Below are 57,671 nucleotides of genomic sequence, written 5' to 3'. Positions count from 1 at the left end.
CGAACTGGAACAGCGCTATTCGGAGACCTCGACCGTGGACGAGATGCTGCGCTTGTGGCGGGTCATCCAGCAAAGTCCCTCCCTGCGCGCCCGGGAACGTGAGATGGCCGAGAACACCGAAATCGCCCTCGCCACCGAGCTTCAGAAGGAGGGGGTAGTCCCTTCCCCACTCCTGCTGGCCGGCGCCATCGCCGGAATCCATCGCGCGGTGCAACGCGAACTACGCCGACGTTTGCTAGCAGGCGAGCCCGGGCCGCTGCCGCCTTGCCCAGACCTCCCGGCATTCACCCGAACTGCCTTCGACACGCTCTGCGATGGCCTCCATCACAGCTGACAGGCGAGCCCAGCCACCTCACACCAGGCCGATGAGCGTAGACGGGCCGCGCCTCTAATTCCGCAGGTCTCTCAGCAACCGGCGCGTCGACTCGCTCGGTTGTGCCGGGACCTCGGCCAGAGCGCGTTCGCAGTCCCGGAACAGTGCGAGGACCCGGTCACCGTCCCCGACGGCTGCCGCGATCTTCATCGCCAGACGCCACGCCCGTTCCCGGTACCGGTCGAGTTCCAGCACCTCCCGGACGAGAATGTGGGCGACTCCCAACTGGTTCTCGGCGAAGGCTGCTTCGGCGGCGGCGAACCTGATGTCGAGCAGGAGGCCGTGCCATACCTCACGCTGCTCGACGGCCCACAGCGAGCGCGCTCCAGGCAGGAACTCACCGGTCCCCGCCGCGCTCAGCAGGCGGCGCGCAAGCTGGAGACGCAGGGGACCGCTCACGTCGCGGAGCCGCCGATAGGCGGTCTGTGTCTCGACCAGATCACTGCTCAGCTCCCCGAAAGCCCACGTCACGCGCTCGGGATCGACCTCGATGCAGGTGACGTTCGGAAACAGGGTACGAACCGCGTTGACCGCCATCCTCAGATACGCCTGGGCCGCCTTGTCGTTCTTGCTCTCGAACAGGGCGCCGATCAGGGCCGAGCGGGATGCGCTGCCACCGTTGATCGCCAGATAGGAGAGCAGCTCGACCGCCTTGAGCAACTTCAGCTCGTGGTAGCGCCCCCCCATCTCCAACCCGGCTGGCGCGACTTCTCGCACACGGATCAGCGACCTGTCCGGCACGTCGGATCTCATCTCCGCGTCCAGCAGCAAGGTCCGGCCGAGATCGTGCCAGGGACCGTCCGCCTCCACTTCCGCATCGAGCCGGCGCGAGAGTACGGCCGGGAACTCGGCCACCGCGCGACCGATCAGATGCATGGAACCGATCTGCCGGGAGACGGCCAGCGCGAGATCCGCCGCCTTGTCCGCCTCCGTCTCGTTGCCGACGCGCCACTCCGCCTCGGAGAGATAGACGGCTGCCGTAGGAAGAAAGAGCCGTCGGTCCCATGTGGTCATCAGCCCTACGGCCGCTCTGAGGCGGTCGACGGCCACGGCGTCACGGTTCTCCAGCAGCGCGATGAGGCCCCGCCACAGCTCCAGCTGTTCCACCACGCGGACGCGCTGCAACGCCGTCGGCTCACGCTGGGCCGCGGCCAACGCCGCGGCGGCCTGGGCCGGGTCCTTCTGGAAACGCAGAGCGAGCATCGCTTCGGCGAGGAGAGCGAAGATACGGAACAAAGGCGCGTCGGTACGCGCCAATCTGTCCCGGCCCGCGATCAACACGGCCCAGGCGTCCTCGGGACGCCGGCACTCGGCCAGCAGTTCGGCCCGCAGACGTGTCCCGGTCCAGCCGTGCGTCGACTCTGCGGCCAGACCGAGCGCCTCTTCGAGCCGACCGAGCCCGGTCAGCGCCCCGAGGCGGCTCAGCCGTACCGCTGTCATGGCGGACGGGCTGCCCCGCACCAACCGCTCGAAGCGACCGTGCGCGAGGTCGACTCGCGCCACAAGCCCGTCGATCTCGGTCCCCGAGTCCGGCGGTCTGTCGCGGTAGTGCGTCGGGTCGTCGATGAGCTCGACTCCGATGCAGAAACGGATGACGTCGATACGCGCATCCGAGGGCGCTGTCGAGAGCAGCAGACGGGCGTCGTCGATCCGTCCGACGAGGAAGTAGCTCCATGCCATCACCCCGATCATGCGTGAGTCGATCGGGGCTCCGTCACCTGTTCCGGGGGATAGAAGCAGCAGACGATCGGCGGCACGCGCACCGGCTCCGTACTCCTCGCGATCCACGGCGACGAGCATCTCCGCCGCTGTCAGCACTGGCGATTCCTCGATGCGCCATCGACGGAACGAGCGAAGCCAGCGATCCGCGACATCCAGGTCGAGGCGCCGGGTGACGTCGAGGATGACCGACATCGCCACGTCCTCGGCCTGCGCGATGTCGCCGGCCAGGATGAACTCGTCGACGGCGTCTTCCCCTTGCCCTTCATGGAGCAACAGCTCACCGTGTGCATGCCGCAACGTCTGCTGGACGAAGTGTTCGAGCTCCAGGAACCGGCTGAGCAGGTAGTCCCTGAAGCGCGGATGCGCCCGCATCGACAGGTGTTGCTGGTCCAGTTCGACCGGCAGGTGCATACCGGCCAGCTCTGCGAGGAGGGTCCCGCCCTCCCCGAATCCCAGCCGCGCCGCTCGTGCCGGAGTGACCTCCTCGAGGATCGCCGTCGCGGTCAGGAACTCCTGCAGGCGCTGGGACATCGCAGCCATGATCTCGGTCGACAGATAGCTGTGGAGAGGATCGACCTCGCCCCCGGTGCCGTGGACGTGTTGCTCCGACGTCCACGATCCGAAGAGGATCCCCGCTGCCCATCCGCCCGTGGCCGCGACCGCCGCCTCGGCGTCCACCTCCCTCCGCGACAGTGATGCGAGCGCAGCACGCGCCTCATTCACGGTGAAGGCGAGATCCTGCTCGGCAACCCTGCCGACCATGCCGGACAACTCGGCCTGCGCCAGCGACAGTTGAGTCTCCACCCTGGAGATCGCGACGACGGTCGCGCTGTCCGGAAGATGGCGGATGAAGGAGCTCAGCACGGCCCGCGCGTTGGCGGAGGCGACGATCTTCTCCATCTCGTCGAGAACGATCACCAGCTCACGGTCGCCGACCCGTTCCGCCAGGATCGCCGCGGCCTCGACGTGGCCGACGTCGGCCACGAAAGCGGCTTCTACGGCCGGAGCGATCGAGGGATCCGCAGCGCGCAGCGCTGCTTCGAGGTAGACGAGGAGCCGACCGGCCGCGCGGTCCGACACGTCGAGACGCAGCCAACTCATCGGCCGTTCGACCGAGGCCAACGCCTGCGCCACGGCTGTTGTCTTGCCCGATCCCGCCGTAGCGGTGATCAGCAGCACCCGCCGCGATGCCAGCAGGTCGCGGATCATCGCCTCGACACGTTCCCGCGGGCGGACTTCCGCACGCAGGCGAGGAGGCCGCAGTCGCGCCCTGACGAGGCCGCGACGCCCGTCACTCACCACTCCGTCTCCGTACTTTCTGAGCACGCCCACCTTTGATTTCGCACCGATTTCCGCAGTGAGCCATATCGTATGCAAATGGTGGCGAAATCCCAGTCGTCCGGCCCTGATGCCGATCCTCACACGTTTCACCGCGCCATGAATCGGCTGCCGGCCGGCTCTGCCGTCGTGTCCGGACTCGTCGGCGGGCGCCCGATCGGGATGCTGGTCGCAACGCTCATGCCGGTGTCGGCCACCCCACCCGTCGTGGCCTACTGTGCCGATCCCGAAGATCCCGCCACCGCGCCGCTGTCCACGTGCGCGGCGACAAGCCTCAGCGTTCTACCGCACTTCGCCCTCGCGACGTACAAGAGATTCACCCTGCCGCTCGACGACCGCTTCCGTGGCGGCGACTGGCATGAATCCTCCTGGGGAACACCAGTACTCGACGCGGCGGTCACCGTGCTCCAACTCTCCGCCCTCCAACAGGTGCCGACGGGCGACCACGTCGTCGTGCTGTGCACAGTCCGAGACGTCACCATCTGCGCTCCCACGGAGGCGCCCCTCACCTTGTTCGACGGTCGCGTCACCCGACTCGAGGCCGGCGAGCTCGCACCCAGCGGTCGCTGGCGCCCGCACTTCAGCGCCTAGCGGGGCCGGGCCTCCGACTCACCGTCCCTAACGCAGGCCGCCAGCAGGTCGAGCACGTGCTCGTACCGACGGCCGGTGGCGCGCGACATCCCGATCTCGCACGTCTTGTTGCTCGAGACGTAGGCATCGAAGTGCCGTGAGGTGACCTCCGCGGCCTCGGCCCGGGTCGCGCCCTCCGTAAGTTCCGGGTGCAGGAGGCCCCGGTCTCCCGCGAATCCGCAACACCCCGCGGAGAGAGGAACGACCGCCTCGTCGGCACAGTGACGGGCGATCGCCAGGACATCCTCCACGTTGTCCATGTGGACCGACGAGCATGTGGGATGGACCGCGACCGACCCGACGCGCCGGACGGACCCGAGCCGGGGCACGATGACCTCACGGGCGAAGGTCACCGAATCCAACACCGTCAGCGCTTCGAACCGCTCCCGGCGCTCGGCGTCGACATGACGCCCCAGCTCTCCCAGCGCATGCGAACAGCTTGACGCGTCGCACACCACCGGAAGCCGGCCTTGCTCCGACGCGCCCCAGAGGGAGTCGAAGGTGCGCACCGCCATCTCGACATGTCCCGCGACGAAGCCCTTGGATTTCCACGGCGTTCCGCAACACAGCCCTCCGATTTCCTCCGGCGTCCGAAGCCGGATTCCCGTTGCCCTGCACAGCTCCATGAAGGAGCCCGTCGTGCCAGGTGCACCTCCATCACCGAAGATCGAGTTCACGCACGCGGGGAAGAAGACCGCGTCCGGCCGGGCCGAGGCGATGGGCCGCCGCAACGGCCCCGGAGAGGGAAGGGGGAGCGTGAGGTCGGGAATCCACTCATCGCCGCCGAATCTCCGCGCCGTCCGACTGGTCCCACCGGCCACCCACCGGGGAACGGCGGAGGCGGCGCCCAGGCTGCCGCGAGCGACGGTGACCACCGCCCCAAAGTGCCGTGCGACGCCGACGCCCGTCCTGGCCGCCAGCGGACCCACGCGCCCGGCGCGGAAGCCCTTCATGACCTCTCCGGTGTCGATGTGCACGGGACAGGCGGTCACGCACAACGAATCGGCGGCGCAGCTGTCGACCGCATCGACCGCGAACGCAGCCCGCAGCAACTCGGCCTCGCCCGGATCGGCGCGGTCGATCTCACGCAGCAGCGCGATGCGTTGCCGAGGCGTGGTGCTGGTCTCGCGGGACGGACACACGGTCTCGCAGTACCCGCACTCGACGCACCCGTCGACCTTCGGATCGACCATCGGGACGATCTTCAGGTGCTCGAGGTGAGCGCGAGGGCTCACACCCACCAGAACTCCTGGATTCAGCACGCCCGTTGGATCTGTCGCCGCCTTGACCTGCAGCATGACGTCGTACAACTCGTCACCGAACTGCCGCGCGACATACGGCGCCATCATCCGGCCCGTCCCGTGCTCGGCCTTGAGGGTGCCCCCATGCCCCAGGACGAGGTCGACCAAGTCCTCGGTGAACGCCTCATAGCGGCGCAGCTGCTCGGGATCGCCGAAGGCCGGGTTGATCATGAAGTGCAGGTTGCCGTCCTTGGCGTGGCCGAAGACCACCGCGTCGTCGTGACCGTATGCGGCGAGCAGCCGGGACAGGTGCTGTGTCGTCTCGGCCAAGGCGGGCATCGGAACCGCGACGTCTTCGAGCAACGCCGTCGTGCCGGGCGGCCGGGCACCGGCGACCGCGGTGTACAGACCCTTGCGCAGCTTCCACATCCGTGCGCGCTCCGCGGCGTCGCTGACGAACGTCGCCGGGTGATGCAGCCGGAGCCGTTCCAGCACTGGCTCGGTGCCGGCAAGCTGTTCGGCCAGTTCGGCCTCGTCGTCGGCCTGCAGCTCGACGAGCAGTGCCGTGTGGTCGGCGACGGCCAGGCCACCGAGCACCGGGTCGACGTCCGGCTGTCGCTGTGCGACGCGAAGCGACGCGGCGTCCAGGAGCTCCAGCGTCCTGGCGCGTGCCTCGAGCAGGGCGGGCAGCGCGTCGATCGCGTCGGCGATCGAGTCGAACACCAGAAAGCTCGTCGCGGCGTGCGGCAGGACAGGAACGGTGCTGAACGTGGCGCTCGCGACGAACCCCAGGGTTCCCTCCGAACCGACCATCAGGTGTTCGAGGATCTTGACCGGCGACGTGAAGCGGGTGAACGCGTTGAGCGAGTAGCCCATCGTGTTCTTCATCGAGTACTGGTGCTCGATGCGGGCGACGGAATCCGGGTTGCTCCGTACCCGGTCGCGCAGTTGGGTCAACCGCCGGCACAGCGTGGGCTCCGCGGTCCGCAGTCGCTCGTCGGCGTCGTGGGCGCTGGTGTCGATCGTTGTTCCGCTCGGCAGTACGACCACCAGGGATTCGAGGGTCTCGAACGAGTTCAGCTCGGTCCCGCACTGCATGCCCGAGGAGTTGTTGGCGATCACTCCACCGACGGTGCACGCGATCTCGCTGGCCGGATCGGGGCCGAGCCTGCGACGGTACGGCGCGAGGTGCGCGTTGACCGACCGGATCGTCGCTCCTGGTTCGACGCGCACGCGTGCTCCGCCGTCGAGCACGTCGATCCGGCGGAAGTGCTGACGCGTGTCGACGATGACGCCGTCGGTGCTCGCCTGTCCGGAGAGACTGGTTCCCCCGGATCGGAACGTCGCCGTGATACCCGCTGTGGAGCACCAGGAGAGGACGGCCGCCACCTCCTCCGTCCTGCGCGGTACGACGACCGAGGCCGGCGTGAGCCGGTAGTGCGAGGCATCGTGGGCCAGGGCGAGCCGGTCGAACAGTCTCCCCCGGACGCGGTCGGCTCCCAGCAGCGAGCTCAGCTCGTCGTTCAGCGTGGCCGTCATGTGAGGAAGTGGTGCTCGGCGGTGTGTCCGTCCTGGGTCCGTGCTCGCACCCGAGGACGGGCCCCGGTTCTGCCGGGTTGACCCAGGCGGTTGCGCGTCATTCCCAGCCCTTCGATGGTCAGCTCGATCTCGTCGCCGGGCGACAGGTCACGGCCGAGCTCGATCGACGATCCGCCGTTGCATGTGCCGCTGCCGAGCAGGGTCCCCGCAGGCAGTCGCTCGCCTTGCGAAGCCCAGGAGACGATCTCGGCGACGGACCAGACCATCCGGTCGGTGGTGGTCTCGCACCAGACGTCACCGTTGACCCGGACGCGCATCCCGAGCCGCTCGGAGGACAACTCGTCGAGCGAGACGACCATCGGCCCGGCGACACAGGCGAAGTGCTTGCCCTTGGAAGGGCCCAGGCCGCCTGTCATCTCGCGTGCCTGGATGTCACGTGCGCTGACGTCGTTCAGGATCGTCAAACCGAGTACATGACCGAGCGCCTCGTCCGGACTGACGTCGTACGTCGTTCGCCCCAGGACGATCCCGAGCTCCAACTCGTAGTCCAGGCGCTCGGAGTACGACGGCCACGGGATCTCGTCGAACGGCCCCATGAACGAACCGGGATCGCCGGCATAGCAGACGGGCAGTTCATACATGACTTCCGGGACGGGCTTTCCCTGCCACTCGTAGCCGAACCTGAAGTGCTCCTCGAAGACCATGAAGTCGCGGTAGCTCGCGGGATCAGCGGCGTTGCCGAAGGTGAGCACATCTCCCCAGGCCCAGCGACCGTCCGCGTCCGCGACCGCACGATCGACGAGGTCGAGGAAGACGTCGCCTCCCTGAAGGGCCTGCGACAGACTGCCGGGCACACAGGCAGCCGCGAGGTCGTTCGCGCGATCCTCGGTCGCGCCTCGACGGACGAGATCGTCGCGGGCCCAGGCCCGAAGGTCGATCCACGGTCCCCTTCCCCCGGCCACGAGCAGACGGTGGTCGGTCCAGCCGAAGCTCTCGACGCGTGCGCGCGCAAACCTCACGGTTCATTCCTCTCTCGGCGCGCGTTCTGGAAGCTCGCTATCCGCGACTGACACGCGCTCTCGTCCTGCCTGTTCACCTCAGCTTCCATGCTGTGACCGGCAAGTAAAGCGCGGCGAAATGTACGGTCCGCTTGCTGCTCGGAGCGCAGGGTTAGGCAGTTCACGGACGATCTAGTCGCTATCTGTGGCTCCCATCAAGCGCATTCCTCCTGTCACTGGCGACGCTTGACGTCGACTGTCAGCAGCCATAGATTCCAATCGATCCGTATGCTTCCTAATTTCCATCCGTAGTCCGATTGGACAAGGAGGGCAGCCCGTGAGCAGCCCCGTGATCGACCCGAAGCGGACCGACGAAACCTTCGAGGTGCTGCGCCAGCTCGAGGACCGCGTCCTGTGGCTGTCCGCTGCGATGGTTCACCACGCCAATCGGGAGCGGCCGAATCCGTCCGGACTGAAGGTCGGGGGCCATCAGGCGTCGTCAGCCTCGATGGTGTCGATCATGACCGCACTGTGGTTCCGGCATCTGCGGCCGGAGGACCGGGTGTCGGTGAAGCCGCACGCTTCGCCGGTGCTGCATGCGATCAACTACCTGCTCGGTCGGCTCGACGTGTCGTATCTGCCACGGCTGCGGGAGTTCGGCGGCCTGCAGAGTTATCCGAGCCGGGCCAAGGATCCGGATCCGGTGGACTACTCGACCGGATCCGTCGGGATCGGCGCGACTGCCCCGATCTGGGGAGCGGTGTCTCGCCGGTATGTGCAGGCCATGGGAGGGGATGCGGGCAGGGGACGTCAGTACTCGCTGCTGGGTGACGCGGAGCTGGACGAGGGCGCTGTCTGGGAGGCGGTGCTGGATCCGGCGGTCGGTCAGCTGGGGGAAGTGGTCTGGGTCGTCGACCTGAACCGGCAGTCGCTGGACCGGGTCGTGCCGGACATCGCGGCGGGCAAGCTGCAGGGCATGTTCGCCGCCGCGGGCTGGCAGGTCATCACGGTCAAGTACGGACGGCTGCTTCAGGAGTTGTTCGGCCGGCCCGGTGGCCCTGAGCTGCGGCAGCGGATCGAGGAGATGACCAACCCCGAGTATCAGCGGCTGCTGCGCTTGGACGCGAGGGAACTGCGGCAGCGGCTGCCCGGAGTCGGGCCCGGCGCCGATCGGATCGCTGAGCTGGTGGGCCAGGTGGACGACCAGACTCTCGTCGACGCGATCGCAAACCTCGGTGGCCATGACCTCGCGGCGTTGGACGAGGCGTTCGCCTCGATCAGTGACGACCGGCCGACAGTGGTCTTCGCGTACACCGTCAAGGGGTACGGCCTGGCGACCAGAGGACATCCTCAGAACCACTCGGCGCTGCTGAGTCCGGAGCAGCTGGGAGAACTGGCCACCCGTCTCGGAGCTGATCCGGCCGATCCCTGGCGGAGGTTCGCCGCGGACAGCCCGGTCCACTCCTTGTGCGTGCGGACTGCCCAGCGGCTGTACCGGCAGGAGCCGATACCGCGCAAGACCCCGGCCATGCCGGCCGACTTCGGGCGAACCCCCTCAGGGGCGTCGAGCACCCAGGCCTCGCTGGGCCGGGTGCTCCTGGACCTGACCCGGGAGGCCCCGGAGGCGGCGCGGCGGGTGGTGACGGTCAGCCCGGACGTCAGCTCGACGACCAACCTGGGCGGCTGGGTGAACAAGGTGGGTGTCTGGTCGCCCGACGAGCGGCGGGACTGGTTCGCCGACGATCCCGACACGATCCTGCACTGGCGCGAGAAGCCGAGCGGACAGCACATCGAGCTCGGGATCGCCGAAACCAACCTGGTGGGGCTCCTGGGCGAGCTCGGCGCGACCTGGAGCCGGTGGGGCGAGCCGCTGCTGCCGATCGGCGTGCTCTACGACCCCTTCGTGGAGCGCGCGTTGGAGCCGTGGTCCTTCGGTACGTACGCCGGCGGCCAGTCGATTCTGATCGGCACTCCCTCAGGTGTGTCCCTGGCCTCCGAAGGCGGCGCGCACCAGTCCGTGAAAACACCCTCGATCGGACTCGAGCAGCCGGGCTGCACCAGCTACGAACCGGCGTTCGCGATCGACGCCGAGTGGACCCTGCTCGCCGCGCTGGCGCGGCTCGGCAGGCCTGACGGCGACTCGGCCTACTTCCGTCTGTCGACCCGGCCGGTCGACCAGGCGCTGGCCGCGGTGCCCGCCGACCCGGCCGCCCGGGAACGCCGCCGACGGCATGTCGTGGCGGGTGCCTACCTGTTGCGCCGCGTCCAGGAGCCGAGCGTCACGATCGCGGCGATGGGGGCGGTGGTACCCGAAGCCGTCGCAGCGGCCGACCGCCTCGAGCAGGCGGGAATCACCGCCGACGTGATCTGCGTGACCAGCCCCGACCTGCTGTACCGAGCAGTGCGCGCCCGCCAGGGCCACGAGCAGGCCGACTCGTGGATCCTGGACCAGATATTTCCCGCAGCACGGGCGACACCCCTGGTGACCGTGCTCGACGGGCACCCGCACACGTTGTCCTTTCTGGCCACCATCAACCGGGTCCGCACTACGGCCCTGGGCGTCACCCGGTTCGGCCAGTCGGGGTGCATCGAGGACGTGTATCGCCATCACGGGCTGGACGCCGACAGCATCGTCCGCGCCGCCCTCGACCTGACCGATTGATCCGCCGGGCTGAGAAGGCACGCGTACCATCGAGGGCGATCGTGAGGGGGCATGGTGACCGTCGGCAGGTCCGGGCAGGTGGCGGCCGAGAGGCTGCCCGTTCTCGCGAGCACGCCGGGGCACCTCATCCGTCGCACGCAGCAGTTGCATGCCGCGTTGTGGCAGCAACACGTACCGCAGAACCTGACGTCGATGCAGTACGGCGTCCTCCTCGTCCTCGGGCAGCAGCCCGGGATCGACCAGCGGACCGTGGCCGAACTCATGTCGCTGGACAAGACCACCACGGCGGGGGTCCTTCGCCGGCTCGAAGGCCGAGGACTGGTCGTACGGGACCGTGACCCGGAGGACGGCCGACGCATGCTCGCCCGCCTGACCGAACCGGGCGAGACCATCCTGGTGCGGACGGCGCCGGCCGTACTCGACGTACAGGACCGGCTGCTGCAGGCGCTGTCCTTCGACGAGGGCGAAGCCCTGCTGCGGCTGCTTCGGCTGGTCGTCTACCGCGGGGATCCGCCCACCACCACGGCGTCGATTCCACAGAACGCCGCAGTGTCCGGTTGGCCGTTGCGGTTGCCGCCCATACGGCTGCACACGTCACCCGGTCACCTGATCCGTCGCGCACAGCAACTCCACACCATGCTCTGGAGCGAACGGGTGTCGCCCGAGTTGACCTCCGTGCAGTACAGCGTGCTGCTCGTCCTGCAGGGCAAGTCGCCCATCGATCAGCGCATGCTGGGCAGACACGCCTCGCTGGACAAGTCCAGCGGCGGTGACGTCATCGCCCGGCTGGAGAGCCGGGAACTCATTGCCCGCACCCGCGACGCGGTCGACGGCCGCCGGAACCTGCTGACCCTGTCCGCCGCGGGACGGGGGCAGCTCTACCAGCACGCCCGGGCTGTACTCGACGTACAGAGCGAACTGGTACGGCCGCTGTCCAATGCCCAGCGCGGAGAGTTCGTAGACCTGATGCAACAGCTGATCGCCGACGCGGCCCCGGCGGCCAGGGACGAACAGGTCCCTGCGTGAGCCGCCTCGGGTCACGATCGGGCGACTGTAGCTGCGGCTTCAGCTGAGGCGGGCTCGGTGGACGAGGGTGCGAACCGGCGGGGCAGCAGCGCGATGACGGACGCCCCCAGGACGGCGGGAATCATGAAGGCGTAGAAGCCCGCGCGGGGGGAGTCGAACGCGCCGGTCACGGCGGAGAGATAGGTCGGGCCGACCATTGCACCCACGCGGCCAACGCCGAGCCCCACACCCAGTCCGGTGCCGCGCAGGTGTGGCGGATAGAAGGCGGTCATGCAGGCCGCGACCATGTTCTGGCAGCCCAGCGAGCCAAGGCCGGCGAGCGCTGATACCACGAGCAGTAGCGGGCGTGGCTGCGGTGTGCTGAGTACGAGCAGTGCGACGGCAGCGAGCAGGAACGTCCCCAACGTCACGATCCGTAGATGGCCCCGGTCAGCGATCGGCGCGAGGACCAGGCCTCCGACGACGGCGCCCATGGTGAAGGTCATGAGGAAGTCCAGCGACGAACCGAGGTCGTACCCGGCCTTCACCATCACCGTGGGCAGCCACGAGCTGGTGCTGTAGACCAGGGCCATGCTCATGAAGGTGGCGCCCCAGAACAGCATGCTGGTGCGCCTGAACTGGGGGCTGAGCAGCTGGACCACGTGGTTGCGCCGGGCCGTGGCGAGGGCCGGTTCGTGAGGCGGGGGAGCGGCAGGGACCAGCCGCCAGACCAGCGGGACGATGACGACGGGCACTGCACCAGGCAGGAACAACCACTGGAAGTGCACGTCGGGCAGAAGCAGCCTGCCAAGGAGTGATGAAGCGATGCCGCCGATTCCGAGGGCCCCCAGCGCCACCATGAGGTGCAGCGTCCTGCGATGCGGTGGTGCGCTGTCGGTGACGAAGGCACCCACGAGCGGAGCCAGCGCACCGATACCGATACCGGTGCAGAACCGGACCACGGTGAAGAACCCCAGTCCGGGCGCGAGCGCGGCCCCCAGCATCGAGGCCGAGACCCAGATGATTGCGACGGCCATCGGCACGCGTCGTCCCCAGCGGTCGCCGGCCCAGCCCGCGAGGGCCGAGCCGAACGGCATGCCGATGGCGGTGACACTGCCAAGTAGTCCGATGGTCGAGGTGGTCGCCCCCCAGGGCTTGTAGTCCACGAGGCTGGGCCCCACGGTGCCCAGGGTGAAGAGGTCGTAGCCGTCCACGAGGAGAATGAGACAGGCGAGGACGAGAACACCGACCTGTCGACGTCGTGCGGGGATTGCTGTCGTCGAGCTCAACGGGCGCACTCCTTGACGGAGATGGGGGTAGTCCGACGGAGGCAGAGATTGACCGCTTTCGAGCCGTACGGCTCGGCGACGCGCGCCGACATGCCGATGGCGACGAGTCTCTGGGATGCCGGACGGTCAGCGCGATGCCGCTGCGTCGCAGGAAACCTGGACACGGGTGATGGCCTACGAGCCAGGCATCCTGCCGACGGTGCTGAGTGGACGAGAGCGGCGTCCAGCTCAGTCACCGCGACTGCGGCGCTCGCACGGTCGGTGAAACGGAACCTGCAGGTGAGGTCACGGTGATGAGCCCATGGCCGTTCGATGTGGCCCAGGTTCGGCCGATCGTGCTCTACGTCTGATCGGTGACGAAGACGTTCTCGGTGGCGACCACGGAGAAGCTGGCGTCGGGATCCACGTAGTCGGCGTGCCGACGTCTCATCTCGGGGTAGAAACGGGAGAGTTCGTCGGGCGAGGACACCCAGGTCTCGACGATGCCGTCGTATTCCCGGCCGGTCGAGGCCTCGGCGCCGCCGCTTTCCGCGTAGACGGCCGTGCCGGTACCGATGTGGTTGTGGACGCGTCGTGACGCGGCCGCGCGGAACTCCGCCAGGTCGGCGAGCAGCACGCCTTCCCGGTCGAGCCAGTCGGAGAAGTCGGCGGGGCTGACATCGGAACGCCGCTTGAGGAAGTCGAATACGCGGTACTTCCCCGCACCGGATTCCGAGAAGATCACCTTCTCGTTCATTTCCGCGGCAACGGGAGGGGCGTCCAGGAACTCTCGCGCCATGTATTCCTCGTCGGGTCCGATGACAGCCTTGTACTCCTCGTCCTCGAGGGCTTCGCGGAACAGCGCCGCGTCGTCACAGGTGTGCTCGACGACCAGGGCCACTTCCGTGCGACGGTTGTACAGAAGCTGCGCCGGCAGCGTCTCGGGCTGGGCGACCCGATTGATGATGAAGCGCCGGAAGACGCCCTTGAACGGGCGGTGACTCATGACGGTCTGGGCGTGGTTGTTGATCGCGTAGTCCTGCATCTCGACATAGCGATCCTGGTTTCCGACGGATACGACGAGGTAATCCTTGAACACGTGCCAATCCCTTCGATCCGATGTGTGCGGTCCGTGCGCGTGGCCCGGGTGCCGTGGACGCGATGTCCCTTCCGAACCAGGCCGGTCACCACTGGGGCGACCTCAGGGGGCTCGGTTCCGTCACTCGTCCTTCCAGCCGTACGCGGCCAGGTCGATCTCCGGGTGCACAGCGCCGCACTTGCCGCAGGTGCGGCCCTCGAGGTCGGCGTTGAAGCGCGCGCAGGCGTCGGCGTAGAAACCCGAGGCGGGGAGCTCGTTTGAGTGCTCCCACTCGTGCCTCTGCAGTTCGACCTCGCAGCCGGGGCAGTACCAGACCGCACCCACCAGCCCGGCGTCGAGGGGCATGTAGCGCAGGCAGACGCCCTCCTCACTGGGGGTCATCTGGTGGGGGGTGCCCGCAGGGACGTACGCCAGGTCGCCCACCCCCATGCGGAACGTGTTGACAGAGCTGTCCCGCAGGCCGATCTGCGAGGCGCCGCTCAGCTGGGTGATCACCGTGTCCTTGGAGCAGATCAGGTGGAAGGGCTGGGGAAGCCAGTTGCGCGACAGGTAGAGCTGCGGGTCGACGGCCTCCTGCAGGACGGCGGCGTCCTCGTAGTTGCCGACCTCCTGGCCGGCCTTGAAGGCGTGCAGCATGCGGCGACGGTTCACGACAGGCCCTCCTTGACCAGCGCGCGGTAGGCGTTGTTGACGACGTCGGTCTGCTCGACCTGGCGCACCCATCCCCATTCCGCGGCGGGGAAGAGGGTGTTGACGTGCCCGCACTCAGCGCAGGTACGGCCCTCGTCACTGTTGCGCAGTTCCAGGAACTCCATGGACCCCGCGGTGGTGGGGAACTGGCGAACGCGGTCGTCGGCGGCGCCGAACCGGGTGGGGTCGTGGCCCTCGGCTCCGTGCGGGGTGGCGTCGTAGTCGACCCTGACCAGCTCGGCCTTGCACTCCTGGCAGCGGGCCATCACCGTTTCGTGCTGGTCCCCCGACTCCGACTGGTGCTGGGTGATCGTCATGACCCCGAAGGCCTCAGGGTCCTTCTCGTCCCGCAGGAACGAGTTGACCCCGTGCAACGGCTGGGTGGCGAAGATCTGCCCCGAGGACAGCAGCGACTTGTGGGAGCCGTAGACGACCACGACCTCGGCGACGGAGTTGCCGTGGAAGAAGTGCCCGTACTCCTTGTCCGGACCGCCTGACAGCACGGCGCCGCAGGGCACGATCGAGCCGGCGTCGTCGTAGGGGAACAGCGCCATCAGCTGGTTGGCAGCGTTTGCCATCCGCTCGAAGACGTTGATCTTGAGCGGTTCACGCGAGGGGTCCGGGGGCGGGATGCGATTCATGGTGACCTCCTAGGAATGTGTTGCGGAGACGAACAGAGCCAGGCTGGCGACGGCCACCACCGCGCGGGCGATGTGCAGCCGCGACCAGCGGTTGTGCAGGGACTCGGCATCCGGTGGCGGTGTGCCCTCGGGGAGCCGACGGAACTTGGTGTTGATGGGTTCGAGCAGCACGATCGAGACGACGACGATCAGCGCGACTGCGCCGAGGGCGATCCACGCCAGTGTCCGGGCGTCGCCGTCATGCCGCAGGGCGTAGACAACGCCCAGAACGACGATGACGACCGCGATGACCGGCATGGTCGGATCCATCCGGTGCAGCGACCGTCGAAAGTCGACGGCGCGGGACACCGGGTCGAGGCGGCGCCAGACCGGGATGCGTTCCCAGGCGGTCGTCGTGAGGCCGCCGGTCCAGAGCCCACTGAGCACGACAAGGACGATGCCTAGCATGTCGTCTCCAGGGAATGTAGCGCGATGCAGAACAGTGAACCGAATGGTGCGACATGTTGCAAGGGGGTGAACGCGACCGAACGTCCTGGGGTGTGCAGGTCGGAGAGTGCGCGCAGGGGGCGCGTCTGTGATGGGGCGGGATGCTCGGTGCGCTCGGCGGGTCCTCGGCCGGCAGAACGCTCGAGCCTGGCCCGTCGGAAGGGTCCGCTACCGCCTCTACGGTGCCCGTACGGCCTTGTGCATGGAAGGACCTTCACTGTGAGGTGTCTGAAGGTGGTCATGCGGGATCCCTCGATGGTGGCCGCCTGAGGGCGCGCTCACCGTCGATGGAGATCAGTTTTATTCACCATGATGATTATGGCGATGTTGCACCCTGGTTTCATTAGGCGTCAAGAGGTGGGAAGCTATTCGTCATGATGAATCGCAGGTGTGGGGGCGAATTCCGACGCGAAAGGGGGAGTGACCGTGGCAGCGCGGGACGAGGGCGCGTGGCATGAGGGGCGTGCCAGAGGCATGGATCCTCCGGCGCTGCGGCGATCGGAATGGGGCCAGGACGGGGCGAAGTCCCGGGCGGAGATGGCCGCCGACATGGTGACGGAGTTTGCCGCACGCGTCGCCGCTGGAACTCGTCTGGGCACGAAGGACGAACTGCGAGCCCGGTGTGGAGTCTCGGTGGGCACCTTCAACGAGACGCTCCGGCTGCTGCAGACGCGGGGTGTCGTCACGGTGCAACGAGGGCCGGGGGGCGGTCTGTTCGCGGCGGAGCAGACGCCGATGGCAAGGCTCGCCCAGTCCGTTCTGGCGCTTGATTCCGCGCAGGACGACGTGGCGGAGGCCCTGCGCATCCGTAACGCCTTGGAGCCGCTGCTGTGGCAGGACGCGTTGTGGCACGGTTCGCCGGCCGACATCAAGGATCTGCGTGCCCTGCTTGCGCGGATGGAGGAGGCCGCAGGCTCGGAGGACGCCGAGCAGTTCGTCCGAGCGAACTGGCATCTTCACGCACGAGTGGCCGACATCACGCCGAGCGCGCTGCTGCGCTCCCTGTACGTCAACCTGCTCGACCTGGTCGAGCGCCATGCGCAGGCAGTCCTCCCGCAGGACGGCGTTCCCCTGGGGCCGTACCTGCGCGACCGGTGCGGGCTTCACGTGGAACTGGTCGACGCCCTGGAGAACCGGGACGAGAAGTCCGTAGTCCGGCTTCTGAGGGTGCACGACACGGTGCGCGCAGAGGAAGTGGGGTGAGCGGCGGCTGCTCCTGAGGCGTCTTGTATAAGAGGACGCGTGTCCTGTCTTATCGGCCAGGACGTCCCGGACCACTCGGCTGCCAGACGATCGCACCTCTGAAAGTACCTGGTCACATCTGTGGAATTCACTCTCGTCGCCGCTGTTGGCGTCATCAGCATCGTGGCCGTGGCCGCCTTCTCCCAGAAGCTGGGGGTGGCGGCACCGCTGAGTCTGGTCGTGGTGGGAATCGGCCTGAGTTACGTACCCGGCGTGCCGCATCCCGAGCTGGATCCGGAGTGGGTCCTGGCCGGGGTGCTGCCCCCCTTGCTGTACTCCGGCGCCGTCAACATGCCGGTCGTCGACTTCCGCCGCAACCTCAAACCGATCACCGGTCTGGCTGTGGTGCTCGTGGCGGCCAGCACGCTGGGGTCCGGCTGGCTCTTTCACACTCTGCTGCCCGACATCAGCTGGCCCGCCGCTTTCGCCCTGGGCGCAGTCGTCAGTCCCACGGACGCGGTCGCCGCCACATCGGTCGGGCGGCGCCTGGGGCTGCCGCACCGGCTGCTGACGGTGCTCGAGGGGGAGGGGCTGATCAATGACGCCTCCGCGCTGGTGCTGCTGCGTTCCGCGTTGGCCGCCGTTGCCGGAACGGTGTCGTTGTGGGGCATCGCCGGCGAATTCGTGTACGCGGTGGCTGTCGCCGTGGTGGTGGGGCTGGTCGTGGGGCAGGTCAATGTCCGGGTGCGCGGTCGCCTGAGCGACCCGGTCCTCAACACGGCGGTCTCCTTCGTCATCCCCTTCGTCGCCTTCGTGCCGGCCGAGGAGTTCCACGCCTCGGGCGTGCTGGCCGTCGTGGTAGCGGGGTTGGTCACCGGACACCAGGCACCGCGGTTCCTGCGGGCGCAGGACCGGCTGACCGAAGCCACCAACTGGCGCACTCTTGCCTTCTTGCTGGAGAACGCCGTCTTCCTGCTCATGGGCCTGGGCATCAAGACCTTGGTCGATGAGGTTCAGCGCGATCATTTGGACGTGGGACGGGCCATCGTCGTCGGACTGGCGGCCTCCGCGCTGGTCATCGCCGTACGTATGGTGTTCACGGCCCCGTTGATCGCCGCACTGCACGGCGACACGCGCCGCGCGGCTCGGGTCAAGCCCCGCTTGGCGCACATCCAGGCCCGGCTGGACGGAGGCCACACGGGCCCCGACGTCGATGACCGCGTCGACACCTCCCGGCGCCGGGGTTCGGGGCCACGCCTGGACACCGAGCAGAAGAAGCAGCGGTTCGCGCTCCGGATCACCAGGATCGCAGCGGACGTGGAGTTCCATCTGAACCAGGCCATTGACTGGCGCGGCGGTGTGGTGCTGGCCTGGGCCGGAATGCGCGGTGTGATCACCGTGGCCGCGGCCCAGACGCTTCCCGAGGACACTCCCGACCGGCCCCTGCTGATCCTGATCGCGTTCGTGGTGGCGGCCACCACGCTGCTGCTGCAGGGACTGACGCTGCCGATGGTCATCCGGAAGGTGAAGATCCCTGCCGATGACCCGCAACAGTTGCGCGACGACGTCGAGCAACTCCTCGGCGAACTCGCCCTCGCCGCCCGGGACGTGCTCGACGATCCGCAACTGCACCGGGCCGACGGGAAGGTCTACGACCCGCAGATCCTGGATCAGGTCCGTGCCGACTCCCGCATCCCCGACACGAACGCCGCGCAGATCCCGAAAGCACCCCACGAGGAGGCGGATCTGCAGGAGCAGTACCTCGAGTTGCGGCTGAGAGTGCTGGCCGCCGAGAGCGAACGCCTGCTGGCGGAGCGTGAAAAGGGGACGTACAGCTCCTCGGCGCTGAGCCGGGCCCAGCACGGCCTCGACATCGAGTCCTCCCGCCTGCAGCAGCTCGCCACCGCCGACCCGCTTGACTGACATCGTGTCCTCGGGCTCAGCCGGGCTGTACGAGCCGGGTCTCGTACGCCAGGACCACTGCCTGGACCCGGTCCCGCAGCTCCAGCTTGCCCAGGATGCGGCTGACGTGCGTCTTGACCGTCGCCTCGGCCAGGTGGAGGGTCTCGGCGATCTCCGCATTGGACAGACCGCGGCCCATCTGGGTGAGGACCTCGCGTTCGCGCACGGTGATTCGGTCCAGCCGCTCGTCCCCGCGCCCACCGTCTTCGGACTTGGCGGGAAGCCGGTGGGCGAAGTTCTCCAGCAGGAGGCGGGTGACACGGGGCGCGACGACCGCGTCGCCGACGGCCACGCAGCGGATCGCGGCCAGGAGTTCCTGGGGCATCGCGTTCTTCAGCAAGAAGCCGGAGGCTCCCGCGCGCAGGCCGGCGAAGGCGTACTCGTCGAGGTCGAAGGTGGTCAGGATCAGCACCCTCGCCTCGGGGCACTCCGCCACGATCCGCTCGGTCGCCTCGATGCCGTCCATCCCCGGCATTCGCACGTCCATCAGCACCACGTCGGGTCGCCGTATACCGGTCAGACGCACGGCCTCGGCGCCGTTGCCGGCCTCGCCGACGGCCGCCATGTCCGGCTGCGCCTCCAAGACCATGGAGAACGCCATCCGCAGCAGCGGCTCGTCGTCGACGAGGAGGACTCTGATCGTCATGGCTCACACTTCGTTTCCGGACAGGGCCAGCACGGCCCGTACCTGCCAGCCGCCGTCGGGGCGCGGCCCGGCCTCGAACTCGCCGCCGTACACCGCGGCCCGCTCCCGCATCCCGTGCAGCCCCTGCCCGCCGGTCGAGGCCGGCAACTCCGCCGCGGGACCGTCGTCGGTGATCTGCACGCTGATGTGGTGCGCGGTACAGCGCACTCGTACGTCGGCCCGGGTGCCCGGCGGGTGTGCTTCAGGGTGTTCGTGAGCGCCTCCTGGACCAGCCGGTAGACGGTCAGTTGCGCAGGGACGGGTACGGCCGCGGGGTCGCCCGAGATGTCGAGGCGGGTGGGCAGCCCTGCCGCCCGGACCTGGTCGGCGAGCGGTTCCAGTTGCGCTATTCCCGGCATCGGGTGGCGCAGCGCATCGGGTTCGTCGGCGCGCAGTACGCCGAGGAAGCGCCGCATGTCGGTGATCGCCTGCCGGCCGGTCGTCGACACTTGCCGCATCGCCGCGGTGGCCTGTTCCGGGTGCAGCTCCTGGGCGAAGACGGCGCCGTCGGCGAGCGCCACCATCACCGACAGGTTGTGCGTGACGATGTCGTGCATCTCCCGGGCGATACGGGTGCGCTCGCCGGCGACCGCCAGCCGGGCCTGCTGGTCGCGTTCCCGCTCCAGTCGTACGGCGCGCTCCTCCAGGAAGGCGTACTGGGCGCGCCTGCTGCGCATGTTCATGCCGATCACGTACGCGGCCACGGCCATCGCGGACAGTGCGACGAACGACTCGAGGACCCGTTCCTGCGATGACCACCGGGCCGACGCGAGCAGCGCTCCGGTCTCCAGCACGCCGATGGCGAGCCAGGTGTGCCGCTTCGACGCGTGCGCGGCCACCGTGTACAGCGCGATCAGCAGTGTCATGTCCGCCGGCGTGCGCAGGCCGAGGCACCACTGGGCGAACGCCACCGACGACATGGCCAGGAATGACACGAGCGGAGCACGGCGCCGCCACACAAGGGGCAGCGACAGCAGCGCGTTGAGCAGCAACAGGTGCCCCAGGAAGGGGTGCATGGCACGGTGCATCGCTCCCGTCATCGCCACGAAGACGGCCGCCGCGAACAGCGTATCCACCGACTGCACCGACAGCAGGGTGCGCAGGCGCAGCCGGGGGCGCCCGGCGAGGGCGCGCCACGACCGGGCCCGGACACGTACGGCCTGAGGCAGGGCGTACGTCATCGTCGTGCCCTGCGGCCGTCGGCCGGCATCAGGCGTCCCGCCGCTTCAGCGCTACCGCGGCCCCGGCCAGCGCGACCGCCGCATACAGGCAGAACACCGCGAAACCGGCCCACGGCGACAGCGTGTTCGGGTCCGCGTGGACGTGGATGAGCCCCTGCCCCGCCGTGCTCGGCAGGTACTTGTTGATCGCGTCGTACCAGGAGGACGGCAGCGCTTCGGCGAGCACCGGAACCACCAGCAGGACACCGAACAGGGTGGCGATGCCGCCCGCGGTGTTGCGGATCAGCGCGCCCAGCGCCACCCCGATCAGGCCCACGCCCGTCAGATACAGACCGGCGCCGAACACCGCGCGCAGCACGCCCGCGGCGCCCAGGGACGTCCCGAGATGGTGGCCGGACAGTGCGGCCTGCCCGACCAGGAAGGCGATCAGCGCGGCGATCGTCATCAGCGCCCACGTCACGGCGCAGAACACCAGCGCCTTCGCCCACAGCACGGGCAGTCTCCGCGGCACCGCGGACAGCGAGGCGCGGATCATCCCGGTGGCGTATTCGCCGCTGACCACCAGGACGCCCAGGACTCCGACGGCCAGCTGGGCGAGGAAGAAGCCGCGCAGACTCGTCAGCGTCGGATCGAAGTGCAGCCGTTCGTCGGCCGGCAGATGGGACCAGCGGTCAGCGGTGAAGTAGCTGAACAAGTAGCCCAGGCCAATCATCGCGATCACCGCTGCTGCCAGCGTGAACAGCGTGGACCGCAGCGAACGAAGCTTGATCCATTCCGAGTTGATCACCTTCAGCTGTGTGACCTCGCCGCGCTCCGCCTCGGGAATCACCGTTGCCGTCGTCATGCCGCACGCTCCTCCGCACCCGCGCCGGCGCCCTGCGTCGCGGGCGCCTGGTACTCCACGGCGTCCCGGGTGAGCTCCATGAACGCCTCCTCCAACGACGCCTGCTGCGGCGTCAGTTCGGCCAGGGCGATGCCTTCCTCGGCTGCGATCCGCCCGATCCAGTCGCTGGTGATGCCGGTCACCAGCAGCACACCCGGCTCCTGGGAGGAGACGGTGACGTCCGGGCCTGCCATCAGCTCGCGCAGTTTCTCCGCCTCGTTGGTGCGCACCCGCACCAGGTCCCCGGCAGCCTGCGCAGTGAACTCCGCGACCGACGTGTCAGCGATCAACCGACCGCGTCCGATGACGATCAGGTGCTCGGCGGTCAGCGCCATCTCCGACATGAGGTGCGAGGAGACCAGGACCGTACGACCTTCGGCGGCCAGCCCCTTCAGCAGATTGCGGATCCACAGGAGGCCCTCGGGGTCCAGGCCGTTGACGGGCTCGTCGAGGATCACCGTGGCCGGGTCGCCGAGCAGGGCGCTGGCGATACCGAGCCGCTGCCCCATGCCCAGTGAGAAGCCGCCGACGCGCTTCTTCGCCACCGCGCGCAGCCCGACCAGGTCGATCACCTCGTCCACGCGGCGCGCCGAGATGCCGTGGGTGGCGGCGAGCGCCAGCAGGTGGTTGCGGGCGCTGCGCCCGGTGTGGATGGCGCGGGCCTCCAGCATCGCCCCCACCTCGTGCAGCGGCGCCCGGTGGTCGGCACAGCTCTTGCCGTTGACCACGGCGCGGCCCGCGCGTCCAGACCCAGCAGCATCCGCATCGTCGTGGACTTGCCAGCGCCGTTCGGCCCGAGGAAACCGGTGACGACACCGGGCCGTACGGTGAAGCTGAGATCTTCCACTGCGGTGCGCTCACCGTAGCGTTTGGTGAGGGAATGGGCCTCGATCATGAAGGGTCCTCGTCGGAACTAGAGGGAAGTCGTAGTGGGGCAGTCCGTTCGCGACCGGACCTGCATCACGCTAGAACCGGGCCCTGCCCGAATCGACAGACCGTGGAGCGACGTTCCGGGGACCGTGTCTGCATCCGCGGGCTGAACGGCGTACATCCGTCGGTGTAGGTTCCGACGGCTCCCGCCCGCCCGTGGAGTGGGGCCGCCTACAAGTCCGGCCAGCCCAGGCGCAGGTGGGCGAAGGCGGCGTCCAGGGAGGCCCGAGGGTCGTCGTCCGCACCGATGAGGTCGGGCAGTTCGAGGACATAGCGGGCCAGTGTGCGCACCGCCGGATCCCCCGGCTCACGTCCGCTCTCGTCGGCGACGGCCTGAACCAGGGAGTCCTGGCAGCCGATCCACAGCGTGCGGGCATATGCGCGCAGCGCCGGGGTGTTGATGATCAGGTCTGCCTTCGTGCGCTGCTCGGCGCTCATGCCCTCGATGAATGGACCACGTCGGGCGAGATAACCGTGCACCGCGTCGAGGATGGAGGTGCCCTCGGGGCGCTCTCGTACGGCCGCCTCCAGGTCGGCTCGCCGAGCGCTGCCGTCGTCGAAGATGAGCGCGTCCTTCCCGGCGGGGAAGTGCGCGAACACCGTCGCGATCGCGGTGTCGGCCTCGGCGGCCACCTCGGCGAGCGTGACCTTGTCATAGCCGCGTTCGGCGAAGAGCCTCAGCGCCGCGTCCGACAGAGCCTGTCGCGTCGCCGCCTTCTTTCGTTCACGTCGTCCTGGTTCCTGGATCACCATGTCCACCATGCTACCGGTTACAGAAGGACTCTGATTTCGATCCGGTTGCATATTCAGAATGATTCTGATTTCTTGTGGCTGGGACCTTCCCACCCGGACATGCGCCCCTCGGGGATCTCGTGATCTTCCGCCCATGAAGCGTGTGACTCGGATCCGCCCTGGTAGGAGCGCCATGACCACCACACAACAGACCCAGAGCAGTGTGTCCGCGGCCGGGTCGATCTCCCGGCTGGCCTGCTGGCTGATCCTGGGGCTCGTCCTGCTGGCCGATGCCCTGGACCTGATCGACTCCACGGTCACGAACATCGCCGCGCCGACGATCGTGGGCGACATCGGGGGCGGTGAGGGCTTGATCAAATGGCTCGGCTCGTCCTATGCCCTTGCCATGGGCATCCTGCTCGTCATCGGCGGACGGCTCGGTGACAGGTACGGGCAACGCCGCATGTTCCTCACCGGCATGGCCGGCTTCACCGTGGCCTCGGCGGTCGCGGGCCTGTCTCCGGACCCGGCGGTGTTGATCGTGGCCCGCGTCGTGCAGGGCCTCTTCGGCGCAATGCTCATCCCGCAGGGCATGGCCATCATGACCAAGACCTTCCCGCGCGACCTGCTGAAGAAGGCGTTCAACATCTTCGGCCCGCTGCTCGGGGTGGCCACCGTGGGCGGTCCGCTTCTGGCCGGCTTCATCATCGACGCGGACATCGCCGGACTCGGGTGGCGGCCCATCTTCCTGGTCAACATCGTGCTCGGCGTCGTCGGCGTGGCGGTCGCCCTCAAGCTCCTGCCCCGCGACGGCGCAGACCCGTCCGTCACGGTCGACGGCGTCGGCGCGGGACTGCTGGCCGTGACCATGTTCGGCCTGATGTTCGGCCTGATCGAGGGCTCCACCTACGGCTGGGGGGCCGTGCCGATCGCCTCTCTGCTCATGGGAGTGATCTTCCTGGTGCTGTTCGGTCGCAGGCAGACCTCTGCGGCCGAGCCGTTGATCAAGCCGAGCCTGCTGAAGAACAAGGGATTCAGCTCCGGCATGATCGTCGGCCTGCTGTTCTTCGCCGTCACCGCCGGCATCACCTATGTGTTCTCCCTGTTCATGCAGGGGCCGCTGAGGGAGACTCCGGGGCACACGGCAGTGGGGCTTCTGCCACTGACTTTCGGCATCATCGCCGGCTCCGGCCTGTGCATCGGCCTGGGCGGCAGGCTCGGCCGCAAGCTGATCGCCGTCGGCATGGTCGTCACCATGCTCGGCGCGGGCCTGCTGCTTGCCCTGCTCTCCGCCAAGGGCATGGACGTGACCCTGTGGCAGCTTGCCCTTCCCATCTTCGTCACCGGCGTGGGTATGGGCTGCTGCTACGGCCTCATCATCGACATCGCCCTCGGTGACATCGACCCTGCCGAAGCGGGCAGTGCCTCAGGCACTCTGACCTCCGTGCAGCAGTTGGCCAACGGCATCGGCTCGGCCGTCGTGACCACCGTCTACCTGCATGCGGGCGCCCCCGTCCATGCGATCAAGGTCGCTCTGATCGTGGTCCTCGCGGTCACTGCCGTCTGCCTTCCGGCAGTGAAGCTGCTGCCGCGCAACGCGGCCACGGAGAGCGCGGGAGAAGAGGGCGGTCAGTGACCGAATGTGGTCGCGCCGGTCACTTCCCTCGTTCATAAAAGGCAAGTTGACGGGATCCGCATTCTCGGCCCGGTCTCAGGCGGCTCGGAAGTCCGAGCCGGTGTTCACCTGAGCCGGGCCGCACGGCTCAGTTCGAGCCGTCGCTCCAGCCGTGTGCGAGCAGGCCGAAGATCTCCACCAGGGCCCGTTGGGGGTCTTCGCGTCCCTGGACCAGGTTGCCACTCTCCATGACGAATCGGGCCAGTGCGGCGGCGCGGACGTCACCTGCGGGAGCGCCGATGGCTTCGCTGATGGCGGTGGCCAGTGCCGTCTCGTGTCGCCGCCACATCCGGTGCAGGTACTCCTGCAGGGATGGTGTCTCATCCACAAGTTTGAAGAGTGCGGTGAACTCCATGGTGTCATCGCGGAACGCGATGCGGGTGCGCATGATGTGGCCCCGGAGTGCGTCGAGGATCGACTGGCCGGGATCCCGGTCGTGAACGGCGGCGATCAGGGACGCTTCCCGGCCCTCGTCCTCGTCGAAGATCAGGGCCTCCTTGCTCGGGAAGTGCTTGAACAGCGTGGTCACGGACACATCCGCCTCCTCGGCCACCTCTCTGACGCCCACGTTGTCGAAGCCACGCTCGGTGAACAGTCGCACCGCAGCCTCCGACAGCGCCTTGCGGGTCTGGGCCTTCTTGCGCTCCCGACGCCCTAGCGCTTCGGTCACGCCTGTCGTCTCTGGCATGTGTGTCATCTCGGTCATGCCTGCCACTGTAAACCCGTAAGGCGAGCGGATAAATAAGGCTATCGGTTGTACTTTTACATCTGGTTGTGCTTCCCTGGACGGCACAAGAGCGGGCTCCGTTGCGACCGCTCCTACGACGCCTCCTCCTCCGCGAAAGGCATGATCTGCCATGTCGACGGCTCCAACTGCGCCTTCGCCGACCGAACCGTCCGCAAGCCCCAACCGCATCCGCTTCACGATGCTCGGCGTCATGCTGGCGATGCTGCTGGCGATGCTCGACAACGCCATCGTCGGCACCTCGATGACGACGATCGTCGGCGACCTCGGCGGCCTGTCCCACATCTCCTGGGTCGTCACCGCCTACGCCCTGGCCACCGCCGCATCCACCCCCGTGTGGGGAAAGCTGGGGGACCTCTTCGGCCGCAAACACCTCTTCCTCGCCTCGATCGGCGTCTTCCTGCTCGGCTCGGTCCTGTCCGGGGCCTCGCAGTCGATGACCCAGTTGATCAGCTTCCGGGCGATCCAGGGCCTGGGCGCCGGCGGCATCTCGGCCCTCGCGATCACGCTCATCGGTGCCCTGGTTCCGCCGCGTGAGCGAGGCCGTTACCAGGGCATGACGGCCGCGGTCATGGCCATCGGTACCATCGGAGGCCCGCTGGTCGGCGGCTTCGTGGCCGACCACATCGGCTGGCGCTGGGCTTTCTACATCAACATTCCGCTCGGACTGCTGGCCCTGGTCTGGTGCACGGTCATGCTGAAGTTGCCCGCCATCCGCAGCAAGGCCCGGATCGACTGGCTGGGCATTGTTCTGATGACCACCACGATCACCGCGATCGTGCTGGCCGCCACGTGGGCGGGCACCCAGTACGCCTGGGGCTCGTGGCAGATCCTGTCGCTGTTCGCCCTCACGGCGGTCGCTCTGGCCGGCTTCATCGCCTCGCAGAAGCGGGCCTCCGAGCCCCTGCTTCCGCTGCGCGTGTTCAGCGAACGCAACTTCGTTCTGAGCGTTGTCATGATCTTCGCGGCCGGTGTCGTCATGTTCGGCGCCACGCTCTACCTGCCGCTGTTCCAGCAGAGCGTGCAGGGCGCCTCGGCCACCAACTCCGGCCTGCTGCTGATGCCGATGATGATCCCCGTCGCCCTGGTCTCCAACATCGCCGGCAAGTACATGTCCCGCACCGGCAAGTACAAGATCTTCCCCATTCTGGGCGGCGCCCTCCTCACTGTGGGCACCGGCCTGCTCGCCACCATGGACACCGACACCTCCCGCGTCGTCGCCGGGATCTACATGGCGCTGGTCGGCATCGGCCTGGGCTTCATGCTGCAGATGACCACGACCATCGCGCAGAACAGCGTGGAGATGCGGGACATGGGTGCGGCCTCCGCGGGCGTCATGCTGTTCCGTACCGTGGGTGGTTCCCTGGGTACCGCCGTCTTCGGCTCCCTGTTCACCCACGCCACGGCAGGCCGTGTGCCCGTCTCCTCCGGTTCCGGGGAATCCACGAAGATCAGTGCTTCCGCCCTGGCCAAGCTGCCCGCCCAGGCCCGGGACGCCTATCTCGACGGTGTCGCCACCGGTACCCAGCACATCTTCCTGCTCGCCGCGTGCCTGTGCGCCGCCGGCTTCGTGGCCGCCCTCTTCGTCAAGGAGATCCCGCTGCGCGGCAAGCCCATGCCCCCGAAGCCGGTCGCCGAAGAGGCCGCGGTTCCTCGGTCCGCCTGATCCCGAACCTCTGCGCCACCTGAACGGAGTAGCGTCATGAATCCCACCACCCCCCGCATCGCCATCGTCGGGGGTGGTCTCGGTGGTCTCACCCTCGCCCGCGTTCTGCAGGTCCACGGCATCGAGGCCACCATCTACGAGGCCGACACAACCCGCTACGTCCGACCCAGCCAGGGCGGCACCCTCGACATGCACGAGGAGTCCGGACAGCGCGCCATACAGGAGGCCGGCCTGACCGCAGAATTCCGTGCCGCGGTCCGCCCCGAGGGCCAGGACATGAAGCTGTTCGACAAGCACGGCACGCTGCTGTGTGAACAAGTCGCCGAGGAAGACGACCTGGATCGACCCGAGATCGACCGGGGGGTGCTGCGGGACATCCTGTTGGATTCGCTCGACCCCGACTCGATCCGCTGGGGCAAGTACCTCAAGGAGGCTATCCCTCTCAGGGATGGCCGGAACGAGCTGCACTTCGCCGACGGCACCTTCGCCACCTGCGACCTGTTGGTCGGAGCCGACGGCGCGTGGTCCCACGTCCGCCCGCTAGTTACCGACGCCGAGCCGGAGCACAGCGGCGTCAACTTCATCGAGCTCGGCATCACGGACGTGGACGGCACCCAGCCGGACCTCGCCGAACTCATCGGCCGTGGCAGCCTGTACGCACTGGGCGACAACAAGGGCATCATGCCGCAGCGCAACGGCGACGGCCGGATCCGCACCTACGTGGCCTTCCGCACAGGCGAGGACTGGCTGACCGCGTGCGGGATCCCGTTCGACCGCCCGGACGAGGCGCGCGCCGCGATGTTGGGGTACTTCACCGACTGGGCACCACAACTGACCGACCTCATCCGTCACTGCGACGACACGATCGTGCCCCGCCCGATCATGCAGCTTCCCGTGGGGCTGGCCTGGCAGAGCAAGTCGGGCGTCACCCTGATCGGCGACGCGGCGCACCTCATGTCCCCCTTCGCCGGCGCGGGCGCCAACCTCGCCCTGTTGGACGCCACCGAACTGGCTCTGGCCGTCATCAACAACCCGGGCGACCCGGCCGCGGCGATTGAGACGTACGAGAAGGCGATGCACGAGTACGTGCTGCCGATGGCCGAGATAGCTTCCCACCACCTCGACCTCATGATCTCCCCCGACGGTGACAAGCAGATGCTGGCCCTGCTCGCGCAGTTCGACGACATGGCCGCCGAGGGGAACGACGCCGACAGGTAAACCCTGTCATGCCTGGCGCTCGGCATCGCGAACGCGGAGGCCAGGCTCACAGATGGCTGTGGCTCCTGGAATTACCGAGCTCGTGATGGAAAGGCACTCAGGCGAACATGGCATCTCTTGAGGCGGAGACGGACGGACGTGGTACCGGGTATGCGGTGACCACAGCCGCGTTCGCCTTTCTCGTACTGCGGCTCTTCGCTGTTTCCGACTACAACTGGCACACCGCTTTCGCGGTTCTCCACACCCTCGATCTGAAGGACAGCATCGGCCTTGTGCTGGGCACCGTGATGGCGGACTCGCTCGCCTCCGTGGTGTTCCTCACGCTCCTGGTGCCAGTTGCCCTCCTCAGGCTGGTGATGGAACGGCGGGCGGCGGGGAAGTCCCGGGAAAGGGCGCTTGCCGAGGGACGGCAGCCCGAGAGGCCGGACCTGGCAGGCGCGCTGCTCTTGCTGATCGCCGTCGTGGCCGTCGTCGCCTATATCGCGACGTTCCACAGCTGGTGGCTGTTGTGGCTCATGTTCGGAGTCGGCGGCCTGATCTTCGGGATCGTGTTCAGCGTTCAGGCCGGCGGAGGGTTGAAACGGGCGGCCCTCTGGACGACTCGGCACCTTGTCGCGCTGGTGGGACTGGCGATGCTGCTCGGCGCGGCGACGATCAGCACCCCCTGGGTTCCGATGGAGCGGATCGAGACGCAGGACGGGAAGGAGCTGCAGGGCTATGTCATGCAGGCCGAACCCGGATTCCTCAAGGTCCTCACCGAGCACGAACGCAAGCTCCTCATCCTGACGGACCAGGACGTCAGGGCGAGGGAAGAGATCACCGGCCACTGAGGCGCGTAGGTCATCCGCCCTTCATCTCCTCGCCCGGCGACGCCCTCGAAGGCCTTGTCCATTCCCGACTGCCCTCACTGTCGGCTCCCTGAAAAGGCCTGCCATCAGCGCCTTTCTCGTGGATCACCTCTGGGTTGAAGCGGGCAACGTGGCGTGGCGCACAACTGCAACAACACCATTGGCGCATCAGCTACACTTTTAAATCGAAGCCACTAGGCGATCAGTTACGTCTAAAGGGTGACGAGGAGACGCTGCCCCCGGCGCAGCCGGGACCAGCCCCGCGGCTCGGGACAGTCCTGAGAACCGTCCGCTGGGGTGCAGGCGACGAACAACCCCTCGTTGCGACACATCGAAGCCAACTGCCGTTCTTGTTGCCGATCACGATTGGAAGTACCTCACCCGTGGCTACCTTCCTGTACCGACTAGGGCGCCTCTCCTTCCGGAAACGCCGACTCGTCGCCCTGCTCTGGGTGGCCATCCTCGCTGCCTGCGCCTTCGCGGCCGCCAAGGCTCCGTCTGCGCCGGACGACGACCTCGTCCTGCCGGGCACGGAGTCGCAGAAGGCGTTCGACCTGCTCGACCAGCGCTTCCCCGGCTCCAGCTCCGACGGAGCCGAGGCGCGGATAGTGTTCGTCGCTCCCCATGGGCAGAAGATCACCGCGAGCGCCAACAAGGCGGCCGTCGAGAAGATCGTCACCGAGGTCGGGGACGGTGGGCAGGCCAAGAGCGCCATCGACCCCTTCACGACCGCCGACGCGGTGAGCAAGGACGGCACGACCGCCTACGCCACCGTGACCTACAAGGTGAAGAGCGCCGACCTCACGGACGCCACCAAGAACGCCTTGAAGGACACGATCCAGGACGGGAAGCGCAGCGGGCTCACCGTCAACATCGGCGGTTCCGCCCTGGAGCCCGACCCGGAGCTCGGCGGCGTCACGGAGATCATCGGACTCGCCGTCGCGGCGATCGTACTCGTCGTCACCTTCAGCTCGTTGGCGGCCGCAGGACTTCCGCTGCTCACCGCGATCGTCGGAATCGCCGTCGGCGTCGCCTCGGTCATCGCCATCGGCATGTCCTCGACGACCACAACCCTCGCCTTGATGCTGGGCCTCGCCGTCGGCATCGACTACGCCCTGTTCATCGTCTCCCGCTATCGCTCCGAACGGGCCCTGGGCCACAACGCCGAGGACGCGGTGGGGCGGGCCGTCGGCACCGCGGGATCGGCCGTCACCTTCGCGGGCCTGACAGTGATCATCGCGCTCGCGGGTCTGTCCGTCGTGGGTATTCCCGTGCTCACCAAGATGGGGCTCGCCGCGGCCGGCACGGTTCTCATCGCCATCGTCCTCGCCCTCACCCTGTTGCCCGCGCTCCTCGGGTTCTTCCAGAAAGCGGTCCTGCCGCGACACCTGCGCAAGGGTGAGGAGCTCAGCGAGAAGGACCGCGAGAAGGCCGCGAAGCCCAACATGGGCAGCCGCTGGGCGTCCTTCGTCACCCGTCGGCCGCTCGCCGTGCTGCTCTTCAGCGTGATCGGCCTCGGGGTGGTCGCCGTACCGACGTTCTCCATCCAACTCGGTATCCCGGGCGATGAGTCGCAGCCCACCTCCACCACTCAGCGCCGCGCCTACGACGCCCTTGCCGACGGCTTCGGCCCCGGTTTCAACGGACCGCTCACCATCGTCATCGACGCCAAGGGCGTCACCGACCCGAAGGCCGCCGCCAAGCAGGCGACTACCGACCTCGCGAAGACCCACGGCGTCGTGTCCGTGTCGCCGGCCATGTTCAACAAGGCCGGAGACACCGCGCTCATCAGCGTGGTGCCCACCACCGCTCCGACGTCTACCAAGACCAAGGACCTCATCCACACGCTTCGTGACGAGGCGCCCGGGCTCAAGTCCAAGACCGGCGCGAAGATGCTGGTCACCAGCACGACCGCCGTCAACATCGACCTGTCGCAGAAGCTCGGTGAAGCCCTGGTGCCCTACCTGGCGGTCATCGTCGGGCTCGCCTTCCTGCTCCTGATGGTCGTCTTCCGCTCCATTCTCGTGCCTCTCAAGGCGGCCCTCGGCTTCCTGTTCTCGGTGGGCGGCGCCTTCGGTGTGCTCGTCGCGGTCTTCCAGTGGGGCTGGCTCACGGGAGTGCTCGGGATCGATCAGACCGGCCCCATCGTGAGCATGATGCCGATCTTCCTGATCGGTGTGGTGTTCGGCCTCGCGATGGACTACGAGGTGTTCCTCGTAACCCGGATCAGGGAGGCGTACGTCCATGGGGAGCGCCCCCGGCAGGCCATCGTGACCGGGTTCCGGCACAGTGCGCGGGTCGTCACCGCGGCCGCGGTCATCATGATCGCGGTGTTCGCCGGCTTCATCGGGATGAGCGAATCGTTCATCAAGATGATCGGGCTCGGGCTCGCCTCCGCCGTCTTCTTCGACGCGTTCATGGTCCGAATGACTCTCGTTCCCGCGGTCCTCGCGCTCCTGGACGAGTGGGCATGGAAGCTGCCCAGCTGGCTCAACCGGATCCTGCCCAATGTGGACATCGAGGGAGAGAAGCTGACCCGCACTCTGGAGGCCGTCCCCGACGCGGGCGCGTCCGAAGCCGAACACGCGCGCGTGTGAGAGGAGAGGCGGGGGCAGGTGAGGTGTCCGTACAGACACCTCACCTGCCCCCGCCCACGGGGTATCGGGCGGGGCTCAGGACGAGCCGGCCTCCCAGCCGTTTTCCAGCAGGTCGAACACTTCACGTAGGGCAAGTTCGGGATCCTTGTACCCGTTGACGAGGCTCCCGGCCTCGATGACGAAGCGGGCGAGCGCTGCGACGCGAATGTCGCCTTCAGGGGCGCCGGTGGCCTCGGCGATGGCAGCGGCCAGTGCTGTTTCGTGCCGGCGCCACATCCGATGCATGTACTCCTGCAGGGCGGGCGTCGAGTTCACCAACTGCATGAAGTCCGCGAATTCCGAGGCCTGGTCGCTGAGGGCCGCCTGACCGCGCTGGAGATAGTCGTGCAGGGCATCAAGGACGGACTGACCGGGCTCTCGGTCACGCACGGCGGCGACCAGGCGTGCCTCCTCGTCCGCGTCGTCGTCGAAGACGAGCGCTTCCTTGCTGGGGAAGTGCTTGAACAGCGTCGTGACCGCCACGTCCGCCTCTTCGGCCACATCCCTGACCCCGACATTGTCAAAGCCACGTTCGGTGAACAACTTCAGCGCGGCGTCCGCCAATGCCTTGCGCGTCTGGGCCTTCTTGCGCTCGCGGCGCCCCATTACCTCCGTCATACTCGTCATCCTACTGCACATAACAAACAGGTTACTTAGAGCAGCAGTTGCACTTTTGTACCGCTCTGCGGGAGGTGTTCTCGACGCTCGACGGAAATCTCTGCCCGCCTCAGATTTCGGGCCGTTGCGGAGCCTTCGCTGCGATCGGCCGTGTGCGGCGTTCATGGACGGTCTCGGCCAAGGGGGTGTCGCGCAGGCAGGTTTCCAGCACGCTAGTGGTGGACGCCAGGTCGAGCCCCTTCAGTCGGTCGCCCAGCCACGTCCGGAAGGCCTCCTTGCGTTCTGCGGCGGCGTGGGCGAGCTCGCGGCCGCGTGGGGTGCAGGAAATCTCGATCCGGCGTCGGTCGTCGCTGGCGGACTCTCGCTGAAGCAGTCCTGAGGCGACCAGTCGGTCCACGAGTCGACTCGGATGGCCCCCTTCCGCGATCAGAAGTGTGCCCAACTCGCCGAGGGACATCGGTCCGTACCGGTCGAGAAGCTGCAACGCCTCGGCTTGACTCGACGTGACCCCCAGGGGGCGCAGCAGGTCGTTGATCCGCCGGTCTGCCTCCCGGGTCAGAGCCTTGAGTAGCAGGCCGAACTCCTCGATCGCATCCATGGGCCAAGAATAGATGCCAAGTGAATATATGCTGTGTGATATATTCGCACTGCACATGATCGGGAAAGGGGCTTCGATGTCCAGCACTCCCCGTACCATCGTCGTCACCAGCGCGAACAGCCGCACCGGGCGCGACCTGTTGCCCCGTCTCGCAGCCTCCGGTGAGCGTGTGATCGCACTCGTCCGGACGTCGGAGGACCTGCCGGCCGACGAGGTCGTCCCGGACTGGAGGCACTCCTCACGGGCCGTCGAGGCCCTCGCGGAGGCATCGGTGGTGATTCATCTCAGCGGTGTCTTCGCTGCTGCCGGCCTGGAGGCGTACCAGGACGGAAACGTCGTCTCCACTCGCAGGGTCGTGGATTCGATCAACCCCGCGGCGCGGCTCATCTACGTGTCATACCTCGGCGCCGACCCCGCACACGACAACTGGTACCTCAAGACCAAGGGTGAGGCCGAAGACCTCATCAGCACCGTCACCGACAGCGTGATCTTCCGTATTGACCCGATGGTGGGCGGAAACGACGCCCCCAGTTCCTTCGAGCTGATGCTGCGTCAAAAGGCCGCCGATGCCCCGGTGCGCATCGTAGGCGACGGCATGCAGCGGTTCCGCCCCGTCTACGCCGCCGACGTCGTGGCCGCGATCATCAACGCTGGCCGCGGCCTCGGCAAAGCCGGTGTCTACGACCTTGTCGGGCCCAGCGACTTCACCATCACCGACATCGCGGAAAAGATCAACGGGCGTGCCGTACCGATCGACCGCGTGTCGCTCGATCAGGCCGCCGGACTGCCGGGGCCACCGGCGACGGTCGCGTACTTGCTCGCCAACCCGACGCCGTCGTCCGACCCTGACACGGCCGGGCGGGCCTTCCATCTGACGCTCACCCGACCCGAGACCAAGTGGCCGATCGTTGGGCCCTCCGCTTCCTGATCGAACCTTGGCGAGACGCATCGTCCGGGTCTGACCGCACAAGGTCTCACCGGGATGGGGTGAGGCGCGGACGGCTCCGTGGAGCCTTCGACGAATCGCGTGACGCACTGAAGGAACGTGAGAGTGGAACAGACCATGATGGCGGTCCGCCTGTTCGAGCATGGCGGCCCCGAGGTGCTGAAGTACTTAGAGGTGCCGATTCCCGAGGTCGGCCCGGACGAGGTCCTGATGCGTGTGCGGGCCACGGCCGTCAACAGCTGGGATCTCCGGTACCGCGCGGGCAACTTGCCGCAGCCCCTCCCGGGACGGCCGCCATGGCCCTTGCCGTTTCAGCTCGGCAGGGACGCAGCCGGTGAAATCGTCGCCACTGGCGAGAACGTCACGAGGTGGCGCCCGGGAGACAGGGCGGTGCAGCTTCCGCATCCGCCGTGCCGTAACTGTCCTTGTGCGTACGCGGGCTCGAAAACCTCTGCATCGACACGGTCTACCCCGGTCACCAGGTCTTCGGGGGATACGCCGAGTACGTCGTACGTCGCGCGGACGCGCTGCTGCCCATCCCCGACGGTGTCGAGTTCGAGAGGGCCGCGGCCACCATGTGGACCTACTCAACGCCGCTGAACTGTGCGCGGCAGGCGCCTGTCGGTCCTGGCGACACAGTGGTCGTCACGGGTGCCAGCGGCGGGATGGCGATCGCCTGCGCCCAGCTGGCCAAGGCGAGCGGAGCCACCGTCATCGGTACGACCACAAAGCCGGATCGCGACGAAGCACTCAGGAAGCTCGGCTACGACCACATACTGCACTCCGAGGACCCCCAACTACCGCAACGGGTCAGGGAGCTGTCGCACGGTCTGGGCGCCGACGCCGTCTGGGACTGTGTGGGCGGCAACGACTTCTTCCAGTTCTCCCTCTCCTGCGCACGGCTTGGTGGGACGGTCATCGTCTTGGGCACACCGACCAGTCAGGGATCCCGACTTGACCTGGACGCCTTCGCGCTCATTGGCGGGCAGGTGAGGATCGCCGCTGTCCGCGGAGCGACCAGGCGAGACCAGCAGCTGTGCCTGGAACTGGTGGCGGCCGGAAAGATCACCCCGGTCATCGACCGGTCCTACCCCCTGGCGTCCGCGGCCGGGGCCCACGCCTACCTGGAAAGCCAACGGCAGATCGGCAAAGTGCTCCTCCTGCCATGACACCCCGGGTCGATCGCTGACACAGGCCGTAGTCACGGTCAGCGCGCCATCACCACGGCTGCCGGAAAGAGCAGCCCGCACTGTGAGACAAGGACGAATTCATGTCGACTGCCTTCCAGCCCTACGATCTCGACTGCGCGCGCCTGGCCAACCGCGTCGTGATGGCTCCGATGACCCGCAGCCGCGCCTACGGCGCCGGCCAGAGCCCGACCGAGCTGATGGCCACGTACTACGCGCAGCGAGCGAGTGCCGGCCTGATCATCACGGAGAGCGTACAGCCGTCGTTGGTCGGCCAGGGCTACCCCAACACCCCAGGCATCCACTCCGCCGAGCAGGTCGAGGCCTGGCGAAAGGTGACCGACGCCGTACACGCCGAGGGCGGCGTCATCTTCCTGCAGCTGATGCATGCCGGTCGGGTCGGTCACCCGAGCCAGACGGGTCTTCAGCCGGTCGGACCGTCCGCGATCACGGCCAAGGGGCAGGTCTACACGCACGAGGGTTTGAAGGACCTCGTGACGCCGAAGGAGCTCAGCGAGCACGAGATACGCGACACGATCGAGGATTTCGCCGCCGCCGCGCGCAACGCGATCGAGGCCGGCTTCGACGGCGTGGAGCTGCACGGAGCAAGCGGCTACCTCATCCACCAGTTCCTTGCCCCCAACTCCAACCGGCGCACGGACCGTTGGGGTGGTTCGCCACGGGCCCGCATCCGCTTCGCCGTCGAGACCGCCAAGGCCGTTGCCAAGGCCATCGGCCCGGACAGGGTCGGTTTCCGCCTCTCTCCCGGGGTTCCCCTGCAGGACGTCGACGAGTCCCACCCCGGTGACCGGGAGGCGACCTACACCGCTCTGGTGGACGCGCTCGCCTCGCTCGGCCTGGCCTACCTGCACCACATGGAATGGGCCGAGGTCCGCGACCTGACCCTGCGCCTGCGCAAGCAGTGGCCGGGCACCTACATCCTCAACCCCTTCACCGCCCCGCGCCCCACCGGCCCGGAGGAACTGCAGCTGATCGAGGACGGCGTCGCCGACCTGATCGCCTACGGCAGCCTGTTCCTGGCCAACCCCGACCTGCCCAAGCGACTCGCCACCGGCGGTCCGTTCAACACCCCCGACCGCGCCACCTTCTACGGCGGCGACCACCGGGGCTACACCGACTATCCGACCCACGGTTGATCCTCGGCGTCCTGGTGTGAGTGGTGGACGGGGCCCCGGCTGTCGTCGCCCGGCGTCGACGGCGGCAGCATCGTATGGCTTGACCTTCGGGCTTCTGGACAACCAGCGTCCCGTCAGTTCCAGGGCACCTTGGTGACGTCACCCACCCAGCCCCGGATCCGTGTGAGGTTCCTGTAACTGCCTTTGTATCCACATGCGTTGAGGATCAGCAGTACGAGGTAGTGCCGAGCGAGCAACCAGGCGTCCCTTGTCAGCCCGTCCAACCGGTACACAGGTTCCTGCGAGTCTTGAGGATGCACGAGCCGGTTCCTGACCCATGTCACGACATCGGCCCCGTCGACGTCCCTGTTCTCCTTCGCCTTCACGTCAGCGGCGTACTGCGCGGCCGCTGGTAGGAGGGCAGGGTCGATATGGACGGGGATCTGAGCGGCTCGCAGGACCTGGCGGAGCCGATCGTGTGCCGGGCAGCGGTTGTACTCCTGTTTGGTCATGACGCCGGGGAGGACGAGGCTCTTCCACATGACGTGCTCCAGGCCGGCCGCGCCCATGATGATCCGGGGTTCTATGAAGTCGCGGCTCCTCAGGGCCGAGATGGCATACACCATCTGAAAGCGCAATGGCGTGAGCTTGTTCGGGGCGGCGAAGGCGCCGATGACGAGGCGCAAGAAGTCGCCGAGCGACTCATGATCTTGGTCGTACCACCAGCCGTCGCTGCTCTGGCGGGCCGGGTCACAGAAGGCAGCTCGCCACTGCTCCCACACGACGTGTCCGTCAATGTCTTCACCGACGGGCAGCATGGGAGCGGCCCAACGGCCGAGCGCGAACGAGATCCCGACCTGTAGAGCGGTCAGCAAGGGGTCAACCTCGTCAGCCGTGAAGGTGGAGCCATCGGCGCGACGCACCTCCATTGCGTGCGTCATGACGTACACATCAGTCTTGTGGAGATCACGCCAAACCCGCTGGTGGTCGGGACGCACGTCGAGGGTGATCTCCCAGCCGTTTGCTCGGTGCTCCCAGCGACCGGACCACTCGTGCTCGCCACCGCCGGCCGTCTTCTCGACGAGCGGGAGTGGGCCGTGCCAGTCGGGCAGGTTGAAGCAGTGAACGAGGACTCGGGCCAGGGGCGCCTTGGCGTCGCCGAACACAGCCCCATTCGACCATCCGCCGTCGATGTTGCGCGGCACGCCGAGCATGGTCATGTCGCCCGAGGAACGGCGGAGTGTCAGAGACACCTCGTCTCGGTTGGCGAAACCCGGCGAGACTCCATCACCAACCTCCCACTCGAAGCTGAAGCCGTTCGAGCAGGTCAGCTCAACCCGACCCGGAACATCGGTTGGTCCGCACCCACCGATAGGGCCATCGTGCAGGAGGACGGGCTGGCCCGGGTCGTTGAATGGGTAGGCCGGCGCGACCGGCCGGCCGGCGGGGGACATGTTCGTTGTGGCCACGCAGCCACGGTAGTGAGGCTGGACACGGACCTGCGGAGATTTTCTAATGTACAAGCGCCACACCTGGAAGCAGGGTGCGTCGGGATCGTCGTCAGTCGAGGTGACTGGTGTGGATACAGCTTGCGGTCTCGACTTGATGCACCTGGCGGTCGGCGTCAACTCCCCTCAGCGGCCAGGCTCGTAAGTGAGTTGCTTGACCTCTCGCAGAGTGAGGGCGGTCTCGACGGAGCGGACTCCGTCGAGGGCTCCGATCTTGTCACTGAGGTAGGTGTACAGCTCGCCAGTGCTGGGGTGCAGGGTGGCGGCGACGATGTTGGCCTGGCCGGTGGTGGCCGCCGCAAAGCGCACCTCGGGGTGTGAGGCGAGGGTACGGCCGACGTCGGCGAGTGCGGCCGGGGCGACGGTGAGCCAGAGCATGGCGACGACGTCGTTGCCGAGATGCTCGTGGTCGAACTGCACATCCAGGTAGAGGATGCCGGAGGAGCGCAGGCGATCCAGGCGCCGCCTGACCGCGGATTCCGACAGGCCGGTACTCGCCTGCAGTTCGGTGAGTGGAGCCCGTCCGTCGCGGCCGAGGACGGCCAGCAGCGCCTCGTCCTCTTCCTCCAGAACGACGGGAACGGTGGCTGAATCGACGGGTGGCGGGCTGAGGGCGGCCTGCTCGTCGGAATCGAGGGCGTTGATCTTGCTGAGCCACCCGAGTCGGCCTCCGTAGAAGTGGTGCAGCAGGCAGTGGGCGCTGACCGAGGTGACGCGGGGGGTGCGCTGGAGACGGTCGAGGAGGAGTTCGTCCCTCGCCTGCCGGGTGCGGGGCTTCATCGCGCACATCACTTCGGTGCCGCCCGAGATCACGCTGACGTAGGCGGTGTCCGAGCGCCGGGCCAGTGCGTCGGCCAGTTGTTCGGCGGTGTCCGGGGTGCAGCACAGGCGCAGGAGCCAGGTGCTGCGGCCTAGCCGGCTTTCGTCGGTGATACCGAGCACGCGCAGGTGGACGGCGCTGCGCAGCCGTCGGAAGCGGCGGGCGACGGTCTGGTCGGAAACCCCCAGGACCTCCGCGATCCGGTTGAACGGCGCCCGACCGTCGAGCTGCAGCGCCTGAAGTAGCTTCAGATCGAGTTTATCGAGTGCCTGGGACCGCACGGGAAGCTCCTGCTCCTTCAGCCGGGTGCCGGTGAAATGATCCTGTCGCGGAACGCGATGCTTCGCAGCGGCCATGACCTCCGAGTCGTATGGGGGTGAGGCCCAGTCCCTGGGGGAGGGGCCTGGGCCTCACCTGGGCGCGCTCCCGTCCCCACGGATGGCGCCCCGCACCGGATCCGGCTGTCCATGCCCGGGATGACGGATCCGATACGTGTCGGAGCGGCCGACTGGGCCGCTGTTCAAGTGGTCCGGGTGAGCCAGTTCCAGGTGGACGTCGTCCAGACCCCGGCCGTCCAGGGCGACCGTGGTGGCCACCGGCGGATATCCGGAGGCGACGACCGAGTAGCTGCCCTCGTCCAGGTCGGTGAAGACATAAGCGCCGTCGCCGTCCGTGTCCGTGGTGGCCACCACGTTTCCGGCCCGGTCCAAGAGTGTGACCCGCGCGTCGGCCAGGCTTTCGCGGTGGGCACCCGCCCGTACGACGCCTTGCAGCCGCGTGCCCAGTCGCAGTGGCACCTCCAGCGCGGTGCCTCCGGCATCGGGCACCTGGGCGGGGAGTGCGGCCAGCTGGAAGCCGCGCGCGTTCACCGTGACGGTGAGGTCGCCGCCAACGCTCAGCTCATCGAACCTGAACTTTCCTGAAGTGTCGGTCTTGCCGCTGGCCAGCACGTCTCCGCGCCCGTCCGTGACGGTGACCAGGGCGCCGTCAACGGGCGTTCTGTCCCCGGCGGAGACCACGGTGCCTGCGAGGATGCTGTTCCCGGTTAGGACCAGGTCATGGACCAGCGGCTGTTCGCCGAGCATGACCGTCGTCGCCTGAGGCAGGCGGCCCTCAGTCGCGGCGATGAGCACGTGTGCCCCCGCGGTCGGGGCGGTCAACTCGTACAGGCCGGCGCCGTGGGAGACCGCCCGGGCGACCTGGCGGCCGGCCGGTGAGACGAGAGTGACCGTGGCACCCACCACGCCGTCACCTGCGGCGTCGCGGATTCGACCGGTGAGAACCGTCTGCAGGCCGGCTCGCCCCGGGACGTCGTCGCCCCCCGCGAATCCGGGCCCGTCCGACCCCGGACGCCGGGTCCACGATGGACCGTGCGCAGCACCTGCGCCTACCAACGCCGCCGGCTCCCGCTCGAGCGCCGCGTTCGCATCCTCGGCTGCCGCCTGCACCGAAGGGCGCGGGGCGCGCAATAGCACTGCTCCGACGACAGCGGCGAGCAGCGCGAGAGCAGCGGCCACGATCAGGCACAGTTGAAGGCCGTCGAGGAAGGCTTCGGAAAGGGCGCCCAAAGCGCGGCCGGTGTCCGCTCCCAGATCCATCCGAGCTACCACCCCCAGCCCGCCGGCGTCCACGGCCGCGGTGATCCGGTGCGCCGTCGCGCCGTCCACCCCTGCGTCGGCCAGATGGCCGGGCAGGGTGTCGGTCGTCCTGGTGGTCAGCAGCACACCTAGGACGGCGGGGCCGAGGGCGCCGCCCACCTGCCGGAAGGCGTTGTTTCCCGCCGCCGCCATACCGGCCAGGCGGTGCGGTACGGAGGCCACGGCGGTGGCGGTCATCGGCGTGACGACCAGGCCTAGGCCGAGCCCCAGCAGCGCCAGCCGCCAGGCCAGCGCGCCAAACGGGGTCTGCGCGTCCAGCGCGGTCAGGGACACCAGGGCCCCTGCGGTGACCAGCAGACCGGTCGTGATCAGGAGGCGCGCCGAGACCCGGCGCATCAACGGCCCGACCACCACCCCGACGAGCAGACACACCGCCGACACCGACAGCATCCGGTACGCCGCGTCGAGGGTGGCGAGCCGCTGCACCATGCCGAAGTAAAGGCTGAGGACGAAGAAGAAGCCGATCAGTCCCAGGAAGCTGATCATCGCGATCAGAGTGGTGGCGCTGAACGCAGGACTGCGGAAGAGCGCCAGGTCCAGCATCGGGCTGGCGCTGCGCTTCTCGGCAAGGACGAAGGCGACGGCACTGGCGGCGGCCAGCGCGAGCGCCACGATCACCCGAGGCTCGGAGAAAGACTTGGCACCGCCCTCGATCACGCCGTAGACGAGCGAGGTGATCGCGAAAGCGGCGGTGATCTGGCCGGGCCAGTCCAGCCGCCGCGTACCCGGCGCCTTGGAGTCGGTGACCAGTGCCGCCGCGACTGCCATGGTAAGGAGCGCCACGGGTATGGCAGGCAGGTAGATCCAGCGCCAAACAGCGTGGTCGAGGATGACCCCGGCCATCAGGGGACCGACGGCCAGCGCCGTCATCAGGGCCGCGGCCCACAGCCCGACGAACTTGGCGCGCTGGTGCGGGTCGGGTACCGCGTGGCTGATCAGCGCCAAGGTCGTGGGCAGCAGCGCGGCCGCGCCCATCCCGGCCAGCGCCTGCCCGACCCACAGCACCTGGACCGACTGTGCGCACAGGGCGATGATGGCTCCGACGGCGGCGAACAACAGGCCCGCCTGGAATACCTTCTTGCGGCCGTGAACATCGCCGAAGACACCAGCGGTCAGGATGAGGGCCGCCATGGGCAGGACGAACGCGTCGGAAATCCAGGACAGTTGAGAGGTCGACGCGTGCAGGGCCCGCTGGATGGCGGGAAGGCTCACCGAGACGCTGGTGACCGGCAGATAGGCGACGAACACTCCGACGCAGGCCATGACGAGCGTGGCCTTGGGACTCTGCCGTGGTCCGGTCGCCGTTGTTCCGAGGTTCACAGATCCTCCGTTCCGGTGCGGCGGGTCGCCAACACGACGGCCACTTTCCAGCCGGTTCCAGCCAGGAGCCAGCCACAGCCCGAGAAGCCCGGAAAATCGACATCCGAACAGTGGAAGTGGAGGATTTCCGACAGTCGCGCGCGCGTTGGCGCACAGCTCGATGTCGGCATGATGGCGAGGGTTGCAATCCCCGAGTGCGGGCGCTCATCCCGGTTTGGAACCGCACGACGGAGTGCTGAGGCCCTGCCGGGCGCGAGCCGTCGGTCGTGAACCTGTACGGCACCTCTTGACCCCGTGGGTGTTAGCGCTCACACTCTCATTCGCACGTGCTGACGCATCACCCCGCGACGGCACCTTGAGCCACTTCCATCAGCTTCGGCTCACCGTTCCCCTCTCTCCCTCGCTCTAGTGCATTCGATTGAGCCGCCTTTCCGGAGCGTAGATGTGATCGCTAACTCACCTGCTGCCGTGTCGAGACCGGCAGCCGACCGCGGTTCCCTCGAGGCCGCACCCTCTCCAGCCGACGACGGCGCCCGTCGCCGTAGGCGGAGCAGGATCCGTACGATCGTCGAGGCGTACATCCTGCTCGCACCGAGCCTGGCCGGGTTCCTGCTCTTCCTCCTCGCCCCGATCGTCGGCGTCGTCGTGATCAGCTTCTTCGACTGGAACCTAATGGGGTCGCCGCGCTTCGTCGGGCTGGCCAACTACCGCGAGATGATGGGCGACAGCGAGGTGTGGCGCTCGGTGCGCAACACCCTCTACTACGTCGTGCTGAACATCCCGGCGCAGACCGTGCTGGCCCTGCTGCTCGCCCTGGCGATGAACCGCCGGATGAAAGGCGGCAAGGCCTTCCGGGTGCTGTTCGTGTTGCCGTGGATGGCCATGCCGGTGGCCCTGGGCATCGTGTGGAGTTGGGCTTTCGACCCGCAGCACGGTGTGATCAACCAGTTCCTGGCCCTGTTCGGCGTCGACGGTCCGGCCTGGCTGTCGTCCACGACCTGGGCGATGCCGGTGATGGCCTCGGTCAACATCTGGCAGTACACCGGCTACACGATGCTCTTCCTGCTGGCAGGCCTGCAGGCGATCCCCGAGTCGCTCTACGAGGCCGCCGCCCTCGACGGCGCCGGATCCGTGCAGCGCTTCTTCCGGATCACGCTCCCGCTGCTGCGGCCCTCGATGTTCTTCGTGCTGGTCACCAACACCATCGGGTCGTTCCAGATGTTCGACACCGTCTACGTGATGACCCAGGGCGGGCCCGGCGGTTCGACGGACACGATGAACTACCACATCTACCAGCAGGCGTTCCAGCTCTTCCGCAGCGGCTACGCCTCGGCGCTGGCGATGCTCCTGTTCGCGTTGATCCTGCTCGTGACGGCGGTCCAGTTCCTGTACTTCCGCAAGCGCACCGTCTACGACTTCAGCTGAGGGCCGCCATCACCATGTCTTCGATCCCCACCGCCGTCCGCCGGACGGGTCTGTACGCCGTCCTCGCCGTGGGAGCGCTGCTGTCCATCGGCCCCTACCTGCTGACCCTCAACGCCGCCTTCAAGAGCCCGAAGGACCTGCTGACCACCGACGCCTGGACGCCCGCGCATCCCGCGACGTTCGCCAACTTCGCGGACGTGTGGAGCGACTACGGGATGTCGTCCTTCCTGCTGCACACGCTGCTTGTGGCGGTGGTCGTCACGGCCGGTCAGGTCGTGTTCAGCGCGATGGCGGCGTACGCGCTGGCCCGGCTGGACTTCCCGGGGCGGGAGTGGCTGTTCAGGGCCTACATCGCCACCATGATGGTCCCGCAGATGATCACCCTGGTCCCGCTCTTCCTGATGATGCGCGACCTGGGCATGGTGGACACCTTCGCCGGCCTGATCCTGCCCACCGTCTTCGGCACCCCGTACGGCGTGTTCCTGGTCCGCCAGTTCTTCCTCACCATTCCGAAGGACCTGGAGGCCGCCGCCCGTATCGACGGGGCGGGCACCTGGACCATCCTCGTACGGATCATGCTGCCGCTCAGCCGCCCCATCCTGGCCACGCTCGCCACCATCACGTTCATCAACACCTGGAACAACCTGATCTGGCCGCTGATCATCACCAACAGCGACCGCACCCGGGTGATCACCGTGGGCATCTCCGCCCTCCAGGGCCAGCACGTCTCCGACCTGCCGCACATCGTGCTGGCCGGCGCCGCACTCGCTCTGCTGCCGCTGATCGCCGTGTTCCTGCTGTTCCAACGGCACATCGTCCGCTCCATCGCCCTCACCGGCCTGAAGTGACCCACCCCGGGTCGCCCCGGACTTCGTACGCCCAAAAAGTGTGAGCGCTAACGCATCACGCGCAGCCCCGGTTCTTCACCCGCCTTGCATCACCCGCACGAAAGGATCCCCAACCATGTCCGCAGCCACCAGAAGAGCCCTGACCGCGGCCGCCACCGGCGCCCTCCTGCTCGGTCTCACCACCGCCTGTGGTTCGTCCGACTCCGGCACCTCCTCCGACGGCACCGTCACCCTCAGGTACGCCATGTGGGACGCGGTCCAGAAGCCCGCGCTGCAGAAGTCGATCGACGCCTTCGAGAAGCAGCACCCGAAGATCAAGGTCAAGATCGAGCTGAACGCGTGGGCGCAGTACTGGAGCAAGCTGCAGACCCAGATGGCCGGCCGCACCGCGCCGGACGTGTTCTGGGACCACGTGGCGTACTTCCCGCAGTTCGCCCAGCAGGGCGTGCTCACCGACCTGACGCCGTACATCAAGGCCGACAAGCTGAACACGTCGATCTACGACACCAAGCTGCTGGCGGGCTGGCAGCAGAACGGCAAGCAGTACGGCCTGCCCAAGGACTGGGACACCATCGCCCAGATCTACAACAAGTCCATGCTGAAGACGGCCGGGCTGACCCAGGACCAGCTGAGCAACCTGTCCTGGAACACCACCGACGGCGGCACCTTCGTCAAGGCCCTGCAGAAGCTCACGATCGACGCAGGCGGCAAGCACCCCAACCAGGCGGGCTTCGACGCGAAGCACGTCAAGCAGTACGGCCTCGCCCTCTCTTCGGCCAACGGCCAGACCGACTGGTGGGACGCCGCCACGCAGAACGGCTGCAAGCTCCAGGACAAGCAGTGGGGCAAGTGGACCATCAACCAGCCGTCCTGCGTGCAGGCCGTCCAGTTCATTCAGGACCTGCGGCTGAAGTACCACGTCGCGGTTCCCGCCTCCGTCACCAACACCCCCAACGGGGCCGCGCTGCCGCAGGTCATGGCCCGCAAGCAGGCCGCCGTCGTCTGGGACGGCAGCTGGGACCTCAACGCCTACCAGTCCTCGATGAAGGGCAACTTCGGCGTCGCCGAGCTGCCCAGTGGTCCGGTCGGGAAGGGAACGGTGTACAACGGGCTCAGCAACGCCCTGTATGCCGGCAGCAAGCACCCGAAGGAGGCGTGGGAACTCGTGAAGTGGCTGGCATCCGAGGAGTCGCAGAAGATCATCGTCTCGGCGGGGTCGGTGTGGCCCGGCATCCCCACGCTCAACCAGGAATTCGTGGACGTGTGGCAGAAGCAGGGCGTGGACGTCAGCGCCTTCTCGAAGGAGGCCGCGGGCACCACGATGGGCTACCCGCTGACCACGTCATCGGCCACCTATAACGTCAAGGTGCAGGACGCCTTCAACCAGGTGTGGCTCGGGCAGCAGTCGCCCCAGAAGGCGGCCGACTCCGTGAACGAGGAGTCCAACGCGGCGATCAAGTAGCCCGCGACCTCACCGCCGCCCGCACCCCCTCCGTCCGCCAGGAGTCCATCACCATGCAGAAGCCGGCCCCGGACCATTCCGACGAGGAGCCCTCCGAGCAGGGTGCCGACCGGCAGCGTTCGGTCAGCATCTTCGACGTGGCCAAGGCGGCTGGGGTCTCCCACCAGACCGTCTCCCGCGTGATCAACGCTCGCCCGAGGGTGAGCAAGGCCACCCGGGAGAGGGTGCTGGAGGTCATCGACGAGCTGGGCTACAAGCCCAACCGGCTCGCCCGGGCGCTGGCGGGGGGAGTGGTGCGCTCGGTGACCGTGCTCACCGCGGACACCACGCTGTACGGGGCGTCCCTGGCCCTGCGGGGCATCGAGGAGGCGGCGCGGGCGGCCGACTTCGCGGTGGCGATCAGCGTCCTGGACGAGCATGCGCCGCTGACGGCTGAGGATGTGGCGGGCAGGCTCGCCAGACCGGGTGAGCCGGTGCTGGTCATCGCCTTCAATGCGCCCGGTGAGCGCGCCTGGCGCGCTCTGCCGACCGATTTCCCGGCGGCCGCGGTGGTGGAGCGGCCGCAGGAGCCTCGGACCGGTAGCCGGCCCGAGGCGTGGTTGGACGACCGGGTGGCGGCGGCGCAGGCCACGCGGTACCTGCTCAGCCTGGGCCATCGCACCGTCCACCACCTGGCGATCCCGTCCTCCACCGCCAGGGTCGGCCAGCGTGCCGAGGGCTGGCGGGACGCCCTGGTGGCCGCCGGACGGCCCGTCCCCGAACCGCTCGAAGGCGGCTGGAGCCCGCGATCCGGGTACGTGGCCGCCCGAGCCCTGGTCGCCGACCCGCAGGTCACCGCAGTGCTCTGCGGCAACGACGAACTGGCGCTGGGTGTGCTGCGCGCGGCCCGGGAAGCCGGCCGGGACGTACCGCGTGACCTGAGCGTCGTCGGCTTCGACGACGCGCTCTACGCGGGCTACACCCACCCCGCCCTGACCACCGTACGACTGGACTTCGAAGGGCTCGGGCGAGGCGCGTTCGGCATGCTGCACCGGCTGCTCGACCCGGAGAACGCTCCCGCGCCGCCGCTGTGGGCGGAGCCCGAGCTGATCGTCCGGGAGAGCACGGGAGTGGCACCCCACCGCTCCCACTGAGACCCATCCGGCGGGGTCATTCCCGCCGGACCCCACCGACCCCCTCCGAGGTACTTCCCACCCCCTTCCGACCCGTCTTGCAGGGCCTTCTCCCCGACGGCGCCCCAAAACCGTCGTCGGCGACGCGTACGAGCGAGCCGCACCGCTCCTTCCGCGGGGGATGTGAGCGGTAACACATCGCGTCCCGGCCCTACCATCCGACCTCCCGCAGCGTGGCGGGAGGGGAAAGCCAGGTCTTCATGCCATTCCACACCCCCGAGGCGGCGCTGCCGCCCGGCCGCCGTACGAGAACGTCGCTGACCGGCGCGCTGCTGGCCGCCGCACTCGTCGGCACGGTTCTCGCCCTGCCGCAGTCCGCCGCAGCGGCCACCCAGAACTTCGCCGTGGACCTCGGCAACACCACGGGTGCCGTCTTGCACGGTTCGAACGGCGCGCTCTACGGGCAGAGCGACGACGGCGTACCGGGTGACAACCTGCTCGCGCCGCTGAAGCTGACCACCGGTTCCCAGAAGCCCCCGAACGGGGCCCAGCACCCCAACGGCGACATCCTCCAGGTCGCGCCGTCGTTCTTCCGCAACGGCGGCGGCACGATGTACACCAACATCCAGGACGAGTACTCGGACTGGCCGTACCAGAACCTGGGCATGAGCGACTACCTCACCAAGGTCGACACCGCTGTCAACGCGGTCAAGGCGACCTCGTACGCGGACAAGGTGGTCTTCGTCCCGTTCAACGAGCCGGACGGCAACTGGTACACCGGGCTGGGCAGTTCGAATTCCAGCACCTACGCCTCGGCGCTGAGCAGCTTCGAGTCCGACTGGAGCACCGTCTACCAGCGCATCAAGGCCGACTACCCGAGCGCGAAGATAGGCGGGCCCAACACCGCCAACTGGAACAGCAAGTTCTTCGGCGACTTCCTCACCTACGCCAAGGCCAACAACCAGCTGCCGGACGTCTTCACCTGGCACGAGCTGGGCCCGTCCTCGCTGGCCAACTACCGCGGTCGCTACAGCACTTACCGCTCCCTGGAGAGCGCGCGCGGCATCAGCCCGATCACGGTCAACATCGACGAGTACGCCAACCGCCGCGATCTGTCGGTGCCCGGGCAGATGATCCAGTGGGCCTCGATGTTCGAGGACACCAAGGTCTACGCCCAGCAGCCGTACTGGGACATCGCCGGAAACATGGACGGCAACACCGTTCACACCAACATCCCCAACGGCTCCTGGTGGTTCTGGCACTGGTACGCCGGGATGACGGGGAAGACCGTCCAGACGACCCCGCCGCAGGCCAACGTGCAGGACACGCTGCAGGGCATCGCCTCCCTCGACACCGGCCGCAAGCAGGCCCAGGTGATCGTCGGCGGCTCCTCGACCGACACCAACGTGGTGATCAACAACATGCCCAGCGGCACCTTCGGCAGCAAGGTCGAGGTCACGGTCCAGGCCCTGGACTGGAGCGGCTACGAAGGCGTCTCCGCTCCGCCGCAGACCATCTCCCGCGCAGCCTTCACCCCCTCCGGCGGCTCCATTACCGTGCCGCTGACCGGCCTGAACTCCATGTCCGCCTACCGCATCACGGTCACCCCGAACGGCGGCGGCACCGCCGCCACGCCCAGCGTCCCGTCGTACTCCTCCTACGAGGCCGAGAACGCGGCCATCACCGACGGCACCGTAGTCCAGCAGGCCACCGGGGCCAGCTACTCCACCGCCCAGCTGTACGCCACCTCCGGCACGAAGGACGTCGGCTACCTCACCCAGAGCGACAGCAAGGTCGTCTTCACCGTCAACGCCCCGACCGCCGGCACCTACAACCTGCGCATCTTCTACGGCAACCAGAACGGCTCCCCGTCCCAGCAGGCCCTGCGCATCGACGGCGCCAACCCCCAGTTCGTCAACTACCCCTCCACACTGAACTGGCAGTACCGCTCCACCGTCACCGTCCCGGTCACCCTGAGCGCCGGCAGCCACACCGTCTCGCTCGCCGTGACCGACCCGACCCTGGGCACGTCCAAGGGGCAGGTCACCCTCGACAAGATCGACCTCACCGCCGTCCCCAGCACCCCCGAGACGGTGTACGAGGCGACGCTCGCCGACGTCAGCGGCAGCCCGTCGTACTCGTACAGCGATGTCGGTGAGACCGGCACCGGCCGTCTGGTGATGACCTCCGGTGACAAGGCCACGTTCGACGCCTACGCCCCGACCGACGGCTACTACAACGTCAAGACCGACTACGCCTCCGCCGGCGGCAGCACCGGCCTCGCCCTGAACGGCACCACGGTCGCCACCTACGGCTCCTCCGGCGGCTCGGCCACCACCTCCAGCGCCAAGCTGTACCTCACCGCCGGCATCAACCGGATCGCCGTCAGCCCGAACAGCGGCACCACGCTCACGCTGAGGGATCTGAAGGTGGCCGGCTCCGGCGACACCACCGGGGTCACCAAGTACGAGGCCGAGAGCGCGACTCTGGCCGGGCAGGCCAAGGCGCAGTCCGACAGCTGGGCCTCGGGCGGCAAGAACGTCGGCTATGTCGGCAACGGCAGCGCCAACACGCTCACCTTCGCCAACGTCAGCGCCACCGCGGCCGGCCCCTACACGGTCGTCATCCACTACGCCCACAACGACCGCTCCGGCTCCGGCAACTACAACACCAACGTCGAGTCCCGCACCGCCCAGCTGTCGGTCAACGGCGGCACCGCCACCACGCTGACCTTCCGCAACACCTACAGCTGGAACGACTACTGGACCCTGCCGACCACCGTCACCCTCAACTCCGGCACCAACTCCCTGAAGTTCTCCAACTCCTCCTCCTGGGCCCCCGACATCGACTACGTCGAAGTCGCCCCCGTGAACGGCTGACACAGCCGACGCGGCGGGGACGGCTCCCCCCGTCCCCGCCGCCCCCTTCCCCCCTGAGCACCGAAAGGCCGCCATGCCGAGCATCGCCCACGACCCCGAGCACCGCCTCTGGGTCCTGTCCGGACCCGGCTCCAGCTACGTCCTCCACTTCGACGACGACCATCGACTGCGCGGCCTGCACTGGGGCCCCCGCCTCACCCTCGAACAAGCCGTATCCCTGCTGAACTACCCGGCTCCCGGCCGCCGTTCCTTCGAGGACCCGGCGGACGGCACCCTCGACCTCGACCCGGCCGGCGCCATGCGCTACGCCCACGCGGGCGTCCAGGTCCGCTTCCCGGACGGCGTGCGCGACCTTGAACTCCGCCTCGCCGACTTTGCCGACGACGGCGGGGAACTGGTCCTTCGGTTCGCCGACCGGCACTACCCGCTCACCGTCGAGACGCACTACCGGCTGCGCGCCGGCACGGACGTGCTCGAACGCCACCTCGTCCTGCGCCACACCGGCGACGCGACCGACGGACCCATCACCGTCGTCCGCGGCGACTCGGCCACCTGGGTCCTGCCCCTGCTTCGCGACTACCGGCTGAGCCAGGTGAGGGGCCAGTGGTCGGCCGAGACCCAACTGCACCGCACGCCCCTGCCGTACGGCGAGACGGTGCTGACCAGCCGTCGCGGCACCACCAGCCACCAGGCCAATCCGTGGGCGATGATCGACGACGGGAGCACGAGCGAGGACCATGGCCCGGTTTGGTCCTGCGCCCTTGCCTGGAGCGGGACTTGGCGGCTGACGGCACAACGACTGCCCACCGAGCGAGTCACCGTCTCGGCGGGCTTCGGGCACGACCCCGTCACGCAGGAGCTCGCGCCCGGCGCGGAACTGGTCACCCCGGTCTGCGCGGGCGCGTACACCGAAGGCGGGTTCGGGGCGGCGAGCCGCCTGTGGCACCGGTACGTCCGCGACCACGTCCTGCCGCACCCGAACGACGTGCGGCCCGTCCTGTACAACTCCTGGGAGGCCACCGAGTTCGACATCGACGTCACCGCGCAGATCGAGCTCGCGGAGAAGGCGGCGGCGCTCGGCGTGGAGCTGTTCGTCATGGACGACGGCTGGTTCGGCGCCCGCACCCACGACGCCGCCGGCCTCGGCGACTGGACCCCCAACCCCAACCGCTTCCCCGACGGCCTCACCCCGCTCATCGAACGGGTCCACGACCTCGGCATGCAGTTCGGCCTGTGGGTCGAACCCGAGATGGTCAACCCCGACAGCGACCTCTACCGCGCCCACCCCGACTGGGTCCTCCACCACCCCCACCGCCGCCGCACCGAGCAGCGCAACCAGTTGGTCCTCAATCTCGCCCGCCCCGACGTCGCCGCCTGGCTGCACGGCACCCTCGACGACCTGCTGTCGAAGAACGCCATCGACTTCCTCAAGTGGGACATGAACCGCCCCTTCTCGGAGGCGGGCTGGCCGGACGCCAAGGGCGACCCCGACCGGCTGTGGACCGACCACGTCCACGCCCTGTACGCCCTGCTCGACCGGCTGCGCGCCGACCATGCGCACCTGCGCATCGAGTCCTGCAGCAGTGGCGGCGGCCGCCTCGACCTGGGCATACTCGCCCGCACGGACCAGGTGTGGACGTCGGACAACACTGACGCCGTGGACCGGGTCGAGATCCAGCACGGCTTCTCCCAGTTGTACCCGGCGCGCGTCATGGGCGCCTGGGTGACCGATAGTCCCAATCCGTACACCGGCCGCAGCGTGCCGCTGGACTTCCGCTTCCACGCCGCCATGACCGGCGTCCTGGGCATCGGCGGCGACCTGAACCGGTGGCGGAGCGAGGAACTGGCCCGGGCCACCGAACTCGTCGCGGCCTACAAGGCCGTACGGCACCTGGTGCAGCTGGGCGAGCAGTACCGTCTGCGGCCGTTCGGGGACGGCGACTTGAGTGCCGTGCAGTACCTGGCGGCCGACGGCGCCGAGACCGCGGTCGTCGCACTGCGGCGCGCACGGCGCTTCGGCCACGAGGACCCGGCCCTGCCGCTGCGGGCCCTCGACCCCTCGGCCCGCTACCGCGACACCACCACCGGAGCCGTCCACCACGGCGCCGTGCTCCTCACCCACGGGCTGCCGCTGGACCTGTCCGCCGACGACAACGCCGCCAGGCTGGTCCACCTAGTGCGAGAACCAGCCTGAGCGACCCCCGGCCCGCGAGCCAAGCTCGTTCGTCTTGCATGTGACCGACGGATGGGATCATCGTAAGGAGGGCGGATTGTCCGTCGAGGCCAGGTGAGGCGCTATGAGCGACCCCCTAGTGCCGCCCGGCAGAACCCTGGCGGCCGTGAACACGATGATCGATACGGCCACTCCTGTGGTCGTGGCTGACTCCGGCGGGACCGTGACCTGCTGGAGTCGTGGCGCCCAGTCGCTCCTGGGCTTCGCCACCGACGAGGTCGTCGGAAGGCCTCTGAATGCACTGCTCGCGGCAGACGGCATGGCCTTCCGGCACCGTGACGGCAATCCGGTCGATGTCGCGCCATTGGTGTCCCCCCTCGTCTTGCAAGGGGTGCATGCGGGTTACCTACTGACTGCCGCCGATGTGGCGGGCACGGACCGCCGCGATCGAGATCAGCTTCTGACGTGGGCGTTCTACCGGAATCCGATCCCCACCGGGATCACAGACCCGGAAGGCCGCCTCCTGCGTGTCAACCCGGCCATGGCTCGTGCGGCCGGCGCGTCCGAAGCAGAGCTCAGCGGACGCCATCTAACGGAGTTCCTCACCGGACCGGGCTTCTCCGCGGTCACACAGCAGATACTGCGGGTCGCGGAGACCGGAGTCCCGGAATCGAGGGAGGCCTATGTCCGAGCCCCCGGGGAACCTCGAGCCCACGCCTGGGCAGTCGATGCCTTTCCCCTCACTGACGCGGACGGCCGTACGCATGCGGTGGCGACCTGCATCTTCGACTACTCGGAGCTGCACGGCTCACGCAATCGAATGGCACTGATCAACGAGGCGCGTGATCACTTGGGGATGAGCCTGGACGTGGCGGGCACCGCCAGGGAACTCGCCGAGGTGATCGTTCCACGCTTCGCTGACGGCGCCGCGGTCTACCTGCTGGACCACGTTGTCGAAGGGGAGCTGCCGACATCGGCGCTGGTGGGTCCGGTCGCGCTGCGACGAGTGGTGTCTCTGCCGCACTCCGACAGCCTGTCCCGCCATCCTGTGTCCGATGAGCCGGTGGTGCACACCGCCTCCTCACTTGTGGCGGCATGCCTGCGAAGCGGAGAGCCGGAATTGCGCACCCTTGCGGACCCGGCGGTCAGACGCTGGTTCGAAGAAGATCCAGCGCAGACGGAACCCCTGCAACGGGGCGGTGTCCACTCGCTCATCGCGGTTCCCCTACAGGTGCGCGGCGTACCTCTGGGCGCGGTGCTGCTCGTCCGGAACGCCCATTCCTCCGAGCTTTTCGCGTCGGATGACCTTACGATCGCCGCTGAGCTGGCCGCACGCGCGGCCGTGTGCCTGGACAACGCGCGACGGTTCCGCCGCGAACGCGGCATCGCACTCGGTCTCCAGCGAACGCTTCTGCCTCATCTCCCCGGAACGCACCCGGCCGTCGAGACAGCCGCCCGCTACCTGCCCGCCAGCGGGGACGTGGAGACTGGCGGCGACTGGTTCGATGTGATCCCGCTGCCCGGCGCGCGGGTCGGCTTGGTGGTCGGTGACGTCGTCGGACATGGGATCGCCGCGGCCGCGACCATGGGGCGGCTCCGGACCGCAGTACGCACGCTCGCGGACATCGACCTGCCGCCGGATGAGCTCCTCACCCACCTCGACGACATCGTGAGCAACACTTCGGACACCGACGCGTCTCCCGTCCCCGGACTGGGCGAGATACCCGGCGACGTCGGCGCAACCTGCCTGTATGCCGTCTACGATCCGGTCGCCGGCACCTGCGTCCTGGCCGCCGCCGGGCATCTGCCACCCATCCTGGTCCCTCCGGAGGGAATGGCGCACCTCATCGATGTCCCGGTCGGTCCTCCCCTCGGCCTGAGCAGCCTGCCCTTCGAGTCCGCCGAGATCGCCGTACCTGAAGGGAGTGTGCTCGCCCTTTTCACGGACGGCCTCGTCGAGACCCGTGACCAGGACATGGACACACGGCTCGAGCAGTTGCGCGGCCTCCTGAGCAGGTCTGCCGCCTCGCTCGACGACCTGGGTGACGCGATCCTGGACGCCTTGCTGTCCACGGAACGGACCGACGACGTGGCGCTGCTCCTTGCCCGCACGCGCCTCCTCGACCGGACGCAGATAGGCAGGTGGGACATTCCGGCGGACCCCTCCGTCGTGGCCGACGTCCGCCGACGCGTCTGTGAGCGGCTGTCGGAATGGGGGCTGGAGGAGAGTGCCTTTAGCGCCGAGCTCATCGTGAGCGAGCTGGTCACCAATGCGATCCGGTACGGCGGCGGTGCGATCCGCCTGCAGCTCATCAAGGACGACACACTGATCTACGAAGTGTGGGACGGCAGCACGACCACCCCGCACCTGCGTCGGGCGCAGCCGAGCGACGAGGGGGGTCGGGGCCTGTTCCTCGTCGCCCAGCTCACTCAACGCTGGGGGACCCGCTACACCAGCCACGGAAAGGTGGTCTGGGCCGAACAGTCTCAATTCGCCTGATGGGCAGTGCCGTCCGGTGGGGTGAGGCGGATCAGCCCATAGGTACCGGTGACACAGAGACCGGGGAGCGGCCGTTCGGCGAGCGAGACCACAATCGCACGGCACAGGCGACCGACATCACCGCCCGCCGTCCGCTCCTAGCAGCGGTCAGCGCCGTGCGCTCCCGCTGGAGTTCAGCGTGCGACCGAGCGCGTGAGCCTCGCGCAGGAGGAGCGCGCCGAGTTCCGGTCTGCGCTCGGCGCGGAACCTGGTCTCCACCCCCGTCAGGGTCAGCGCCCACGCGGGCTGCCCGGAACGGTCGAACACGGCGGCCGCCATGCCCCAGCTGCCTTCCACGACGAGTCCGGGGTTGACGGCGTAGCCGTCGATCCGGGTCTGTGCGATCCGCTCGCGCACCGCCTCCGGCGCGTGCGCCGGACCCCACCGGTCGACCAGGTCCCTCTCGGCCAGATACGCGTCGATCTCGGTGTCATCGAGGAACGACAGGACCGCCAGGCCCGCCGACACGACCCCGAGCGGGAAGCGCGCGCCCTCGTACAGCACGAAGGAGCGGATCGGGAAATCCCCGTCCTCCCGCAGCAGACACACCGTCTCGTCACCTCGCCGGGCGGAGAAGAACGCGCTCTCTCCCGTCTTCGCCGCGAGCCGGTGCACGCTCTCGTGTGCCTGGCGGGTGATGTCGTAGCGAATGCCAGCCACCCCGCCGAGCAGGTACAGCTCGGGGCCGAGGAACCAGCGCCCACTGCGTCGATCGCGGTCGACGAAGCCTTCCTCCGCCAACGAGACGAGCAGCCGGTGCACGGATGGCCGAGGCAGGCTGGTCGACCTCGCCAGCTCGGCGGTGCCCGCACCGGCGTCGTTGACCGTCGACAGCGCGCGCAGCACCGCTCCCATCCTGCCGACTAGGTGAGCTGCCGGGGCTGTTTCCATGCCCTCATCGTACGTTCACTCAGTGGACGCCGTGCGGGATCACCGCTCGCCCGACAATCGGTTTTCCCCAACAAGGGGCCCATCTCTTGCGTGTCAAGGGCACACGAGGATTGACTCGGCCGCTCGGACAGCGAACGCATCGGATGGGAGGTGGACGAGTTGATCAAGCTGCGTGCGACCGCGGAAGAGGCTCTGGCCGGCGTGCTGACGGACGGGATGACGATCGCCGTCGGCGGGTTCGGTCTCTGTGGCGTTCCGTACGACCTCATCGAGGTCGTACGGAACAGCGGGGTCACCGGGCTGACTGTCGTGTCCAACAACATGGGGGTCGACGGCAAGGGCCTCGGCCTGCTGCTGGAGAACCGTCAGGTGGCCAAGGTGATCGCCTCCTACGTCGGCGAGAACAAGCTGTTCGCCCAGCAGTACCTGGACAAGGTCCTCGACGTGGAGTTCTCCCCGCAGGGCACACTCGCCGAGCGCATGAGGGCCGGCGGGGCCGGCATCCCGGCCTTCTACACGCGCACCGGCGTGGGCACGCCCGTCGCCGAGGGCAAGCCGCACGCCGAGTTCGACGGACACGTCCATGTCCAGGAGCGCGCGATCGTTGCCGACCTCGCACTCGTGCACGCCCACACCGCAGACCAGGCGGGCAACCTCACGTACCGGGCCGCCGCACGCAACTTCAACCCCCTCATAGCCACGTGCGGCCGGGTCACCGTCGCCGAGGCCGAGCACCTCGCCGAGGAGTACATCGACCCCGAACTGGTCACGACTCCCGGCGTCTACGTGAACCATCTGGTGGTCGCGCGTGAGCGGACCAAGGAAATCGAGCAGCGCACGGTCCGCCCCCGCGTGACCGTCGAGGCGTAGGAGCGACGACCGTGCCCCGGACACGCGATGAGATGGCCGCGATCGCGGCCGCCGAACTCAGCGACGGCAACTATGTGAATCTCGGCATTGGCATCCCGACCCTCGTGGCCAACCACATCCCCGACGGCGTCCGGGTGACCTTGCAGAGCGAGAACGGCATCCTCGGCCTCGGCCCGTTCCCCTGGGAGGGCGAGGAGGACGCCGACGTCATCAACGCGGGCAAGCAGACGGTCACCGTCATTCCCGGTGCGAGCTACTTCGACTCCGCGACGTCCTTCGGCATGATCCGCGGCGGCCACATCGACATCGCCATCCTGGGCGCCCTGCAGGTGAGCGCGAAGGGCGACCTCGCGAACTGGACCATTCCCGGCGCCCTGGTCAAGGGCATGGGCGGGGCCATGGACCTCGTGGTCGGCGCCCGCCGGATCGTGGTGCTCACCGACCACGTCGCCAAGGACGGAAGCCCCAAGATCGTCGAGGACTGCACGCTGCCGCTGACCGCCGCCGGCGTGGTCAACCGCATCATTACCGACCTCGCCACCATCGACGTGACCCGGGAAGGCCTGCACCTGACGGCACTCGCTCCAGGCGTCACCGAGGAGGAGGTTCAGGCGAGAACCGGCGCCCCATTGCAACTGCCCGCGGCGGCAGCCGGAGAAATCGGGAGCACCTCAAGAGTGGCGTGATCACGGATGGCGCTGTCGACGCAGGCAGATGCCGTGTTTTCGCAGGGCGACGCGGAGCGCCTGAGTCCGCCCGCGACTGGTTAAGAGGTCGTTTCTTCCTGCCGTTTCATCCCTGGATGGGGCTTTGATGTGTTGGTGTCAGGTCGCGCCAGGAGATGGTGTTCTCGCCGGTGAGGCGGCGGGCCATGAGGTCGGTCATGGCGAGATGAATCATGGCCTCGGCACGGGCTGGGAGGGTCTACCGACTGCCAGGGCGGAAAGTCGTGCGGGAGGTAGGCCCACTGGCAGCCGGTGCGGTCCACGTAGAGGATCGCATTCATGATCTCGCGGAGGTCGTGCCGGGGCGGGCGGCCGAAATCCAGGGCCCGACCGCGGCGCTCGAAGCGCCACGCGGCCAGTACCGGCTCGATCAACCCCTAGCGTGCATCGGACAGATCACTCGGATACGTACGACATTCCGTCATGACCTGGGCATACCGCGCGGCGGGGGCGTGCGCCCAGGCGCGTTCGCGGCCGAGCCGAAGCACGGAACAGAATGGGGTGACTTGGAATGAGACAGGCGCAAGACAACCCCCGCCACGGAGGTCACACCATCCGCCCCAGCAAACACAGCGGGCCAGGCCACCTCACTCACACCAGCCCGACACCAAGCACAAACCGCTACTTATCACCGCACCACAGAGGAAAATGACCTCTTAGTGGGCGTTCAGGTATGCCTCATGCCGGTATGCGAGTTCTGCCGCTGTGCCAGTTTGAGGCCTTTCAACAGATCAATACGCTTCATCACTTCCAGACTTCCAGACCTGCCCGCCCGTTTCGCTCAGCTTCGATACTCGAAGTACGTCTGACGTAGAGATGGCACGGGACCGCCCAATGATCAGCGGAACCTGATCTTCCGTCACACCCATGATCCCTCTGGGACGTGAGCCAGCGGAAGCCGTACCCCAGCGACCTTTCCGA

General features: G+C 68.0%; 43 protein-coding genes and 2 pseudogenes (1 of these 45 running past the window's edge). 24 read left to right on the top strand and 21 right to left on the bottom strand.

Annotation, left to right across the window (positions count from 1 at the left end; all coding sequences use genetic code 11):
* Window positions 1-334: the 3' portion of a TetR/AcrR family transcriptional regulator gene (locus ABZ880_RS38640; RefSeq protein WP_361273232.1), read on the top strand. It extends 275 nt beyond the left edge of the window; the window shows 334 of its 609 coding nt (coding positions 276-609); its start codon lies off the left edge, out of view; its stop codon occupies window positions 332-334.
* 54 nt (window positions 335-388) lie between these two features.
* Here ABZ880_RS38640 and ABZ880_RS38635 read toward each other — a convergent pair whose 3' ends face one another.
* Entirely contained in the window at window positions 389-3,517 is a 3,129-nt protein-coding gene (locus tag ABZ880_RS38635; RefSeq protein WP_361273230.1) for a hypothetical protein, read from the bottom strand.
* Between the two features lie 15 nt (window positions 3,518-3,532).
* On the opposite strand from ABZ880_RS38635, the gene ABZ880_RS38630 reads away from it, so the two are divergent.
* Entirely contained in the window at window positions 3,533-4,024 is a 492-nt protein-coding gene (locus ABZ880_RS38630; protein WP_361273227.1) for a flavin reductase family protein, read from the top strand.
* On the opposite strand, the gene ABZ880_RS38625 is transcribed toward ABZ880_RS38630, so the two are convergent.
* Window positions 4,021-6,843: an FAD-binding and (Fe-S)-binding domain-containing protein gene (locus tag ABZ880_RS38625; RefSeq protein WP_361273224.1), complete on the bottom strand. Its 2,823-nt coding sequence runs from the start codon at window positions 6,841-6,843 to the stop codon at window positions 4,021-4,023. The two genes, ABZ880_RS38630 and ABZ880_RS38625, sit on opposite strands and share 4 nt — an antisense overlap.
* On the bottom strand, window positions 6,840-7,862 hold the full coding sequence (locus ABZ880_RS38620; protein ID WP_361273221.1) for a fumarylacetoacetate hydrolase family protein: 1,023 nt from the start codon (window positions 7,860-7,862) through the stop codon (window positions 6,840-6,842). The genes ABZ880_RS38625 and ABZ880_RS38620 overlap by 4 nt, the downstream gene beginning before the upstream one ends.
* A 409-nt stretch (window positions 7,863-8,271) precedes the next feature.
* Here ABZ880_RS38620 and ABZ880_RS38615 point away from each other — a divergent pair, with 409 nt between their 5' ends.
* Window positions 8,272-10,503: a pyruvate dehydrogenase gene (locus ABZ880_RS38615; RefSeq protein ID WP_361273535.1), complete on the top strand. Its 2,232-nt coding sequence runs from the start codon at window positions 8,272-8,274 to the stop codon at window positions 10,501-10,503.
* Window positions 10,504-10,554: 51 nt separating this feature from the next.
* The gene (locus ABZ880_RS38610) at window positions 10,555-11,529 is read left to right on the top strand and encodes a MarR family transcriptional regulator (protein ID WP_361273218.1); all 975 of its coding nucleotides are present in this window, start codon (window positions 10,555-10,557) and stop codon (window positions 11,527-11,529) included.
* Between the two features lie 11 nt (window positions 11,530-11,540).
* Here the strand turns inward: ABZ880_RS38610 and ABZ880_RS38605 are convergent, their stop codons facing one another.
* The 5 genes from ABZ880_RS38605 to ABZ880_RS38585 form a co-directional block, all read right to left on the bottom strand.
* On the bottom strand, window positions 11,541-12,797 hold the full coding sequence (locus ABZ880_RS38605; RefSeq protein ID WP_361273216.1) for an MFS transporter: 1,257 nt from the start codon (window positions 12,795-12,797) through the stop codon (window positions 11,541-11,543).
* A gap of 340 nt (window positions 12,798-13,137) precedes the next feature.
* Window positions 13,138-13,875, bottom strand: a complete 738-nt coding sequence (locus tag ABZ880_RS38600) for an EthD domain-containing protein (RefSeq protein ID WP_361273213.1) — start codon at window positions 13,873-13,875, stop codon at window positions 13,138-13,140.
* 120 nt (window positions 13,876-13,995) lie between these two features.
* On the bottom strand, window positions 13,996-14,526 hold the full coding sequence (locus ABZ880_RS38595) for a hypothetical protein (RefSeq protein WP_361273211.1): 531 nt from the start codon (window positions 14,524-14,526) through the stop codon (window positions 13,996-13,998).
* A complete protein-coding gene (locus tag ABZ880_RS38590) occupies window positions 14,523-15,206 on the bottom strand; it encodes a hypothetical protein (protein WP_361273208.1) in 684 nt (227 codons plus the stop codon). The genes ABZ880_RS38595 and ABZ880_RS38590 overlap by 4 nt, the downstream gene beginning before the upstream one ends.
* A 9-nt stretch (window positions 15,207-15,215) precedes the next feature.
* Window positions 15,216-15,632 carry a DUF1772 domain-containing protein gene (locus tag ABZ880_RS38585; protein WP_361273205.1) on the bottom strand — a complete coding sequence of 139 codons (417 nt, stop codon included), beginning with the start codon at window positions 15,630-15,632 and terminating at the stop codon, window positions 15,216-15,218.
* A 486-nt stretch (window positions 15,633-16,118) separates the two neighbouring features.
* On the opposite strand from ABZ880_RS38585, the gene ABZ880_RS38580 reads away from it, so the two are divergent.
* Together ABZ880_RS38580 and ABZ880_RS38575 are read left to right on the top strand one after the other, a co-directional pair.
* Window positions 16,119-16,895 (top strand): FCD domain-containing protein, encoded by a 777-nt coding sequence (locus tag ABZ880_RS38580; RefSeq protein ID WP_361273203.1) that lies wholly within the window; start codon window positions 16,119-16,121, stop codon window positions 16,893-16,895.
* A 120-nt stretch (window positions 16,896-17,015) separates the two neighbouring features.
* Window positions 17,016-18,797: a cation:proton antiporter gene (locus ABZ880_RS38575; RefSeq protein ID WP_361273200.1), complete on the top strand. Its 1,782-nt coding sequence runs from the start codon at window positions 17,016-17,018 to the stop codon at window positions 18,795-18,797.
* A gap of 16 nt (window positions 18,798-18,813) precedes the next feature.
* Here ABZ880_RS38575 and ABZ880_RS38570 read toward each other — a convergent pair whose 3' ends face one another.
* The 5 genes and pseudogenes from ABZ880_RS38570 to ABZ880_RS38550 form a co-directional block, all read right to left on the bottom strand.
* The gene (locus ABZ880_RS38570) at window positions 18,814-19,482 is read right to left on the bottom strand and encodes a response regulator transcription factor (RefSeq protein ID WP_361273198.1); all 669 of its coding nucleotides are present in this window, start codon (window positions 19,480-19,482) and stop codon (window positions 18,814-18,816) included.
* The gene (locus ABZ880_RS38565) at window positions 19,479-20,702 is read right to left on the bottom strand and encodes a histidine kinase (RefSeq protein ID WP_361273195.1); all 1,224 of its coding nucleotides are present in this window, start codon (window positions 20,700-20,702) and stop codon (window positions 19,479-19,481) included. Before ABZ880_RS38565 ends, ABZ880_RS38570 begins: the two co-directional genes overlap by 4 nt.
* A 28-nt stretch (window positions 20,703-20,730) precedes the next feature.
* Window positions 20,731-21,546 carry an ABC transporter permease subunit gene (locus ABZ880_RS38560; protein WP_361273192.1) on the bottom strand — a complete coding sequence of 272 codons (816 nt, stop codon included), beginning with the start codon at window positions 21,544-21,546 and terminating at the stop codon, window positions 20,731-20,733.
* A pseudogene (locus ABZ880_RS38555) lies at window positions 21,543-22,480 on the bottom strand (ATP-binding cassette domain-containing protein). The gene ABZ880_RS38560 and the pseudogene ABZ880_RS38555 overlap by 4 nt, the downstream one beginning before the upstream one ends.
* 206 nt (window positions 22,481-22,686) lie before the next feature.
* Window positions 22,687-23,268, bottom strand: a complete 582-nt coding sequence (locus ABZ880_RS38550; protein ID WP_361273189.1) for a TetR family transcriptional regulator — start codon at window positions 23,266-23,268, stop codon at window positions 22,687-22,689.
* A 172-nt stretch (window positions 23,269-23,440) separates the two neighbouring features.
* Between ABZ880_RS38550 and ABZ880_RS38545 the strand changes: the two genes are divergently transcribed.
* Window positions 23,441-24,883, top strand: coding sequence for an MFS transporter (locus tag ABZ880_RS38545; RefSeq protein WP_361273186.1), 1,443 nt, complete (start codon window positions 23,441-23,443; stop codon window positions 24,881-24,883).
* 127 nt (window positions 24,884-25,010) lie between these two features.
* Here the strand turns inward: ABZ880_RS38545 and ABZ880_RS38540 are convergent, their stop codons facing one another.
* The gene (locus ABZ880_RS38540) at window positions 25,011-25,862 is read right to left on the bottom strand and encodes a helix-turn-helix domain-containing protein (RefSeq protein WP_361273183.1); all 852 of its coding nucleotides are present in this window, start codon (window positions 25,860-25,862) and stop codon (window positions 25,011-25,013) included.
* Here ABZ880_RS38540 and ABZ880_RS38535 point away from each other — a divergent pair.
* From ABZ880_RS38535 to ABZ880_RS38520, 4 genes are all read left to right on the top strand, one after another.
* Window positions 25,861-27,333 (top strand): MDR family MFS transporter, encoded by a 1,473-nt coding sequence (locus tag ABZ880_RS38535; RefSeq protein ID WP_361273181.1) that lies wholly within the window; start codon window positions 25,861-25,863, stop codon window positions 27,331-27,333. The genes ABZ880_RS38540 and ABZ880_RS38535 overlap by 2 nt on opposite strands.
* Before the next feature lie 36 nt (window positions 27,334-27,369).
* Entirely contained in the window at window positions 27,370-28,551 is a 1,182-nt protein-coding gene (locus ABZ880_RS38530; RefSeq protein WP_361273178.1) for an NAD(P)/FAD-dependent oxidoreductase, read from the top strand.
* Window positions 28,552-28,706: 155 nt separating this feature from the next.
* Entirely contained in the window at window positions 28,707-29,381 is a 675-nt protein-coding gene (locus tag ABZ880_RS38525; RefSeq protein ID WP_361273176.1) for a hypothetical protein, read from the top strand.
* 401 nt (window positions 29,382-29,782) lie between these two features.
* Window positions 29,783-31,996 (top strand): MMPL family transporter, encoded by a 2,214-nt coding sequence (locus tag ABZ880_RS38520; RefSeq protein WP_361273173.1) that lies wholly within the window; start codon window positions 29,783-29,785, stop codon window positions 31,994-31,996.
* A 75-nt stretch (window positions 31,997-32,071) separates the two neighbouring features.
* On the opposite strand, the gene ABZ880_RS38515 is transcribed toward ABZ880_RS38520, so the two are convergent.
* Both ABZ880_RS38515 and ABZ880_RS38510 read right to left on the bottom strand, forming a co-directional pair.
* A complete protein-coding gene (locus tag ABZ880_RS38515; protein WP_361273170.1) occupies window positions 32,072-32,653 on the bottom strand; it encodes a TetR family transcriptional regulator in 582 nt (193 codons plus the stop codon).
* 109 nt (window positions 32,654-32,762) lie between these two features.
* Complete coding sequence (locus ABZ880_RS38510; protein ID WP_361273167.1) at window positions 32,763-33,251, bottom strand: MarR family transcriptional regulator; 489 nt, start codon at window positions 33,249-33,251, stop codon at window positions 32,763-32,765.
* A 76-nt stretch (window positions 33,252-33,327) separates the two neighbouring features.
* Between ABZ880_RS38510 and ABZ880_RS38505 the strand changes: the two genes are divergently transcribed.
* The 4 genes from ABZ880_RS38505 to ABZ880_RS38490 all read left to right on the top strand — a co-directional run bounded on the left by ABZ880_RS38505 (window position 33,328) and on the right by ABZ880_RS38490 (window position 36,541).
* Complete coding sequence (locus ABZ880_RS38505) at window positions 33,328-34,179, top strand: hypothetical protein (RefSeq protein ID WP_361273164.1); 852 nt, start codon at window positions 33,328-33,330, stop codon at window positions 34,177-34,179.
* Between the two features lie 135 nt (window positions 34,180-34,314).
* Entirely contained in the window at window positions 34,315-34,797 is a 483-nt protein-coding gene (locus ABZ880_RS38500) for an alcohol dehydrogenase catalytic domain-containing protein (protein WP_361273532.1), read from the top strand.
* Window positions 34,773-35,366: a zinc-binding dehydrogenase gene (locus ABZ880_RS38495; RefSeq protein ID WP_361273161.1), complete on the top strand. Its 594-nt coding sequence runs from the start codon at window positions 34,773-34,775 to the stop codon at window positions 35,364-35,366. Before ABZ880_RS38500 ends, ABZ880_RS38495 begins: the two co-directional genes overlap by 25 nt.
* A gap of 101 nt (window positions 35,367-35,467) precedes the next feature.
* Window positions 35,468-36,541, top strand: a complete 1,074-nt coding sequence (locus tag ABZ880_RS38490) for an alkene reductase (RefSeq protein WP_361273159.1) — start codon at window positions 35,468-35,470, stop codon at window positions 36,539-36,541.
* A gap of 113 nt (window positions 36,542-36,654) precedes the next feature.
* Here the strand turns inward: ABZ880_RS38490 and ABZ880_RS38485 are convergent, their stop codons facing one another.
* The 3 genes from ABZ880_RS38485 to ABZ880_RS38475 form a co-directional block, all read right to left on the bottom strand.
* Entirely contained in the window at window positions 36,655-37,989 is a 1,335-nt protein-coding gene (locus tag ABZ880_RS38485; RefSeq protein WP_361273157.1) for a hypothetical protein, read from the bottom strand.
* Between the two features lie 165 nt (window positions 37,990-38,154).
* Window positions 38,155-39,129: an Lrp/AsnC family transcriptional regulator gene (locus ABZ880_RS38480; protein WP_361273155.1), complete on the bottom strand. Its 975-nt coding sequence runs from the start codon at window positions 39,127-39,129 to the stop codon at window positions 38,155-38,157.
* A 129-nt stretch (window positions 39,130-39,258) separates the two neighbouring features.
* The gene (locus ABZ880_RS38475; protein WP_361273529.1) at window positions 39,259-41,769 is read right to left on the bottom strand and encodes an MFS transporter; all 2,511 of its coding nucleotides are present in this window, start codon (window positions 41,767-41,769) and stop codon (window positions 39,259-39,261) included.
* Between the two features lie 525 nt (window positions 41,770-42,294).
* Between ABZ880_RS38475 and ABZ880_RS38470 the strand changes: the two genes are divergently transcribed.
* The 7 genes from ABZ880_RS38470 (at window position 42,295) to ABZ880_RS38440 (ending at window position 54,225) form a co-directional block, all read left to right on the top strand.
* On the top strand, window positions 42,295-43,251 hold the full coding sequence (locus ABZ880_RS38470) for a sugar ABC transporter permease (RefSeq protein WP_361273152.1): 957 nt from the start codon (window positions 42,295-42,297) through the stop codon (window positions 43,249-43,251).
* Between the two features lie 14 nt (window positions 43,252-43,265).
* Entirely contained in the window at window positions 43,266-44,099 is an 834-nt protein-coding gene (locus ABZ880_RS38465; RefSeq protein WP_361273150.1) for a carbohydrate ABC transporter permease, read from the top strand.
* Window positions 44,100-44,214: 115 nt separating this feature from the next.
* The gene (locus ABZ880_RS38460) at window positions 44,215-45,561 is read left to right on the top strand and encodes a sugar ABC transporter substrate-binding protein (protein ID WP_361273147.1); all 1,347 of its coding nucleotides are present in this window, start codon (window positions 44,215-44,217) and stop codon (window positions 45,559-45,561) included.
* Window positions 45,562-45,614: 53 nt separating this feature from the next.
* Window positions 45,615-46,694 (top strand): LacI family DNA-binding transcriptional regulator, encoded by a 1,080-nt coding sequence (locus ABZ880_RS38455; protein WP_361273144.1) that lies wholly within the window; start codon window positions 45,615-45,617, stop codon window positions 46,692-46,694.
* 239 nt (window positions 46,695-46,933) lie between these two features.
* Window positions 46,934-49,552 (top strand): CBM35 domain-containing protein, encoded by a 2,619-nt coding sequence (locus ABZ880_RS38450; protein ID WP_361273141.1) that lies wholly within the window; start codon window positions 46,934-46,936, stop codon window positions 49,550-49,552.
* Between the two features lie 73 nt (window positions 49,553-49,625).
* On the top strand, window positions 49,626-51,746 hold the full coding sequence (locus ABZ880_RS38445; RefSeq protein WP_361273138.1) for an alpha-galactosidase: 2,121 nt from the start codon (window positions 49,626-49,628) through the stop codon (window positions 51,744-51,746).
* 154 nt (window positions 51,747-51,900) lie between these two features.
* Window positions 51,901-54,225: a SpoIIE family protein phosphatase gene (locus ABZ880_RS38440; RefSeq protein ID WP_361273526.1), complete on the top strand. Its 2,325-nt coding sequence runs from the start codon at window positions 51,901-51,903 to the stop codon at window positions 54,223-54,225.
* A gap of 147 nt (window positions 54,226-54,372) precedes the next feature.
* Here ABZ880_RS38440 and ABZ880_RS38435 read toward each other — a convergent pair whose 3' ends face one another.
* Window positions 54,373-55,155 carry an IclR family transcriptional regulator gene (locus tag ABZ880_RS38435; protein WP_361273136.1) on the bottom strand — a complete coding sequence of 261 codons (783 nt, stop codon included), beginning with the start codon at window positions 55,153-55,155 and terminating at the stop codon, window positions 54,373-54,375.
* Between the two features lie 159 nt (window positions 55,156-55,314).
* On the opposite strand from ABZ880_RS38435, the gene ABZ880_RS38430 reads away from it, so the two are divergent.
* Complete coding sequence (locus tag ABZ880_RS38430) at window positions 55,315-56,025, top strand: CoA transferase subunit A (protein ID WP_361273133.1); 711 nt, start codon at window positions 55,315-55,317, stop codon at window positions 56,023-56,025.
* A gap of 11 nt (window positions 56,026-56,036) precedes the next feature.
* Entirely contained in the window at window positions 56,037-56,711 is a 675-nt protein-coding gene (locus ABZ880_RS38425; RefSeq protein ID WP_361273131.1) for a 3-oxoacid CoA-transferase subunit B, read from the top strand.
* A 239-nt stretch (window positions 56,712-56,950) separates the two neighbouring features.
* Here the strand turns inward: ABZ880_RS38425 and ABZ880_RS38420 are convergent.
* A pseudogene (locus ABZ880_RS38420) lies at window positions 56,951-57,124 on the bottom strand (transposase); the annotation flags it as partial.
* Window positions 57,125-57,671 lie beyond the last annotated feature (547 nt).

Origin of the sequence: Streptomyces sp. NPDC047043 (assembly GCF_040644055.1) — a bacterium.
Taxonomy (GTDB): Bacteria; Actinomycetota; Actinomycetes; order Streptomycetales; family Streptomycetaceae; genus Streptomyces.
The sequence above is the reverse complement of the archived record's forward strand: the minus strand, read 5'-3'. Positions and strand labels throughout refer to the sequence as shown.

Excerpts from the sequence above, each read along its gene's own strand:
- ABZ880_RS38495 (WP_361273161.1), top strand. The coding sequence starts at position 34,773 with ATGTGGACCTACTCAACGCCGCTGAACTGTGCGCGGCAGGCGCCTGTC.
- ABZ880_RS38570 (WP_361273198.1), bottom strand. The coding sequence starts at position 19,482 with ATGACGATCAGAGTCCTCCTCGTCGACGACGAGCCGCTGCTGCGGATG.
- ABZ880_RS38515 (WP_361273170.1), bottom strand. The coding sequence starts at position 32,653 with ATGACGGAGGTAATGGGGCGCCGCGAGCGCAAGAAGGCCCAGACGCGC.
- ABZ880_RS38450 (WP_361273141.1), top strand. The coding sequence starts at position 46,934 with ATGCCATTCCACACCCCCGAGGCGGCGCTGCCGCCCGGCCGCCGTACG.
- ABZ880_RS38540 (WP_361273183.1), bottom strand. The coding sequence starts at position 25,862 with ATGACGCCGAGCATCGTGAAGCGGATGCGGTTGGGGCTTGCGGACGGT.
- ABZ880_RS38455 (WP_361273144.1), top strand. The coding sequence starts at position 45,615 with ATGCAGAAGCCGGCCCCGGACCATTCCGACGAGGAGCCCTCCGAGCAG.
- ABZ880_RS38435 (WP_361273136.1), bottom strand. The coding sequence starts at position 55,155 with ATGGAAACAGCCCCGGCAGCTCACCTAGTCGGCAGGATGGGAGCGGTG.
- ABZ880_RS38630 (WP_361273227.1), top strand. The coding sequence starts at position 3,533 with ATGAATCGGCTGCCGGCCGGCTCTGCCGTCGTGTCCGGACTCGTCGGC.
- ABZ880_RS38445 (WP_361273138.1), top strand. The coding sequence starts at position 49,626 with ATGCCGAGCATCGCCCACGACCCCGAGCACCGCCTCTGGGTCCTGTCC.
- ABZ880_RS38565 (WP_361273195.1), bottom strand. The coding sequence starts at position 20,702 with ATGACGTACGCCCTGCCTCAGGCCGTACGTGTCCGGGCCCGGTCGTGG.
- ABZ880_RS38625 (WP_361273224.1), bottom strand. The coding sequence starts at position 6,843 with ATGACGGCCACGCTGAACGACGAGCTGAGCTCGCTGCTGGGAGCCGAC.
- ABZ880_RS38530 (WP_361273178.1), top strand. The coding sequence starts at position 27,370 with ATGAATCCCACCACCCCCCGCATCGCCATCGTCGGGGGTGGTCTCGGT.
- ABZ880_RS38460 (WP_361273147.1), top strand. The coding sequence starts at position 44,215 with ATGTCCGCAGCCACCAGAAGAGCCCTGACCGCGGCCGCCACCGGCGCC.
- ABZ880_RS38465 (WP_361273150.1), top strand. The coding sequence starts at position 43,266 with ATGTCTTCGATCCCCACCGCCGTCCGCCGGACGGGTCTGTACGCCGTC.
- ABZ880_RS38615 (WP_361273535.1), top strand. The coding sequence starts at position 8,272 with ATGGTTCACCACGCCAATCGGGAGCGGCCGAATCCGTCCGGACTGAAG.
- ABZ880_RS38535 (WP_361273181.1), top strand. The coding sequence starts at position 25,861 with ATGCTGGCGATGCTGCTGGCGATGCTCGACAACGCCATCGTCGGCACC.
- ABZ880_RS38475 (WP_361273529.1), bottom strand. The coding sequence starts at position 41,769 with ATGGCCTGCGTCGGAGTGTTCGTCGCCTATCTGCCGGTCACCAGCGTC.
- ABZ880_RS38590 (WP_361273208.1), bottom strand. The coding sequence starts at position 15,206 with ATGAATCGCATCCCGCCCCCGGACCCCTCGCGTGAACCGCTCAAGATC.
- ABZ880_RS38560 (WP_361273192.1), bottom strand. The coding sequence starts at position 21,546 with ATGACGACGGCAACGGTGATTCCCGAGGCGGAGCGCGGCGAGGTCACA.
- ABZ880_RS38505 (WP_361273164.1), top strand. The coding sequence starts at position 33,328 with ATGTCCAGCACTCCCCGTACCATCGTCGTCACCAGCGCGAACAGCCGC.
- ABZ880_RS38550 (WP_361273189.1), bottom strand. The coding sequence starts at position 23,268 with ATGGTGATCCAGGAACCAGGACGACGTGAACGAAAGAAGGCGGCGACG.
- ABZ880_RS38510 (WP_361273167.1), bottom strand. The coding sequence starts at position 33,251 with ATGGATGCGATCGAGGAGTTCGGCCTGCTACTCAAGGCTCTGACCCGG.
- ABZ880_RS38440 (WP_361273526.1), top strand. The coding sequence starts at position 51,901 with ATGATCGATACGGCCACTCCTGTGGTCGTGGCTGACTCCGGCGGGACC.
- ABZ880_RS38490 (WP_361273159.1), top strand. The coding sequence starts at position 35,468 with ATGTCGACTGCCTTCCAGCCCTACGATCTCGACTGCGCGCGCCTGGCC.
- ABZ880_RS38545 (WP_361273186.1), top strand. The coding sequence starts at position 23,441 with ATGACCACCACACAACAGACCCAGAGCAGTGTGTCCGCGGCCGGGTCG.
- ABZ880_RS38500 (WP_361273532.1), top strand. The coding sequence starts at position 34,315 with ATGATGGCGGTCCGCCTGTTCGAGCATGGCGGCCCCGAGGTGCTGAAG.
- ABZ880_RS38610 (WP_361273218.1), top strand. The coding sequence starts at position 10,555 with ATGGTGACCGTCGGCAGGTCCGGGCAGGTGGCGGCCGAGAGGCTGCCC.